Source organism: Enterobacter sp. kpr-6, assembly GCF_900116015.1.
GTDB lineage: Bacteria > Pseudomonadota > Gammaproteobacteria > Enterobacterales > Enterobacteriaceae > Enterobacter_D.
In genome coordinates, this window is record NZ_FOYH01000004.1 from 114,810 (window position 1) to 172,480 (window position 57,671).

44 protein-coding genes, 3 pseudogenes and 1 riboswitch are annotated in these 57,671 nt (G+C 51.5%); of the genes and pseudogenes, 30 read left to right on the forward strand and 17 right to left on the reverse strand.

The window, feature by feature from the left end; genetic code table 11:
- Positions 1–136 precede the first annotated feature (136 nt).
- From hsdR to BM373_RS12250, 5 genes are all read left to right on the forward strand, one after another.
- A complete protein-coding gene (gene hsdR, locus BM373_RS12230; RefSeq protein WP_090461786.1) occupies positions 137–3,646 on the forward strand; it encodes a type I restriction-modification system endonuclease in 3,510 nt (1,169 codons plus the stop codon).
- Positions 3,647–3,718: 72 nt separating this feature from the next.
- On the forward strand, positions 3,719–5,308 hold the full coding sequence (locus tag BM373_RS12235) for a type I restriction-modification system subunit M (protein WP_090461788.1): 1,590 nt from the start codon (positions 3,719–3,721) through the stop codon (positions 5,306–5,308).
- Positions 5,305–7,017, forward strand: coding sequence for a restriction endonuclease subunit S (locus BM373_RS12240; protein WP_090461789.1), 1,713 nt, complete (start codon positions 5,305–5,307; stop codon positions 7,015–7,017). Before BM373_RS12235 ends, BM373_RS12240 begins: the two co-directional genes overlap by 4 nt.
- A 22-nt stretch (positions 7,018–7,039) precedes the next feature.
- On the forward strand, positions 7,040–8,686 hold the full coding sequence (locus BM373_RS12245) for an AAA family ATPase (protein WP_090461791.1): 1,647 nt from the start codon (positions 7,040–7,042) through the stop codon (positions 8,684–8,686).
- Positions 8,683–9,525: an HNH endonuclease gene (locus tag BM373_RS12250; protein ID WP_090461792.1), complete on the forward strand. Its 843-nt coding sequence runs from the start codon at positions 8,683–8,685 to the stop codon at positions 9,523–9,525. The genes BM373_RS12245 and BM373_RS12250 overlap by 4 nt, the downstream gene beginning before the upstream one ends.
- Before the next feature lie 214 nt (positions 9,526–9,739).
- Here the strand turns inward: BM373_RS12250 and BM373_RS12260 are convergent.
- Positions 9,740–11,080: pseudogene (locus tag BM373_RS12260) on the reverse strand (DUF1998 domain-containing protein); the annotation flags it as partial.
- Here BM373_RS12260 and BM373_RS21840 point away from each other — a divergent pair.
- The 7 genes and pseudogenes from BM373_RS21840 to BM373_RS12295 all read left to right on the forward strand — a co-directional run.
- Positions 11,077–11,373, forward strand: a pseudogene (locus BM373_RS21840) (hypothetical protein); the annotation flags it as partial. The pseudogenes BM373_RS12260 and BM373_RS21840 overlap by 4 nt on opposite strands.
- The gene (gene mzaD, locus BM373_RS12270; RefSeq protein ID WP_256214640.1) at positions 11,369–12,340 is read left to right on the forward strand and encodes an MZA anti-phage system associated PD-(D/E)XK motif protein MzaD; all 972 of its coding nucleotides are present in this window, start codon (positions 11,369–11,371) and stop codon (positions 12,338–12,340) included. The pseudogene BM373_RS21840 and the gene mzaD, both read left to right, overlap by 5 nt.
- Positions 12,327–14,123, forward strand: a complete 1,797-nt coding sequence (gene mzaE, locus BM373_RS12275) for an MZA anti-phage system associated AIPR family protein MzaE (RefSeq protein ID WP_090461795.1) — start codon at positions 12,327–12,329, stop codon at positions 14,121–14,123. Before mzaD ends, mzaE begins: the two co-directional genes overlap by 14 nt.
- A gap of 529 nt (positions 14,124–14,652) precedes the next feature.
- Entirely contained in the window at positions 14,653–14,868 is a 216-nt protein-coding gene (locus BM373_RS12280) for a type I restriction-modification system subunit M N-terminal domain-containing protein (protein ID WP_090461797.1), read from the forward strand.
- A pseudogene (locus BM373_RS12285) lies at positions 14,834–15,190 on the forward strand (SAM-dependent DNA methyltransferase); the annotation flags it as partial. The gene BM373_RS12280 and the pseudogene BM373_RS12285, both read left to right, overlap by 35 nt.
- A complete protein-coding gene (locus tag BM373_RS12290) occupies positions 15,190–16,551 on the forward strand; it encodes a restriction endonuclease subunit S (protein ID WP_090461798.1) in 1,362 nt (453 codons plus the stop codon). The pseudogene BM373_RS12285 and the gene BM373_RS12290, both read left to right, overlap by 1 nt.
- Positions 16,548–19,796, forward strand: coding sequence for a type I restriction endonuclease subunit R (locus BM373_RS12295; protein WP_090461800.1), 3,249 nt, complete (start codon positions 16,548–16,550; stop codon positions 19,794–19,796). The genes BM373_RS12290 and BM373_RS12295 overlap by 4 nt, the downstream gene beginning before the upstream one ends.
- 394 nt (positions 19,797–20,190) lie before the next feature.
- On the opposite strand, the gene BM373_RS21475 is transcribed toward BM373_RS12295, so the two are convergent.
- Positions 20,191–20,400, reverse strand: coding sequence for a hypothetical protein (locus BM373_RS21475; RefSeq protein ID WP_143102657.1), 210 nt, complete (start codon positions 20,398–20,400; stop codon positions 20,191–20,193).
- Between the two features lie 268 nt (positions 20,401–20,668).
- On the opposite strand from BM373_RS21475, the gene BM373_RS12300 reads away from it, so the two are divergent.
- On the forward strand, positions 20,669–21,790 hold the full coding sequence (locus tag BM373_RS12300) for a ribosomal protein uL16 3-hydroxylase (RefSeq protein ID WP_090461802.1): 1,122 nt from the start codon (positions 20,669–20,671) through the stop codon (positions 21,788–21,790).
- 131 nt (positions 21,791–21,921) lie between these two features.
- On the opposite strand, the gene BM373_RS12305 is transcribed toward BM373_RS12300, so the two are convergent.
- From BM373_RS12305 to BM373_RS12320, 4 genes are all read right to left on the reverse strand, one after another.
- Positions 21,922–25,059 (reverse strand): helicase-related protein, encoded by a 3,138-nt coding sequence (locus BM373_RS12305; protein WP_218159468.1) that lies wholly within the window; start codon positions 25,057–25,059, stop codon positions 21,922–21,924.
- The gene (locus BM373_RS12310; RefSeq protein ID WP_090461806.1) at positions 25,049–26,854 is read right to left on the reverse strand and encodes a phospholipase D-like domain-containing protein; all 1,806 of its coding nucleotides are present in this window, start codon (positions 26,852–26,854) and stop codon (positions 25,049–25,051) included. The genes BM373_RS12305 and BM373_RS12310 overlap by 11 nt, the downstream gene beginning before the upstream one ends.
- On the reverse strand, positions 26,848–28,077 hold the full coding sequence (locus BM373_RS12315; RefSeq protein WP_090461807.1) for a DUF6361 family protein: 1,230 nt from the start codon (positions 28,075–28,077) through the stop codon (positions 26,848–26,850). Before BM373_RS12315 ends, BM373_RS12310 begins: the two co-directional genes overlap by 7 nt.
- A 173-nt stretch (positions 28,078–28,250) precedes the next feature.
- Entirely contained in the window at positions 28,251–29,666 is a 1,416-nt protein-coding gene (locus tag BM373_RS12320) for an aminotransferase-like domain-containing protein (protein WP_090462196.1), read from the reverse strand.
- Between the two features lie 176 nt (positions 29,667–29,842).
- Between BM373_RS12320 and BM373_RS12325 the strand changes: the two genes are divergently transcribed.
- From BM373_RS12325 to BM373_RS12335, 3 genes are all read left to right on the forward strand, one after another.
- Complete coding sequence (locus BM373_RS12325) at positions 29,843–30,007, forward strand: DUF1127 domain-containing protein (RefSeq protein ID WP_090461809.1); 165 nt, start codon at positions 29,843–29,845, stop codon at positions 30,005–30,007.
- 229 nt (positions 30,008–30,236) lie between these two features.
- Positions 30,237–31,304 carry an HlyD family secretion protein gene (locus BM373_RS12330; protein ID WP_090461811.1) on the forward strand — a complete coding sequence of 356 codons (1,068 nt, stop codon included), beginning with the start codon at positions 30,237–30,239 and terminating at the stop codon, positions 31,302–31,304.
- 2 nt (positions 31,305–31,306) lie between these two features.
- Positions 31,307–32,377: a DUF2955 domain-containing protein gene (locus BM373_RS12335; protein WP_090461813.1), complete on the forward strand. Its 1,071-nt coding sequence runs from the start codon at positions 31,307–31,309 to the stop codon at positions 32,375–32,377.
- A 33-nt stretch (positions 32,378–32,410) separates the two neighbouring features.
- Here BM373_RS12335 and BM373_RS12340 read toward each other — a convergent pair whose 3' ends face one another.
- Complete coding sequence (locus BM373_RS12340; RefSeq protein ID WP_143102658.1) at positions 32,411–32,731, reverse strand: ubiquinone biosynthesis accessory factor UbiK; 321 nt, start codon at positions 32,729–32,731, stop codon at positions 32,411–32,413.
- A 121-nt stretch (positions 32,732–32,852) separates the two neighbouring features.
- A riboswitch (FMN riboswitch) is annotated at positions 32,853–33,002 on the forward strand.
- A gap of 107 nt (positions 33,003–33,109) precedes the next feature.
- Here BM373_RS12340 and ribB point away from each other — a divergent pair.
- Both ribB and BM373_RS12350 read left to right on the forward strand, forming a co-directional pair.
- Positions 33,110–33,763: a 3,4-dihydroxy-2-butanone-4-phosphate synthase gene (ribB, locus tag BM373_RS12345; protein ID WP_090461817.1), complete on the forward strand. Its 654-nt coding sequence runs from the start codon at positions 33,110–33,112 to the stop codon at positions 33,761–33,763.
- 162 nt (positions 33,764–33,925) lie between these two features.
- A complete protein-coding gene (locus BM373_RS12350) occupies positions 33,926–34,108 on the forward strand; it encodes a hypothetical protein (protein ID WP_090461819.1) in 183 nt (60 codons plus the stop codon).
- Between the two features lie 9 nt (positions 34,109–34,117).
- Here BM373_RS12350 and zupT read toward each other — a convergent pair whose 3' ends face one another.
- Positions 34,118–34,891: a zinc transporter ZupT gene (zupT, locus tag BM373_RS12355; RefSeq protein WP_090461821.1), complete on the reverse strand. Its 774-nt coding sequence runs from the start codon at positions 34,889–34,891 to the stop codon at positions 34,118–34,120.
- 197 nt (positions 34,892–35,088) lie between these two features.
- Here zupT and ygiD point away from each other — a divergent pair, with 197 nt between their 5' ends.
- The gene (gene ygiD / locus BM373_RS12360; protein WP_090461823.1) at positions 35,089–35,877 is read left to right on the forward strand and encodes a 4,5-DOPA-extradiol-dioxygenase; all 789 of its coding nucleotides are present in this window, start codon (positions 35,089–35,091) and stop codon (positions 35,875–35,877) included.
- A gap of 87 nt (positions 35,878–35,964) precedes the next feature.
- Here ygiD and BM373_RS12365 read toward each other — a convergent pair whose 3' ends face one another.
- The 3 genes from BM373_RS12365 to tolC all read right to left on the reverse strand — a co-directional run bounded on the left by BM373_RS12365 (position 35,965) and on the right by tolC (position 39,455).
- Positions 35,965–37,125: a glutathionylspermidine synthase family protein gene (locus BM373_RS12365; RefSeq protein WP_090461824.1), complete on the reverse strand. Its 1,161-nt coding sequence runs from the start codon at positions 37,123–37,125 to the stop codon at positions 35,965–35,967.
- Between the two features lie 5 nt (positions 37,126–37,130).
- Entirely contained in the window at positions 37,131–37,799 is a 669-nt protein-coding gene (locus BM373_RS12370; protein ID WP_090461826.1) for a DUF1190 family protein, read from the reverse strand.
- 159 nt (positions 37,800–37,958) lie between these two features.
- Positions 37,959–39,455 carry an outer membrane channel protein TolC gene (tolC, locus tag BM373_RS12375; protein ID WP_090461828.1) on the reverse strand — a complete coding sequence of 499 codons (1,497 nt, stop codon included), beginning with the start codon at positions 39,453–39,455 and terminating at the stop codon, positions 37,959–37,961.
- A gap of 203 nt (positions 39,456–39,658) precedes the next feature.
- Between tolC and nudF the strand changes: the two genes are divergently transcribed.
- From nudF to parE, 5 genes are read left to right on the forward strand one after another with little or no spacing between them, the layout of a single operon-like run.
- Positions 39,659–40,291, forward strand: coding sequence for an ADP-ribose diphosphatase (gene nudF, locus BM373_RS12380; RefSeq protein WP_090461830.1), 633 nt, complete (start codon positions 39,659–39,661; stop codon positions 40,289–40,291).
- Complete coding sequence (locus BM373_RS12385) at positions 40,288–40,710, forward strand: DUF1249 family protein (protein WP_090461832.1); 423 nt, start codon at positions 40,288–40,290, stop codon at positions 40,708–40,710. The genes nudF and BM373_RS12385 overlap by 4 nt, the downstream gene beginning before the upstream one ends.
- Positions 40,711–40,734: 24 nt before the next feature.
- Positions 40,735–41,562 (forward strand): 3',5'-cyclic-AMP phosphodiesterase, encoded by an 828-nt coding sequence (cpdA, locus tag BM373_RS12390; protein ID WP_090461834.1) that lies wholly within the window; start codon positions 40,735–40,737, stop codon positions 41,560–41,562.
- Positions 41,562–42,137, forward strand: coding sequence for an esterase YqiA (gene yqiA / locus BM373_RS12395; protein WP_090461836.1), 576 nt, complete (start codon positions 41,562–41,564; stop codon positions 42,135–42,137). The genes cpdA and yqiA overlap by 1 nt, the downstream gene beginning before the upstream one ends.
- 39 nt (positions 42,138–42,176) lie before the next feature.
- The gene (gene parE, locus BM373_RS12400; protein ID WP_090461838.1) at positions 42,177–44,069 is read left to right on the forward strand and encodes a DNA topoisomerase IV subunit B; all 1,893 of its coding nucleotides are present in this window, start codon (positions 42,177–42,179) and stop codon (positions 44,067–44,069) included.
- Positions 44,070–44,109: 40 nt separating this feature from the next.
- Here parE and BM373_RS12405 read toward each other — a convergent pair whose 3' ends face one another.
- Together BM373_RS12405 and BM373_RS12410 are read right to left on the reverse strand one after the other, a co-directional pair.
- The gene (locus tag BM373_RS12405) at positions 44,110–44,961 is read right to left on the reverse strand and encodes a glycosyltransferase family 32 protein (protein ID WP_090461839.1); all 852 of its coding nucleotides are present in this window, start codon (positions 44,959–44,961) and stop codon (positions 44,110–44,112) included.
- A 172-nt stretch (positions 44,962–45,133) separates the two neighbouring features.
- Entirely contained in the window at positions 45,134–46,000 is an 867-nt protein-coding gene (locus BM373_RS12410) for a helix-turn-helix transcriptional regulator (RefSeq protein ID WP_090461841.1), read from the reverse strand.
- A gap of 166 nt (positions 46,001–46,166) precedes the next feature.
- Here BM373_RS12410 and BM373_RS12415 point away from each other — a divergent pair, with 166 nt between their 5' ends.
- Genes BM373_RS12415 through BM373_RS12425 form a run of 3 tightly spaced genes read left to right on the forward strand, consistent with a single transcriptional unit; the run spans position 46,167 to position 50,548 of the window.
- The gene (locus BM373_RS12415; protein ID WP_090461843.1) at positions 46,167–48,005 is read left to right on the forward strand and encodes a DUF2264 domain-containing protein; all 1,839 of its coding nucleotides are present in this window, start codon (positions 46,167–46,169) and stop codon (positions 48,003–48,005) included.
- A 53-nt stretch (positions 48,006–48,058) separates the two neighbouring features.
- On the forward strand, positions 48,059–49,327 hold the full coding sequence (locus BM373_RS12420) for an oligosaccharide MFS transporter (protein WP_090461846.1): 1,269 nt from the start codon (positions 48,059–48,061) through the stop codon (positions 49,325–49,327).
- Between the two features lie 30 nt (positions 49,328–49,357).
- Complete coding sequence (locus tag BM373_RS12425) at positions 49,358–50,548, forward strand: glycoside hydrolase family 88 protein (RefSeq protein WP_090461847.1); 1,191 nt, start codon at positions 49,358–49,360, stop codon at positions 50,546–50,548.
- Positions 50,549–50,746: 198 nt separating this feature from the next.
- On the opposite strand, the gene BM373_RS12430 is transcribed toward BM373_RS12425, so the two are convergent.
- The 4 genes from BM373_RS12430 to qseB form a co-directional block, all read right to left on the reverse strand.
- Entirely contained in the window at positions 50,747–51,061 is a 315-nt protein-coding gene (locus BM373_RS12430) for a putative quinol monooxygenase (protein WP_090461849.1), read from the reverse strand.
- Positions 51,062–51,091: 30 nt separating this feature from the next.
- Positions 51,092–51,673: an NAD(P)H-dependent oxidoreductase gene (locus BM373_RS12435; RefSeq protein WP_090461851.1), complete on the reverse strand. Its 582-nt coding sequence runs from the start codon at positions 51,671–51,673 to the stop codon at positions 51,092–51,094.
- Positions 51,674–51,774: 101 nt separating this feature from the next.
- Positions 51,775–53,127: a quorum sensing histidine kinase QseC gene (gene qseC, locus BM373_RS12440; RefSeq protein WP_090461853.1), complete on the reverse strand. Its 1,353-nt coding sequence runs from the start codon at positions 53,125–53,127 to the stop codon at positions 51,775–51,777.
- A complete protein-coding gene (gene qseB, locus BM373_RS12445) occupies positions 53,124–53,783 on the reverse strand; it encodes a quorum sensing response regulator transcription factor QseB (RefSeq protein ID WP_090461855.1) in 660 nt (219 codons plus the stop codon). Before qseB ends, qseC begins: the two co-directional genes overlap by 4 nt.
- 148 nt (positions 53,784–53,931) lie before the next feature.
- Here qseB and BM373_RS12450 point away from each other — a divergent pair, with 148 nt between their 5' ends.
- The 3 genes from BM373_RS12450 (at position 53,932) to plsC (ending at position 57,655) form a co-directional block, all read left to right on the forward strand.
- Complete coding sequence (locus tag BM373_RS12450) at positions 53,932–54,336, forward strand: YgiW/YdeI family stress tolerance OB fold protein (RefSeq protein WP_090461857.1); 405 nt, start codon at positions 53,932–53,934, stop codon at positions 54,334–54,336.
- Positions 54,337–54,475: 139 nt separating this feature from the next.
- Complete coding sequence (parC, locus tag BM373_RS12455; RefSeq protein WP_090461859.1) at positions 54,476–56,734, forward strand: DNA topoisomerase IV subunit A; 2,259 nt, start codon at positions 54,476–54,478, stop codon at positions 56,732–56,734.
- 180 nt (positions 56,735–56,914) lie between these two features.
- Positions 56,915–57,655 carry a 1-acylglycerol-3-phosphate O-acyltransferase gene (plsC, locus tag BM373_RS12460; protein ID WP_090461861.1) on the forward strand — a complete coding sequence of 247 codons (741 nt, stop codon included), beginning with the start codon at positions 56,915–56,917 and terminating at the stop codon, positions 57,653–57,655.
- Positions 57,656–57,671: the final 16 nt, after the last annotated feature.

Here is a 57,671-nt window from a genome sequence, read left to right on the forward strand (position 1 = left end):
CTCAGCCCAGACAATTCTATTAATTGCTCGAGTAATCCGCGAAGGCTAAGATACTTTCATCTTTGTTTTATAACCGATTGACGTAACTGCTAAGGTCCCCCCCCCCCCCAGTGACTGAGTAGGACATGGAACGCACATGAAAAAATCCAACTTCGATTTCCTGAAAGGCGTTAATGACTTTATTTACGCTATTGCCTGCGCGGCAGAAAATAACTACCCAGATGATCCCAACACTACACTTGTAAAAATGCGTATGTTTGGCGAAGCCACAGCCAAACATCTGGGTATGTTATTGGATATTCCTCCATGCGAGAACCAGCACGATCTTCTGCGAGAGCTGGGTAAGATTCCTTTCGTTGATGACAGCATACTTTCAATTTTTCATAAGCTACGCCGCATCGGTAACCAGGCAGTCCATGAATACCATAATGATCTGGATGATGCGCAGATGTGCCTGCGGCTTGGTTTTCGTTTGAGCGTTTGGTACTACCGCCTGGTAACTAAAGATTATGACTTCGCGCTTCCAGTCTTTGTTCTGCCTGAAAGGGGGGAGAGTCTCTATCACCAGGAGGTTTTGGCACTCAAGCAGCAACTGGAACAACAGGCAAAAGAAAAAGTACAAAGCCAGGCCGAGCTAGATGCTCAGCAGCAAAAGATGATCGCGCTGAACGGTTATATTGCCATTCTCGAAGGCAAACAGCATGAAACAGAAGAGCAGTCCAAAGCGCGTGTTTTTGCTCTGGAAGCACAGCTGGCAGCAAAAGATGCTGAGCTGGCGAAGCAGACTGAGCAGGAACGAAAGGCCTATCATAAAGAGATCACCAACCAGGCAACAAAGCGCACACTGGATCTGAGTGAAGAAGAAAGCCGTTTCCTGATCGACGCTCAACTGCGCAAGGCTAAATGGCAGGCTGACAGTAAAACATTACGCTTTTCTAAAGGTGCTCGCCCCGAGCCAGGTGTGAACAAAGCGATTGCTGAATGGCCAACCGGTAAAGATGAAAATGGTAATCCAGGCTTTGCTGATTATGTCTTGTTTGTAGGTCTCAAACCCATTGCCGTCATTGAAGCCAAACGTAAAAATACGGATGTTTCTGGCAAACTTCCTGAGTCATATCGCTACAGTAAATACTTTGATAATGCCTACCTGCGTGAAACGTTGCTTGAGCACAATTCACCTGATGAGGTTAATGAAGCCATTCCAGAATATGAGGTTAGTTGGAAGGACACCAGCGGTAGTCAGCGATTCAAAATTCCCTTCTGCTATTCGACCAATGGGCGCGAATACCGAGCGGCGATAAAAACAAAAAGTGGTATTTGGTATCGTGATGTTCGTCATACTGCGAATATGCCAAAAGCTCTGCCAGAGTGGCATCAGCCAGAAGAACTCGTGGCTATGTTGGGCTGCGATCCACAGAAGCAAAATCAATGGTTTGCTGATAATCCGAGTATGAGCGAATTGGGGCTTCGCTATTATCAGGAAGATGCCGTTCGCGCGGTAGAAAACGCGATTATTGCAGGGCAGCAAGAAATTCTTCTGGCCATGGCAACCGGTACCGGGAAAACCCGTACTGCTATCGCATTAATGTTCCGCCTGATCCAGTCCCAGCGCTTTAAGCGTGTGTTGTTCCTTGTTGACCGCCGCTCACTCGGTGAACAGGCTCTGGGCGCATTTGAAGATACACGCATCAACGGGGATACTTTTAACAGTATTTTCGACATCAAAGGTTTGACGGATAAATTCCCGGAAGACAGCACCAAAATTCATGTTGCTACAGTCCAGTCACTGGTTAAACGAACCCTACAGTCAGATGAACCGATGCCGGTCGGCCGTTATGATTGCATCGTGGTGGATGAAGCGCATCGTGGCTATATTCTCGATAAAGAACAGACTGAAGGCGAACTACAGTTCCGTAGTCAGCTGGATTATGTTTCGGCTTACCGTCGTATTCTCGATCATTTCGATGCCGTAAAAATTGCCCTGACCGCCACCCCTGCCATACACACAGTCGATATCTTCGGCGAACCGATTTATCGCTATACCTACCGTACTGCCGTGATCGACGGTTATCTCATCGATCAGGATCCACCGATTAAAATCACTACCCGCAATGCCCAGGATGGTGTGTATTTGGCGAAAGGTGAACAAGTGGAACGTCTGAATCCGCAAGGTGAAGTGATCAACGACACTCTGGCAGACGATCAGGATTTTGAGGTAGCAGATTTTAACAGGGGTCTGGTTATCCCTGCTTTTAACCGTGCAGTTTGCGGTGAGCTGACTAAATACCTGGACCCGACGGGTCAACAAAAAACACTGGTCTTCTGTGTCACCAACAGCCACGCAGATATGGTAGTAGAAGAGCTACGTGCAGCATTTAAAAAACAGCATCCGCAGTTGGAACATGACGCAATCATCAAGATTACTGGTGACGCCGACAAAGATGCTAAGAAAGTGCAGACGATGATCACACGCTTCAATAAAGAGCGGTTACCTAACATTGTAGTCACGGTTGATTTGCTGAGCACTGGCGTAGATATTCCGTCGATCTGCAATATCGTGTTTCTGCGTAAGGTAAAAAGTCGGATCCTTTACGAGCAAATGAAAGGCCGCGCGACTCGCCTTTGTCCGGCGGTAGGCAAAACCAGCTTCAAGATTTTCGACTGTGTAGACATCTATAGTACTCTGGAAAGCGTAGACACTATGCGCCCCGTGGTGATTCGCCCGAAGGTCGAACTGAAAACGCTGGTCAACGAAATTACAGACTCCGAAACGTACAAAACCATTGAAGCGGACGGTCGTAGTTACGCCGAGCACAGCCATGAGCAGTTGGTCGCCAAACTGCAGCGTATTATCAGTCTGGCAATGTATAACCGTGACCGTAGTGAATCGGTGGATAAGCAGATACGCCGCCTGGATGAACTCTGCCAGGATGCTGCTGGTGTAAGCTTCGGCAGCCTGGCAATGCGCTTGCGTGAAAAGGGGCCGAATTGGAGCGCGGAAGTGTTTAACAAGCTGCCGGGGTTTATCGCCCGACTGGAAAAATTGAAGGTTGATATTAATGCCCTGCGCGATGCTCCCATCTTCCTTGATATTGATGACGAGGTGATCTGCGTGAAATCCTCGTACGGTGATTACGACACACCGCAGGATTTCCTGGAGGCCTTTGATGAACTGGTAAAACGAGCCCCTAATGCCCAGCCTGCGCTCCAGGCCGTAATCAATCACCCACGGGACCTCACCCGTAAAGGGCTTGTTGAACTACAAGAATGGTTTGACCGCCAGCACTTCGAAGAGTCATCTTTGCGCAGCGCGTGGAAAGAGACACGTAACGAAGACATCGCCGCAAGACTTATCGGCCACATCCGCCGTGCAGCTGTCGGTGATGCGTTAAAGCCGTTTGATGAACGCGTGGATCATGCTCTGGAGCGGATTAAAGGCGAAAACGACTGGAACAGCGAGCAGAAGGCTTGGCTCGATCGTTTAGCTACAGCACTGAAAGAGAAAGTCGTGCTAGATGACGATGTGTTCAAAACCGGTAATTTCCATCGTCGCGGCGGTAAGGTGATGCTGCAACGCACCTTTGATGATGGTCTTGACGGCGTGCTGGATAAATTCAGTGATTACATTTGGGACCAGCTGGCCTGACGCGTTATCATTCGCGGCAATTATATCTTCTGCGGCCCTAAATGAGGGCCGCTGCTTTTCAGGGAATCAGACATGAACAATAACGATCTGGTCGCTAAGTTATGGAAACTTTGTGACAACCTGCGCGATGGCGGCGTCTCCTATCAAAACTACGTCAATGAACTCGCCTCGCTGCTGTTTTTGAAAATGTGCAAAGAAACTGGGCAGGAAGCGGAATATCTGCCGGAGGGCTACCGCTGGGACGACCTGAAATCCCGTATCGGTCAGGAGCAATTACAGTTCTACCGTAACCTGCTGGTCCACTTGGGTGCGGACGAACAGAAACTCGTGCAAGCGGTGTTCCAGAACGTTAACACCACCATCACCCAACCCAAACAGTTGACCGAACTGGTCAGCAATATGGACTCGCTTGACTGGTACAATGGAAGTAATGGTAAATCTCGCGATGACTTCGGCGATATGTACGAAGGGCTATTGCAGAAAAACGCCAACGAAACCAAATCCGGCGCAGGTCAGTACTTCACCCCACGCCCGTTGATTAAAACTATCGTTCATCTGCTGAAGCCACAGCCGCGTGAAATCGTTCAGGATCCGGCGGCGGGTACGGCAGGTTTTTTGATTGAGGCTGACCGCTACGTAAAATCGCAAACCAACGATCTGGACGATCTCGATGGCGATACTCAGGATTTCCAGATCCACCGTGCCTTTATCGGCCTTGAGCTGGTACCAGGCACTCGTCGTCTGGCGTTGATGAACTGCCTGTTACACGATATTGAAGGCAACCTCGATCATGGCGGTGCCATTCGCCTGGGTAACACGCTGGGTAGCGACGGTGAAAACCTGCCGCAGGCTCATGTGGTGATGACCAACCCACCGTTCGGCAGTGCCGCAGGTACTAACATTACCCGTACCTTTGTTCACCCAACCAGCAACAAACAGCTGTGCTTTATGCAGCACATTATCGAGACGCTGCGGCCTGGTGGTCGTGCCGCAGTAGTTGTACCTGATAATGTGTTGTTCGAAGGTGGGAAGGGAACTGATATCCGTCGCGATCTGATGGACAGGTGTCATCTACACACCATTCTGCGTCTGCCGACCGGCATCTTTTATGCCCAGGGTGTAAAAACCAATGTGCTGTTCTTTACTAAAGGCACGATGGCAAATCCTAACCAGGATAAGAACTGCACTGACGATGTCTGGGTATATGACCTGCGTACCAATATGCCAAGCTTTGGCAAGCGCACACCATTCACCGAGCAGCATTTGCAGCCCTTTGAAACTGTCTACGGCGTGGATCCACACGGCCTTAGCCCGCGCCCTGAAGGCGAGTGGAGCTTTAACGCCGAAGAGGCTGAAGTTGCTGATAATGAAGAGAACAAAAATATCGACCAGCACCAGGCCACCAGCCGCTGGCGTAAATTCAGCCGCGAGTGGATCCGTACTGCCAAGTCTGATTCGCTGGATATCTCATGGCTGAAGGACAAAGACAGCATCGACGCCGACAATCTGCCGGAGCCGGATGTATTAGCGGCAGAAGCTATGAGCGAGCTGGTACAGGCGTTGGGTGAGCTGGATGCGTTGATGCGTGAACTGGGGGCGGACGATGTGGCGGATGCTCAGCGCCAGTTGCTGAACGAAGCATTTGGAGAGGTGAAGGAATGAGTGCAGGGAAATTGCCGGAGGGGTGGGTTGAAAGCCAGCTTTCTGAAATATGTAGTAAGCCGCAATATGGGTATACAACTAAGTCCAGTGCTTCAGGGGAAATAAAATATTTAAGAACTACCGATATTACAAAGGGGGCTGTCAATTGGTCTAATGTACCGTATTGTTTAGATATCCCTGATGATGTATCAAAATATCAATTACATGATAGGGATATTGTTATATCTCGGGCTGGGTCAATAGGTTTTAGTTCCTTATTGAAGAATCCACCAAGTAATGCAGTGTTCGCTTCCTATCTTATTCGTTTTAAACCATCTGATTTTTTTTCAGAGCTTTATCTTAAGCGTTTTTTAGAGTCTGGAAACTATTGGAATCAGCTTTCCTCAATGTCGGCAGGAAATGCCGTCCAAAATGTGAATGCCCAAAAATTATCTACTCTTATAGTACCAATACCTCCACTTGTTGAACAAATAATAATCGCCGAAAAACTCGATACGCTGCTGGCGCAGGTAGACAGCACCAAAGCACGTCTTGAGCAAATCCCACAAATCCTTAAACGTTTTCGTCAGGCCCTGATGGCTGCAGCTGTGAGTGGTCATTTAACAGAAGCGTGGCGGAATAAACATTGCAATATAGATATAAATAATATTTCAGTAAGTAAGTATAAGCCTAATAATGGACTCTTTGAACAAGCAAAATCATCAGTTCCTGAAATACCTAGTTCATGGCAGATAATCCCCTCAGCTCATTTGATCGAATATATCACTAGTGGTTCAAGAGGTTGGGCGGATTATTACTCTACTGAGGGGGCTCTTTTTCTTCGGATGAGTAATGTACGCTATAATACAACTAAATTGGATCTGGATGATTTGCAATTTGTTAACCTGCCAGGCAGTGTAGAAGGTAAGCGTTCACATGTAAAAGTTGATGATCTAATCATATCTCTTACTGCTGATGTTGGGCGAGTTGCGAGAATAGATAAAGACCTAGGTGAAGCTTACATAAATCAACATCTTGCCTTGGTAAGGCCAACCAAAAATATTGACTCAGAATATTTTGCTTTATGTATTGCATCGCAAAATATAGGTGTTAAGCAAATTCAATTCTTTAAAAAAGGAGCAACTAAGGCTGGTCTTGGACTCGATGATATACGTAGCTTAGCTATTCCCTTTCCTCCACTCTCTGAACAACAAGAAATCGTTCGTCGTGTCGAACAGCTCTTTGTCTATGCTGATACCATTGAAAAACAGGTCAATAATGCTTTGACGCGCGTCAACAATCTTACTCAGTCAATATTGGCAAAAGCATTTCGTGGTGAATTGTCTTCGCAATGGCGAGCAGAAAACCCTGAGCTTATTACCGGTGAAAATAGCGCGGCTGCTTTGCTGAAAAAAATTAAGGACGAGCGGGAAGCTATAAAAAGGCTTCCTAAACCAAAGCGCTCCGCCATAAAAAAAAAGACAGGTAAACGCATGAGCAAACAAATCATCAAAGTGGTCGAAGCCTTGACACAAGCAGGTGAACCTCTGAGTGGCCAACAATTGTTAGATGCTGCAGGCTATCCTGGCGATAGCAATACAGACGATCTAGAAAAGTTCTTTCTCGATATTCGTCAGGCGCTTATAGTCGAAAAGTCTATTGTGAAACTGGAGCGTAGTGAAGATGGTCAAGATTGGTTTTCCTTGGCAGAGGTGGGCTCTAATGAATAACGTCAAATTCTAAGGTAGGCTTATGAAAGTCGATAAACTGCACATTCGCTCGCGCTTTAAAAATCTCGAGAACGTGACGGTGGACTTTGATCAAGACCATCTAATGACGGTAATTGTTGGCCGTAATGGCTCGGGAAAATCCAATGTTTTAGAAGCCTTGGTTTCCATATTTCGCAATCTAGATTTAGGGGAAGCACCACCGTTTTCTTATGAGTTGGTTTATAGACTGGGTGAGCCGCACAGTATAGACCAACCCAGTGACCGGTGGTTGGAGGTAATCATCGATGCTGACCCAACTCGTGGCACTCTGGCGAAGCAATATGAAGTTTGTGTTCGAGACTTATTAAGTGGTGAAACACCTGCGGATATGTTCGCTGAAAAACCACAAGGGATAACGATACCTTTTTCTAAGGTTAAACGTGACAAAGAGGGGAGTGCACCTTATCTTCCAAAATATGTGTTCGCTTATTATTCTGGGCCTAGCGATAGGCTAGAAAGGTATTTTAGAAAACATAGAACAGATTTTTATCGAAGCTTATTAAAAAATGAATTAGATCTAAAGGGGGATATTCGCCCACTTTTCTACGCCAAACCTCATCATAGTCAATTTGTATTGCTGGCTTTTTTCTTATCAGAACAAGACAGCAAAGAAAAAGCATTTTTACGTGAGCATTTAGGTATCGACGGTTTGGACAGCATTCACTTTGTGATGCGTCAGCCCGGTTGGGCCAAGGAAAAGGGGGAGTTATTTTGGGGGGCTCGTGGCGTGGTACGCCGTTTTTTAGATGAGCTGATTAAATACACATTATCACCGGTGAAAATTACCCGACAGGAAGATACTTCATTAACTGGAAGCAATATTCGTAACGAATTTTTCCATCTTTTCTTACCTGACCAATATGCTTTACGTGATTTCGCCAGGGACCTCAGCGCTGACGAACTGTTCAAAATGCTTGAGAGCACACTGTTGTCTGAAATTATTTCTGAAGTCAGCATTCGGGTTAAGGTATCCAGCAGTGAAGAGCCACTCACCTTTCGTGAACTAAGTGAAGGCGAACAACAGTTGCTTACCGTATTGGGTTTACTCAAATTTACTGGTGGTAAGGATTCATTATTCCTACTGGACGAACCCGATACCCACCTCAATCCGTCTTGGGCTGTGAAATACCTCAAATTTTTACGAGAGTTCGTACCTAATCATGAAACTAGCCATTTGCTAATGGTAACGCATCATCCACTTGCAATCGCAGAGCTAAAAAAACAACAAGTACAGGTTATGTGGCGTGATGATGATTATAAAGTCCACTCACAAGAGCCCTATATTGATCCTCGTGGTGCCGGATTTATGGCAACTCTTACTGAGATTTTCGGTCTCAACACTACATTAGATCTAGAAACACAAAGCTTACTGGATCAGAGAAACGAACTTGCCCACATAGAAAATCGTTCAGAGGATGAGAACAATCAACTTGATCTAATTAATGACCATTTGAATAGATTAGGCTTTTCGTTTGAAAACAGAGACCCTCTATACAGTGATTTTCTTTTGGCTTGGCAGGATTTACGGTATTCGGACAAACCTCTGTTAACACCAGATAAGGCTGCTCAACGTCGCTTAGCGATGAAAAAAGTAATTGAGGCGATCCTAACTAAGAAGGATGAATCATGATTTTCATTAGACGTGATGCAGCTCTTATTCCCCAGAAGGTTTTGGATGTTGCCCTGCGAGCACAAAGCGCTCTTGAGAAATTATCACCTGAAAAAAGAAAAGAATTCATTAAGAAAAAGTCACATATTTGGAGAGGGTTTTCAAAATATCTGGCAAAAATGTCTTATGGAAAGTGCTGGTATTCAGAGGCGAAGGATGCAGGTGCAAATTTTGATGTCGATCATTTCAGACCTAAAGCCGAAGCAAAAAGAACCGAAGAGATAGTTGATTTAGAAGGCTATGCATGGCTGGCATTTGATTGGGATAATTTTCGACTTTCTGCACAAAATTGTAATCGACTGAATACTGACGACGCTGGGGAAACTCACGGAAAAGGTAGTTGGTTTCCATTAATTGAAGGTAGTCCAAAAGCGTCATGGGATAATCGATGTGTTGAGAATGAAATGGTCGTTTTGTTGGATCCAGTTATTAAAGCTGATCTAACTTATATAGATTATGATGATAATGGTAGATTTAAACCAAGCCAACTTTGTGTCGGAATACCTGCGGTGAGAGTTAGAAAATCTGGTATTTTTTATGGACTTAATCTGGAAAAGATGCGAGAAGCTCGATTTGAGGTCATGAAGGATGCAAAGGAGTTATTCGAAATTATTCAGCAGTCTGCTTTAGAATTAGAGCAGTTTGGCGATAATGCACCAATGAAAACTATAGAACGTCAAATTGAAAAATTACGAATGAAGACTCGAGCTGATGCACCATTTAGTCGTGCAGTCCGAGCTCAGCTTACAAAAATTGGCGCGGATGACTATCTAATTGACCGAAGTTTGGATGCAGCGTGACGCTATATTTTGACCATGTAAAGAGCCTGTCCTTAATTCTGTGTAATTGCCATCGTATTAAAGGTGATCGCTCAGGCGGTCACCGAACTCGATAATAAAACGGCATAGCGACCCTGTTGTAATCATCCCCTACCACCATATGCTTATGAATCACATACATTAAAATACTTAAAAAAACAAACGCTCCCGACAACGCGCCGGGAGCGATAATCTCTTAAGGCTCCATCACTTCAACAACCACGTCTGTTGACCAGTTTTCCTCTCCGTTAATCACCTTTCCTTCCTTACAAGCTTTCGCCATTTTGTGGAGCTGAGAAGTGACATCATCATTGAAGTCAAAGCTGCGCCAGACATATGGGAAGTCGATACGCCAGTAGCCCATCCCCTGATCAAAGCGGATCTTCAGCACCTGGCCATTGTCAAAGTTCACCATCAATTTACGATGATGTGGAATATCTCGCGGGTAGTCGAACACCGTTATGTCAGCCGCTTTACCCATTGAGGCGGCAAACCACTGGTCAGCAAAATCCTGAAAATCAGCTTCACTCATCCAGTCGTGGGACGGTCGATTGCCTGGGCGATCTTTGTTTTTGAATAAGGTATCAATCACTACTTCCGCATCTTTGGTCATTAAGGTTTTCAGAGGCTTAAGTAAAGTGCTCAGTAATGCCAGCGCAACCGGGTTTTGCAGATAGCGATCGGTATAGTGAATATGGGTAATTCGGTTTGTTTTCATCAGGTTTTGTACTTTTTCATGGCCGTCAAAAAGTACATCCCAGAAGCGTTGGCCAAATTGCGAAAACGGGCCATTCAACTCTTTATGAATTTGAATGTCTTTAACCGGCTCAGTATAGTTCGCTGTGATTGCTGGCAGTGCGAACTCACGCAGAGCAGCAGGGCGATAGCATTGGCTGCGAACCACCAGCTCGTCATTCTGATGCCAGTGCGGCCCCGGCACCGTGGCTTGCTGGCTGCGTGATGCTAGCGTTATGACACGATCGGCGAAAGCGATTTGCGCCACAATAGGGAATGATACTTCCTGTTCGGCATGGCACAACCTTACGCCAATAGCTGCAAACTGCGCCAGTTCGTGCAACACCTCCGGATCGTCAACACCTGCGGGAATGACAATCTCAACCGCGACATTGTCTTTAAGCCGGTAGTTCTGGATTGCCGCGCGGAACTGCCGGGCATACAAATCCCACTCGTTGAGCGGCCCGTTCATCCACAGCGTAAGTTTATCTGCCCCTTCGTTAATTGCGCGACGTACAGCATCTTCGATGGTTCCAGGACAATACTGCGCATCGGGCAGCGAGAACTTCTCCTCGTCTGGCAAACCAATATAGTGGCTGAAATCATCCCCCAGCCAGGCCAGTGCGGCTTTGCGATCCAGATGGTCATGATCGTGACGCGTCTGCGAATCGAGTAAACAATCGCTACAGGCGGTATCGCAGTGGGTGCACCCTAGCTGTTTGACCATTCCCTGAAGTATCGCTTCAATATGCAATGGTGCACTGGAAGCAAACCCCGCACCGCCGCTAATGATGTCGTATAGGCTATGAAGAAGGTATTGGTAGCTCTGTAGAATTATTCTGTACCAACGGCGATTGCGGTGAGCGAATTACTCGTGACAACACTCGTCAAGTGCTGCAGCCCGCTGGGTTTGTCACAGATGCTTATGATTCGGTAACGAACAACATTGAAACGATGAAGTTTATCCCGGTAGTTCCAGCATGGGTATTTGTTAAGGCGGAGCGTTTGCCGCTACCAAACCCGGAGATGGGCTTTATGGCTTCAGGCGCTAATGGGCATGTATTCCAGCAGAGTATGGGCGAAGGTGGACATGGTTGACGAATTGCCCGGGGCTCAGGGCTGGCGCGGGATTCGACTTTTTACGCATCAGGGCTGTAGCTTTCATGCCGGTCGTCGTCAGCCCGATAATGAAGAAATGCTGATTGTCATGTTTCCTCATCCTCTTTCGCTGGGTTCAACGGCGCTACCTTCCTGTAAAGGATTCCGCGTTGAAATGACGGGAACAGAAGAAGGGCTACAGAAAGGTTTGATGATCCGTCGTCAGCAAACGGGGAATGCAGAGGTCTTTACGACGATGATTCTGGATATTCTCCATTCTCTCCTGAACGTTTCGGAACCACGTCTGTTTGAAACCCTGCTCCGTCGCATTCGTTTATGGCAGGCGTTTATGGAGCGGGATACTCGTCCACTTAGTCACGAAGAAGAAGTGGGGTTAATCGGTGAATTGACATGTCTGGAACGGTTGATCGAGAGCGGGCTTGCGTTGTCAACGGCAGTTGAAGCATGGGTAGGACCACAGCATGGCCTACAGGATTTTGAACTCGATGAACGAGTTATTGAGGTAAAAAGCACCACAGCAGAGCAGGGTTTTTGCGTAACCATCCACTCTCTTGAACAACTGGACTGGCAGCGGTCTGGCTCGCTCGTGTTGTGCGGTTTGCGTTTCAGCGAGCATCCCACCGGAGCGACTCTGAATGACATTATTAACCGTCTTCGGCAGCGGTTTGAGGGGAACTCTCAGGCAACTTGTCTTTTTGAGGGATCGCTTTGTCACGTCGGATATTTCAGTGAGCATGCTGAATTCTATACGCGTCATTTCTTGCTGACAGAGGCGTTCGCAATTCCCATTGAAGAGGATTTCCCTTCTCTGACGCATGCCAATGTCCCGTTGCCGGTGGTGAGTGCGTGCTATCAACTCGAACTCCAGACACTTATTCCGCAGGCTCAAAATTTTAACCATTGCTTGTCAGACTTTGCAGGATTACCGCATGGAACTTATTGATTTTTTACGTCAAACGCAGAATGAGATTCGCAAGGAATATCAGGATCAGATGGCTCAGCCTGGCGTTGAGTCACCTTTTCAGGAGCTGATTTTTACTGATATTGTCATGCGTCATATGGCCGATATCGGGATGACATTCGACGATGCCGAGACCTGTCACTTTATGGCGAAAGTCAGTGGGCATAATGTGCGTCTCAGCGGTTATGCCTTCTCAGAAGATGGCGATCAGCTGGACCTTTTTGTCAGTATTTATCACGGTAGCGATGAGCTTTGTCACGTCCCGGATGCCGAGACAAAAACGATTGCCAGCCACTGCATTCAATTTTTGCAGAAGTGTGTTGACGGTAAATTATCATCCACCCTGGATCAGTCTAATGATGCCTGGCAACTGGTAACAACCATCGAACAGTCCTATACAGAACTGGAGCAAATCAGAATTTATGTACTGACCGATGGTCAGGTAAAAACCCGATGGTATCAGTCCCGTGACGTGGCCGGTAAAACGATTAAATTAGAGGTCATGGACATTGTCCGCCTGTTTAACCACTGGCAGGAAGGTAAGCCACGCGATGAACTGCAGGTTAATTTTGATGAGATTGCGGGGGGCGCACTCCCTTGTGTCTGGATCCCGGATGAAATGGGTGAGTATGATTATGCGCTGACAGTGGTTCCGGGAGAGACGCTACGATTTATCTATGAAAAATATGGCAACCGGATTCTGGAAGCGAACGTTCGCTCATTTCTGAGCCAGACGGGGAAAGTCAACAAAGGGATTCGCGACACCTTACGTGAGCAACCTGAGCGTTTTATGGCTTATAACAACGGCATTGTAATTGTTGCCGATCAGGTCAGGCTTGGCGAAGCGCCGGGAGGTGGCCCAGGTATTGCGTGGATGCAGGGGATGCAGATCGTCAACGGTGGGCAGACGACGGCTTCCATGTTTTTCACCAAAAAGAAATTCCCGGCAACAAATCTGCGTAACGTGCGTGTGCCTGCAAAAGTCATCGTGCTGAAACAGACGAATAATGCGCAGGAAGAGATGTTGATTGCGGATATTTCGCGTTTTTCGAATAGCCAGAATAAAGTCAATATTTCCGATCTGTCAGCTAATCGACCTGTGCATGTACAGCTAGAAAAAATGGCAAACACGGTTTATTGCCCGGATGGATACAGTCGTTGGTTTTACGAGCGAGCGAACGGCAGTTATAAGGTTATGCTTGAACGAGAAGGTAAAACACCAGCGGGAATCAAACGGTTAAAAGACGCAATTCCGTCCTCTCGTCGGATAACAAAAACGGATTTCGCAAAATATCATTGTGCCTGGCTCCAGCGTCCGGATTTAGTCAGCCTTGGTGGACAGAAAAACTTTGCTGCATTAATGACGATGATCGACAAGGATACTGAGCATTATGGGGATGAACTGAGTATTGAGAGTTTTAAAAATTACATCGCGCAGGCCATTATTTATAAGAAAGCCTATAAGCTAATTAATTCACTTTTTCCCGCATTTAAAGCGAATATCGCCGCCTATACTGTGGCCGCCTATTCACACCTTTACGGCGACCAGACGAATCTGTCAGAAATCTGGAATCGGCAGGGCATTGAGGAAACGATGGGTAATCGCCTTGTCAGCTTAGCCCACCGGGTGAATAGTCTTCTGACTGAATCCGCGAACGGCAGGATGATTTCGGAATGGGCGAAGAAGCCTGAATGCTGGAACTATGTGCGCAGCAAAATCTATTTTTCCACACATGGAAAAACGGATGGCCTCTCACGTGATTAAATCGAACGTTGAGTTCAGTATCAAAGCCCTGTGAGCGTGTTGTGTTGCTCGCAGCGGTTGTTCTGTCTGGATGGGCTACTGGCATCAAAGTGTACTTTTGCCTTTTTCTCTATACAAAAGGCGTTTTTACGTGTTTCTGCTGGTATTTCTGGTTCTGGAATCACAGGTGGCACAAATTCCGGCTCTATCGCTTTGGCACGTCGATATTGATTAAATTCACCGTCCTGCGCCCTGCCTTTGCGCAGTGATCGTCTGGCCCGGCTACGTGATAAGTCAAGTAGTGAGGATCCCGCAGTCGTCACTACCGAGATCGCCACTGCGTAGCCGGGTTTGCGAGAAGCGGCCAATCAGAAAAACTAGCCGCAGCAGTAGCTGCTCTACCAACATTTTCATACTGTATCTATTTCTTTGTTCTGTATCGTTTGCGATAGCTTTTGTTGCAGGTATGATTTTGCGAACAGCATTCCAGTACTGAATTTTCTGCATGGGCATGTTTGCACCATTGCTACGATTTCTTCCAGGGATATTCATGACGAACATTAACTTCTCTCAAACGGCTGCGTTTATTTGGTCGGTGGCCGATCTGTTGCGCGGCGATTTTAAACAGTCTCAGTACGGACGCGTGATCCTGCCCTTTACGCTGCTGCGCCGCCTTGAGTGCGTGTTGGCGGAGACCAAAGACGCGGTTGTGGCGAAATACGATGAATTAAAAACCAGCCCGCCAGCCGCTGTACGGTGCGTTTGAATACAAAGGCAAGGTTGTTGAGTTTGAGCAGGACGGCGAACTGCGCGATAACGAAAATGTGCCGCTGAACCCTGCATTGTCTACCAGCGACCTGATTGAAAATTATTTCAAAGCTGAAGTGCTGCCGCATGTGAGCGATGCGTGGATAAACGCCGATAAGCGCGATGCGAAAGATGGTGAGGTGGGGATTGTCGGTTATGAAATTCCGTTTAACCGCCATTTCTATGTCTACCAGCCACCGCGCCCGTTAGAAGAGATTGATGCCGATCTGGATGCGGTCAGCGCCGAGATTATGAAGCTGCTGCAGGAGGTACATTCCTGATGGCTAAGTATAAGGCGTATCCGGAGTATAAGGAGTCTGGGGTTGAGTGGATAGACTCTATACCTTCTTACTGGGAGGTGAAGCCGACGTTTGCTTTATGTGACGCATCCACTCAGAAAAATATCGATGGTGCTGAGAGCAATGTTCTTTCATTAAGTTACGGAAATATTATCCCACGGGATGTTGAAACGAACTTTGGCCTTCTTCCTGAGTCGTTTAATACATATCAGGTCATTAGTTGTGGAGATGTGATTTTAAGGCTAACAGACTTGCAAAACGATAAAAATAGTTTGCGGGTTGGTTTGGCAAAACAGAAAGGGATCATTACTTCTGCATACTTAAAACTGAAAGCCAATAGTGATATAAATCCTAATTTTTTGTATCGACTACTACATTCATACGATACTACAAAGGTGTTTTACGGTATGGGGGGTGGTTTGCGGCAATCAATGAAGTTTGAGGACTTCAGAAGATTACCACTACTATTACCCCCATATGAGGAGCAGATTAAAATATCTGCTTTCCTCGATCACGAAACCGCAAAAATCGATAACCTGATCGAGAAGCAAAAGCAACTGATTGAACTGCTGAAAGAAAAACGTCAGGCAGTGATTAGCCATGCCGTCACCAAAGGGCTAAACCCTAATGTGCCGATGAAAGATTCTGGTGTTGAATGGTTGGGATATATTCCTAAGCATTGGGAGCGGTCTCGTATAGGATGGATGTGTAATGTAGGTAATGGTTGTACTCCTGGTAGAGAAAATACGCTGTATTGGCAAGATGGTTCTTATCCATGGCTAAATAGCTCGAAAGTTAATGATGAAAGAATATTAACTGCAGAACAATTCGTTACTACCAAAGCTCTGTATGAATGTAGTTTACCTATAGTAAAAAAAGGAAGTGTTATTATGGCTATTACAGGCGAAGGAAAAACTAGAGGTACATCTGCATTAATGATGATAGATGCAACCATTAACCAGCATGTTGCATATATAACGCCTAGGGCAAAAAATAAAATTTCGCCTGAATTTATCCATTTGTGGCTACAAAGCAAATATCAGCAAATACGTACTAGTTCTGAGGGATGGGGAAGCACAAAAGCGGCGATTACATGCTCTGATGTGAAATGCTATCCAATACCTGTGCCTCCACTAAAAGAACAGGCAGAAATAGTAAGGGCCATTGAAGAAAAGAAAACTATATTCACAAACCTTCTATTGAGTTGTGAAAAGGAAATTGAAATTCTCCAGGAACGCCGCACAGCCCTTATCTCCGCCGCCGTCACCGGAAAAATCGACATCCGCAATTGGGTTGCCCCTGATACGCAGAACGTTGAGGAGCCACAGGAGGCTACTGCATGAGCATGGACAGCACCAAAGAGCTGATTTTCCAGGATGAAATAATCGCGCAGATGATCGAGCGAGGCTGGGTTCGTGGCAAAAACAACGGCTACGATCGCGAACGTGCGCTGCACTCGCAGGATGCGCTGACCTTTGTGCAGACCACGCAGCCGCAGGAGTGGGAGAAGTTTGCCAAAATTTATCCTACCGATACCGAGCGTCATTTCCTCGATGCGCTGGTGGCGCAGCTAAAAAAGGCGGATATCAACGCTACCGATATGCTTTCGCGCACTTACGGCACGCTCGGCGTGTTGCGCCACGGTATCAAAAGTCATAACGCGCGTTTTTCCCTGTGCCAGTTTAAGCCGGAGCATAACCTCAATCCGGAAACCCTGACGCGCTACAAGCAGAATATCTGCCGTATCGTACCGGAGCTGGTTTTTAGCCCGCATGCGTCGAACGCCGCATTTGAAGACACGGGCGCTAAGGCGAAGAAATGGCGTATCGACCTGGTGTTGTTTGTTAATGGCCTGCCGGTAGCGACTCTGGAACTGAAGTCTGAATTTAAGCAGACGGTGCAAAACGCCATAACGCAATATAAGAAAACGCGTCTGCCGAAGGACCCTGGTACCAATAAACCCGAGCCGTTGCTGACCTTTAAACGCGGCGCGCTGGTGCACTTTGCCGTCAGCCAGTACGAAGTGTTTATGGCGACCAAACTCGAGGGCGATAAAACCTTCTTCCTGCCGTTTAACAAAGGTACGCATGATGGCGGTGCGGGGAACGACACTCCGGAAGATGCCAACGACTACGCCACCAGCTACCTGTGGAATGAGGTGCTGCTCCCGGACAATCTGCTGAAAATTCTCGCCAGCTTCGTGCATCTGCAAATCGAAGAGAAAGAAAACGCCATTGGCCTGAAGTACAAAAGCGAGAGCCTGATTTTCCCGCGCTATCACCAGTGGGATGTGGTGAACAAACTGATCACCGCTGCAACTCGAGAAGGCACCGGCAATAAATACCTGATTCAGCACAGTGCGGGGTCGGGAAAATCGAACTCTATCGCCTGGACAGCCCATCAGCTTTCCCGACTGTACGATGAAAATGGCGAGAAGCAGTTCCACTCGGTAATTGTGGTGACGGACCGCACCGTGCTGGACGATCAACTGCAGGACACCATCTATCAGTTTGAACATCAGGATGGCGTGGTCGGGCGTATCAACAACAAAGAAGGCGACGGCTCTAAATCAGACAAGCTTGCCTTCGCGCTGGAAAATTCTCAGCCGATTATTATCGTCACCATCCAGACCTTCCCGTTTGTCCTGAAAGCGATAGAAAACAGCGTCAGCCTCAAGCAGCGAAAATACGCGGTGATTGCCGATGAAGCGCACTCCTCGCAGAGCGGTTCTACAGCGCGTCAGTTGAAAGAAGTGCTGATGACTGAAGAAGCAGATGACGATGTAGAGATGTCTTCAGAAGATATTCTGGATGCCACCGTCGCCGCGCGTAAAGGAAGTAACAACCTCAACTACTACGCCTTTACCGCCACGCCGAAAGCCAAAACGCTGGAGCTGTTTGGCCGTCGTCCTAACCCACATGAACCGGCATCTAAAACTAATAAGCCGGAAGCGTTCCACATTTACTCCATGCGTCAGGCCATCGAAGAAGGTTTTATTCTTGATGTGCTTAAGAACTACACCAACTACAAGGTGGCATATAAGCTGCTGCAAAAGCTGGACGATCCTGATCGGGAAGTGGACAGCAAGAAAGCGAAGATCAAGCTGAATCAGTGGGTCTCGCTGCACGATCATAACGTGTCGCAGAAAGTGAAGGTGATTGTTGAGCACTTCCGCAAGCATGTGATGCATTTACTGGCCGGTCAGGCGAAAGCGATGGTGGTAACCAGTTCGCGTAAAGCGGCGGTGCGCTACAAGCTGGCGTTCGATAAATACATCGCCGAGCAAAAGTACGACAAGATCAGCGCGATGGTGGCGTTCTCCGGGGAAGTGGAATTCCACGAAGATGACCACAATAGCCTTGCGCTGCTTAACCAGAAGTTCACCGAGATCAATATGAACCCAGGCCTCAAAGGCCGGGATATGCGTAAAGCGTTTGATACCGACGACTACCAGGTGATGCTGGTGGCCAACAAGTTCCAGACCGGTTTTGACCAGCCCAAGCTGTGCGCCATGTATGTGGATAAAAAGCTGGGCGGCGTGGAGTGCGTACAGACGCTGTCTCGCCTGAACCGTACCTATCCTGGAAAGGCACAGTCCGGCACCTTCGTGCTCGATTTCTGGAACGAACCCGACGAGATTTTGGGCGCTTTCCAGCCGTACTACCAGACAGCGGAACTGACGGATGTCAGCGACCCGCAACTTGTTTTTGAACTCTATGAAAAGCTGCGCACCAGCGGCATTTTCCTGTGGAATGAAGTGGAGCAGTTTTGCGAGGCGTTCTTCAGCAAAAACAAATCCAACGCGGTCATCAGCAATATCTGCAAGCCTGCGGTGGAGCGCTGGAAGCAGCGCTATACATCGGCGATTGATGCGTATGTGCTGGCCAAAGAGATGTTTGAACGCACCAAGAAGACCGGCGATATTGTGCTGATCACCAATGCGGAAAACACTTTCAAAGAATGCGAGAAAGAAAAAAGTAAGCTGGATATCTTCAAGAAAGATCTCGGCAGTTTTGTCCGCTTTTACGAGTTTATGTCGCAAATCGTCGATTACGACGACAAGAACTTAGAAAAGCTGAGCCTGTTTGCCCGCCACTTGCGTCCGTTGCTGCATGAACAGCGTATCGAAGAAGATGAGATTGATTTAAGCAACGTCGAGATGAGTCATTACCGCTTATCAAAACTCCACGAGCAGCATCTGAAGCTGCAAGAGGATGCAGAAGATTACAAAATAAAACCAGGTAATGATGTCGGTACCGCGAAGCCGAAGGACAAGAAAGAAGAGTTTCTGTCGAATATCCTGGCTCGCCTTAATGAGCTGTTCGTCACCGATAATCTCACCGATAAAGACATGATTAATTATGCCTTCGCGGTGCGTGACAAGCTGTCAGAAAACCAGGCAGTGATGACTCAGATTGCCAACAATACGCGCGAACAGGCGATGCTGGGCGATTTTCCCAAAGCCATTGATGATGCCGTGATGGACAGCAACGACGCCCAGCAGGAGATGATGGTGCAATACCTCTCTAACCCTGAACTGGCGAAAGGCTTTGCCCGGGTGGTATTTGATATGTTGAAAGGGGCGTGACTTTAGCGGTCTGGATTGGACGTTTTGATGAGTGTAGAGAGCTGACAATACAGCTTTAAAAAAGGGGCGGCTATTATTGCGCCCCAGATTCAATGCGTAAAATAAGAAACTATTCACTTACAGCACCTTCAGCAACTTTAACTATTTAACAATGGATAGTCGTAGAGCGTGTCGTCTTTCAAATGCTGTGTTATCAGCATTCTGAGAAACGATTCGCTGACATTTAGCGCTGACTGGTCAATAATTCATAATGATGCCATAAGCCGTGGTAAATTCCCCATTAATGGTCGAGCACGAAAAGCCTTTCTAAAAATAACCTCTTGGCGCATATAGTTACAATAATCAGCAGGGTAGCAAAGCCACCAGTGCTTTGTAACATCTCTCTCCCGCTTCATCAGTCACGCCGGATAAAGCCCTCGTCATATCGTCTGGCTTTAAAGTCCACCCTAATCACATTTTCGCCTGCACTTTCTGTGGATTTCAAACAACTCTCTACCTGCATAATCATATTGGCGGCGGTTCCCCAGCCATGCTCATTTTGCGGGTTTACCTGCGCTCTTATTATTACTTCACCCGCTAAAGGTAATTCAGAATAATCAATCATGCTGGCCTCTTATTATTTTTTATAGATGAGAAGAGAGATGGATTTATTGCTCTGTCAGCGAAGGCGTTATTTAACATCCTGCTTTAACTCTATATGGCACAGTCATTCAGACGCTCAGGATAAAGTATGAAAATTCCACCGCTTTTCACCTGAAAGTCAGCGCTACCCCGGCATTAGCTTTTCGCTGACCGCCTTGACCCATGACAAGGCGGTCAAAGGCGCCCTCTCTTTATAATCGCGCCCGTTAACTTTCTCACGGGTGTGACCTATGGCTTACCAACTGAACCTGAACTGGCCGGAATTTTTAGAAAAATACTGGCAAAAACAACCTGTTGTTTTAAAGAACGCTTTCCCCGGCTTTGTCGATCGCATCACGCCTGATGAGTTAGCGGGCCTGGCGATGGAGCCAGAGGTGGACAGCCGCCTCGTGAGTCATTTTGAGGGTCAATGGCAGGCCAGCAACGGGCCGTTCGAGCATTTTGATGGTCTGGGGGAAACCGGCTGGTCGCTACTGGCGCAGGCCGTCAACCACTGGCACGCGCCGTCTGCCGAGCTGGTGCGTCCGTTCCGTGTGCTACCGGACTGGCGGCTGGACGATCTGATGATCTCCTTCTCCGTGCCAGGCGGCGGCGTGGGGCCACACATCGATCAGTACGATGTGTTTATTATTCAGGGGATGGGCAGCCGCCGCTGGCGGGTGGGGGATAAACTGCCGATGCGTCAGTTCTGCCCGCATCCGGCGCTGCTGCATGTCGATCCGTTCGAACCGATCATCGATGAAGATCTGGAGCCGGGCGATATCCTCTATATTCCGCCTGGATTCCCACACGACGGCTTTACCCATGAAACCGCGCTCAACTACTCGGTGGGCTTCCGTGGTCCGAACGGCCGCGATCTGATCAGCAGCTTTGCCGATTACGCGCTGGAAAACGATTTGGGCGGCGAGCACTACAGCGATCCGGATCTTACCTGCCGCGAGCATCCGGGTCGGGTGGAAGAGTACGAGCTGGATCGTCTGCGTGACATGATGATCGAGGTGATCAGCCAGCCGGAAGATTTTAAGCAGTGGTTTGGCCGTTTTGCCACCACGCCGCGTCATGAGCTGGACATCGCGCCTGCCGAGCCACCGTATGAAGAAGAGGAAATCCTCGATGCATTGCAGGGCGGCGAAGTGCTGTCACGTCTGAGCGGGCTGCGGGTGCTGCACATCGGCGACAGTTTCTTCATCAACAGCGAGCGCCTGGAGACGGTCGATCCGGTGGCCGCCGATGCGCTGTGCCGCTACTCGTTTATCAGCCAAAAAGAGCTGGGCGAGGCGGTCAACAATCCGGCCTTTATTACCGAGCTGACCGCGCTGGTGAATCAGGGCTACTGGTTCTTCGACGAGTAATGCCCGCTGACCCGGCCTGCAAACGGGTAAGATGTTGCAGGCCGGGTCGCCAGACCGTCAGCCACGCCGCTTCAGCCAGCGTTGTGCAGTGTTCACGAAAGCGCGTCTCATCCACATGGCTCGCTCGGTATTCACACTTCTGGCGGTGTTAGGGAAATCAGCCAGTCGTCAATATCATCCGATATATGCTCTTTTTGCTGATGAATACTGAACAATAAGTCTTCCTGGCGCGGTTGACCAAAAACAATGCGGTAGAGTGCCAGGCCCTGCTTAAGCTGCTTAAATTTAATGCTTTCTTTACTGTAGGGCAGCATCGGAATGCGGCGTTCTACATGTGATGGCCCTTCAAAAATCCAGTAGGGGATTAAATCGGATTGCGTTGCTGTGCGATCGTTTGCTGCCTGTGTGAATAACGTTTTCCACGGATCGTATTGCTGTTCATCTGACGTAAGCGTATCCAGACCATAGCGTGCAGCTACGTTTTTTCTCACCGCATGGCCTTTATAACGATGAACACGCCCCTCGCGCTGCTCAAGATCGACCGGATTGGAAGGTAAATTCCAGTGCATCACCGCATGGCACCAGGTATGAAAATCAAGTCCTTCCTGGCCAAGGGATGTGGATGCCAGTACAAACGGACGAAAAGGCGAGTTGAACGCATCTTTAACGGTTTCGGCTCGTGCATTGCCTTGTTTATCATCGTTATTGACGTTTCCATAGCGTAAGGCGAAACGGCAACGGGTGACGATGTTGTTTTTCGTATAACCCCCGTTTTTGGCTTTAAATTCATCGATATGCAATTGCGCCGGGCGCAACGATAAAACTGAATGGATATGTGTAGCGATGTAATTTATTTGTTCTGCCGTGGTTCGGTCCTTAAGGCTCGGTTTTTCATACAGAACATGTACATATTCATCGAGCACTGCCTGTAGATTGCCATCAATGCCATATTGCAAAGTCAGCCGCCAGTAAGTGTCATCACCTGTACCCCGCAGTAATAAAATGGTCTCTGCCAGGTTAAAAAGTGTGCGGAATCCTGCGGCAATTTGAACGGCTGCAGACAACACCTCGTTTGCGGAAATATCCAGGTCTTTATTAATACGGTTAAGCGCGCGTAAGGCACAGGTTCCCGGTGCGGCAAGTGCAAATTCACACAGCACATCGGCGAGATCCGCTGGACGGGGGCCAAGCGTATTTGGGGACAGCGCTATTTGCAAAAAGTAATCGATATGATCCTGAAAAGGTTCACTGACTTCATTTTCGGTAGCCCCGACCGGCCAGTCAGTTTTTGTCTCGCACCAATTCAGATATTGAGCATTCGCATCCAGCAGAGCAGGTGCGGCCCAGTACCAGCGTTCATCTGCGCGCGCACCGGGTTCTCCTGCGGGAAGATTACGCAGCAGTGCTTCACACTTCGCTTTGGCAATAGCACGCATTTTTTCTATGGTGAGAGGTTTTCCACCCTGGGCCCGTGCGATCGCCAGCGGATCGATTTGTGCGGCAAGCGTGGGAGAAGGCAATATCCATGCAATGACTGGCATTCCCGTCAGGCGCTTGTCTTTCGATGATGTGCTGATGCGTAAAAGCTTCGCCACTTTTGTGGTGAGTTTGCTGTGGGTGATGTCGGCATCACTGACCATTCTTCTTTCTGCTTCGTAAGAGCATATTGTCGCAATGGCATCCGGTACGGCGTTCCAGCGTGAAAATACCAGCGTTTTGGTGAGATTATCTTTATTCTGATAAACCCCTCCAGGCAGCGTATAAGGCAGTGAAGGTGGCATCCACAGTAATTGCCACATTCCTTTATCAAGAGTGTCTTCAAACAGCATTCGCATTCGAGGGTTAGCCGCATCAATCGGTTTATATTTCTCAAATTTACCTTTTGTCAGCCACTGTTTTTTAGCCGTTTTTAAGAGTGTATTGAGACTGTCAGAAGGGTTAGTGATAGTTTCATCCAGACGATTACGCAGTTCGTAAGACTTGAGAAAATTCAGAAGATAGGGCGCAGACTTCCAGTACTCCAGCGGGTCGGCGACATTCAAATTGAGCGCAAGGGAATCAACATTGGCTGCATGCTGAAGATCTTTGACTGTAAGGGGCGTATGCCGCTTCACTTCAATCGTCATCGCGTTCTGATCCCGTGTGGTCGCAATCCTTTCAGTACGACACATGACCTGAAGTAACGCCTGCTCCAGATCGTATTTCGCATTGATGTTCAGCGTTGACCCTCGTAAAGCATTGCGGATCGCCAACAGACGTTGCTCTATCTCAGCGATTTTCTCCACATCGTTGAATAAGAATTCCAGCGTGCTGATAAAGTCCTTGTAGTGGTTATCTTCACTGCTTTCCTGATCGGTGGTGTACATCTTGTAAGGTGTTGCTGAGAGCAGCAATACCCGTACATCGCGATGGTCAAAAAGGGCTTTTGCCAACGCAGCAGCGTCATCATCTCCGTTAAGTAGCGATTTAAACCGCTGAAATTCATCAAGAATAACCAGGTCCGGTTCCAGTGCTGATAAACATACTGAGGCCAGTTTATTGCGTAGCTTGCCAATCAGATCGTAACGCCACTGAGAATCCTCTTCCGACCAGTCACCATCAGCGAAGCGATTGCATACCTCTTTTAACTGCGCGTAGAGCGCCGGGTCATCCATAACGGCACGACGAAAATCTTTGGACAGATCGACATCAAGCGGGTCGGCGGAAATCTGGCGTACCGTATGATCCCAGCTTTGTGGCGAGGCCGTAGCCTGAAGCGATGTATACATACCCCGACGTAAGCGTTCACGTCGCTCGCCTTTTGCCAGTGGCAGGTCGAAAAGTATCTGATAAAGAATCCCGCGCTCTTCCATTTGACCGCCGCGGCTTCGGGTGTGATCGAAAGTTGTGCCTGGCGTCAGACTAATAAAATTGAGTTTATTTTGCCGCAGCGAGCGGACTTGTCTTGGAAGCAGCGTCAGGCGCGTTGTTAGCGGTGTTGCGCCATTATGGTTCATCTTCAGGCTGTTAATATTTTGCGTGGCGATAGCTGCATTTGAACAGATATAAATAATATCTATCCGATCCATTTCATCCTGCAAATGTGCAATGGTTTTAGCGATGATCCCACGTGCCACCATGGTTTTTCCCAGTCCCACTTCATCCGCAACCAGAAAACGGGTTTGCTTTTTTTTGCCGTAAAATTGCTCAAAAACGTAATTAACCGTTCTTTTTTGAAAGTCTTTCAGACCCGCCAATGGTGATGGTTTGGGCAGATTTTTATTGTTCACGATGAACTCCTGTCGCCGATTCGAATACCGCCCACAGATCCAGAAAATCTTCAGGGATAGGTTTGTCAGGACTGTGGCGCAGGTTTTTTACCAGCGCCGCAACATCGGCCAGGCGTTCGGGATTACGGCTGTACATCCGGGTCAGTTCTTCCAGCAGTGGCACTTCTTCCCCCAGAGATAGCCCATAGAATCCGTTAACCGGGTCTGCATTTATCTCAGTGGAAAAGGCGAAGGGTGAATCGGCATTAAGTAACATCATCAGATAGCGCATGAAATCTTCCTGCCTGTTGATGATAGTTTGCAAAATCATCGCTTCACGTTCATCGGGGACGGCTATTAGGGGCAGGTTAAGCACGAAGCGTACAGTGACCTCCGGGTGCGCGGTGTGGAGTTCAAAGGCTATCAGGCCCGTAAGCGAGGCAGCAGAAAACTCGCCTAATACTAGCTCCTTGTCGAGGGCATTGAGCGGCAACGCGCATCCTGATTCAGCCGGGACCGTCACCGGCCAAATCCATCCCGATACAATGCCAGGCAACGGCGGAATTGCGCCTGACAGGATTAGCGCCCAGGCTTGTTCATTCTGGCCAGGGCGGCATGTCACATTAAGGCAGGCTTGCGCCAGTAGCGAGCGGGCATTCTCAGCAATACGCTCCGCTTCTGCACGCTGTGTATCCGGCTCAGCTTGCTGGCTTTCATCGAAATCGACGAGATATTTTCCCATCCCTTCAGCGCTAAGCATGTCTCCAATCGAACCGATTTTACTTTTTTTGCCTTTAAGTGAAACCAGAATTTCACAATTTTTACCGCATAATAATGCTGCATTGGTGGCATTGGCTGAACCGAGAACGATCTCGCTGTCCCAGCCCGTTTCAAACAGCAATACTTTGGCATGCAGGCCCGTGGCAGTAATAGCATCCGTCCCGGGCGCTTCCGGGACATCGGGGTTCTCAGCCGCATCATCAAGATGAAGCGTGCGCGAAAAAAGCGCGCGTGTTTCACTTTTCAGCGCAAGTAAAGTTTCTGGCCGCGAAATGAGCGCATCTATATGTTTATATCCATCAACAATATATTGCAGAGCCTTGTCAGAGCAGAAAGGCGATATCACCGCGACCCGACTGGCCTGCGGCGGTTTCCAGCTAAACCTTTTTATACCGGGCAGGTAAAATGCTATCTCGTCAAAACCTGGCGGGTATTGCCAGTCAACGCGCTGCAATTCGCTGGCAAATCGTAACGCCTGGTCGCGCCGTGTTTCATCACAATTTCCTGTACATAGCTCCGGCAGGAGTTGGATTAAATGCGCTAAAGGATTGTTGATTTTATGTCTGCGTCCAGTGAGCCACCCCTCCAGCTGGAGAGAGAGATCCCATGATGCATCAGTGGTGAGGTTACGACTTAAAATGACCAGCCGATACATCACCTCATCTTCATATTCATCAGCAAAGCGGATAGCCCAGATTTTAGGATGGAAAACGCCGCCATTAGGGGCAGATACTTCAATAATCATTTTCTCCAGCATGCCGAATAGCGGGCTTGGCTTCCCTTTGGCAGGTACCTGAATCCGTCCTTGTTGAACATAAACGGTAATGTTATCTGCATAACGGCGAATCGCTTCGAAGCGGGAAAAAAGGTCATCTCCTTGCTGAGCATCTGTGGCCATTAAGGCCAGGTGTACAGGGGCCTGAAGTAAAAAAGCAGGATCGAGGGAGAAGGTTGTGGCAATGGCTTCTTTAAATCGCATACCTGGTGGTGGCGTCAATGCCGATGTATACAGCGTGCGGTTTTCGGGGCTTAACATACTTCTTTTCCCTTAAATCCCAGTGCCAGATCGTTTAAAAATGTTCTCACTGTATTCCAGCGATACGCCAGTTTTCCGGTACCGGCATAGCCTTGCCACATATCCAGTGCGAGCTGATTTTTAAAACGTGAGCGTGCACCCTTTAATTCGATTTCCCTTTGCCGAATGAGAGCCAAAGCATTTTCATCACTGAGCAACGTTTCTGGAGAGTGTTGAATATGGCCGAGCCATTGCTCAATAAAGAGTCGTGTTTTATAGGACACGCTATGCCCTGGCTGGCAGACAGCTTCCCACAGCGCTTGAGGTTGCCAGTTACGGATGTCGTTATAGGGTAATGTTGTAAGCCACGCCGCAAAGCGTTCTTCATGATCGCGGGCGAGCGCTGTTAAATTTGATTTTCGCGCCAGTTGCACATTATAAGAAAGTGCTGCTGCGTACATGATTTCTGAGAACAGCCGCGCATGAGTGAGTAAGGCCTTCAGGTTGTCGGGGAAAGATGCATAACCGGGATGCTCCCAGGGGAAATTTACGCTGACTTCCTCGCTGTTAAGCGCCAGATGTGCCAGCAAACTACCGGGGCAGGAGGCCTGAATACGATCGCTGAGAAAACTGGCTTCTTCACGTGTCAGATCGAACGAAGCGCCAGCCGGGAAATCATCAGGTGCTGGAGGCAGGCTGGAATGCCAGCTAAGCGCTATTTTGCGCTGCTCAGGATCCACATCATCGCCGCGAATTTTTTCCTTATTTTCCCGCGCGGCGATAGCATCACGGCAACGGTAAAGCTCATCAACGCGGCGGTGATATTCGTCCTGCGAACAGTCGATCAGCCGAATTTTCCACCGTCCAAGACCTGACCAGTATATGGAACCAGGCAAGCGCTTAAGGTTCTGACCAGAATGTTTACCAAATGCACCTGCCGGATCACGAGAGGCAAGCAATGGCTTAAAGAGACTGCGTTCCTGCTGGTCAGCAATACGGGCAAAACTTTCAGCGGGCGTTCGTTTCCCTTCAAGCTTTTGATACATCCATGGGATAAACAACATATAACGTAAACGTGTCTGGATGGTGCTGGTGCCAGGGAAAAGCTGGTCGGCGAAACTGTCGCGGATGGCGCTAATACCCAGCTCATCGCGGCTCTCTTTTTCCTGGAATTGTGAAAAAAGGCGTAACGTCTCTTCCTGGGCACGTAAATCATGATCAAGCCAGGCCAGAACAGATGCCATTTAATGACTCCCTATAAAACGATCTCCGTTAAAATAACGGTCAATCTGCAACGATAATTTTTAGCGTGCAGCATACGCTCATGAGAATGAGCCTAACGAGGCGGGGAGCACGTTATTTTCTAATTATTTCAACGCAGACGAGCTTTGATGATGAAAAGTTAAAGTGCGTAATTTTACTCCTCCATCGCAATATAAATCGCTTCGCCCAGTTTTTTCAGCGCTTCGCGATTGTGCTCGGTAGTGGGCAGCGCGCAGTTAATGCGCAGGCAGTTGCGGTATTTTCCGGAGGCGGAAAACAGCGAGCCGGGGGCGACCTGGATTTTCAGGCGGCAAAGCTGTTGGGCAACGCAGACCATATCCACCCTTTCCGGCAGTTCAACCCACAGCATAAAGCCGCCTTTGGGCCGCGTGACGCAGATTTCATCGGGGAAATACTGACGCACCCAGCAGGTAAAAGTGTCCATATTATACTGGTAAAGCTGACGCATCCGGCGCATATGGCGGTGGTAGTGGCCGTCGCGAATAAACGCCGTCACCGCCAGTTGGGTGGAGGGCACGGTGGTGCCGCTTGCGGCATATTTCATATGCATCACCCGGTCGTGATAGCGCCCTGGCGCGATCCAGCCGACGCGCAGACCCGGCGCGATAGTTTTAGTGAATGAACTGCACAACAGCACGCGCCCATCAATATCAAACGATTTAATGCTGCGCGGGCGCGGGTAGTCATAGGCCAGCTCACCGTAAACGTCGTCTTCAAAAATCACAATATCGTGGCGTTGCGCCAGAGCCAGCACCGCTCGTTTGCGCGCTTCCGGCATGATAAAGCCCAGCGGATTGTTGCAGTTTGGTACCAGGATCACGCCTTTAACAGGCCACTGCTCAAGCGCCAGTTCCAGCGCTTCGACGCTGATCCCGCTTTCGGTATCGGTGGGGATTTCAATGGCTTTGATGTCCAGGCCGCGCAGCATCTGCATGGTGCCGTGAAACGAGGGTGACTCGACCGCCACAATGTCGCCGGGTTTGCACACAGAGAGCAGGGCGATGGCTAATGCGCTGTGGCAGCCGCTGGTCACAATGATTTCATCGGAATTCACCGCCGATCCGTGGTCGAGCATCAGGCGGGCAATCTGTTCGCGTAGATCGTGGCGGCCTGCCAGTTCGTCATAGCTGAGTACGTCGTGAATATTGTGCTGCACCACGCGGCTCATCTCGCGCCACAGCGGTTTGAGGCTCGGCTGGGTGATATCCGGTGAACCGCCGCCAAAAGAGGTGATGGTGCTGTCGGCGCGGGCGTCCAGCAGCATCAGCACTTCATCCCATTGTGTGACTTCTACCGGGCGCTGCACCGGACGCGACATCGCAGGGACCGGCGGCTGTGCTTTGTGCTTTGCGACGAAATAACCGGAGCGCGGCTGCGGGATGATAAGTTGCAGGTTCTCCAGTACCCGGTACGCCTCCTGCACGGTGCTGATGCTCACCCCATGTTCCTGACTGAGGCTGCGCACCGACGGCAGCTTTTCGCCGCTGCGATACAGCCCCTGCTCAATGCGCTCGGCCAGAAGATTCGCCAGATGTTGATAACGCGTCATGCTGTATCCTTTGTTTGCACCATACAGATTAGTAAACCAGTACAGATTAGCGGTCATAAAGCGGTTCACCTGCTGTTTTACGCAATCTGTATGCTAAAGAAAAGCATTTTGTGGCTCTGTATTGTCGAGGTGAATTCCCGTCATCATAAACACCTGAACTGATGAGGAGAGACACCATGGAATTCTTTGAAAACCGACCAAAACGGCCATTTATTGGATTTGTGCTGATCTGGCGTGCGTTTAAAAAATGGCGTCATCAGGTGCAAACCCGGCGCATCTTAAGCCGTATGAGTGAAGCCCAGTTGCGCGATGTGGGGTTGAACCGGGATGATGTGTGCTGATCCACGGGCCCGGCGGTGTACGCTGACCGGGCAAATTTCAGACGTGATCCAGGCCATTAATGTGAGGTAGATCACTTTTTCGCATTCCATGCTCTCTTACTGCCGGTTTCTTGATCCTTCCCCTGATAACCATTAGCTTAGCCCGCTGCTTTGTGCGCCTCGTGGCGCGGGACAGAGCGCGTAATTCACATCGCAAATAACCTGCATAAGACAGTAAGACATAATAATTATGATGACGCCTGAACAAAAATTTGCCCGCTGGGTAAGGATGAGTATTGCCTCTTTCCTGTTGATGTTTGTCTATTTTATCGTGGCAGATATCTGGATCCCGCTGACGCCAGATTCCACGGTGATGCGCGTGGTAACGCCCGTTTCCGCCCGCGTCTCCGGCTATGTCGCCAGGGTGCATGTGCATAACAACAGCCAGGTGAAGAAGGGCGATCTGCTGTTTGAGCTGGACCCGACGCCGTTTAATAACAATGTTGATGCCGCGCAAATCGCCTGGCAGCAGGCGTGTCTGACCAATCAACAGCTTGATGCCAAAATCGCTGCCGCGCAGGCGAGCCTGAAAACCGCCGAACTTACCGCCCGCAACGATAAAGTGACCTTCGATCGCTATCAGCGCCTGAGTGCGATGCAGAACGTGTCGCAGCAGGATCTTGATAAAGTGCGCACCGCCTGGCAGAGCAGCGAACAGTCGGTAAATTCCCTGCGCGCGAACATTCATGAACTGACCATTGAGCGCGGCGAGAAAGACGATGCCCGCAACGTGACGCTGAAGAAATACCGTAACGCACTCGAACAGGCGCAACTGAATCTGGCCTGGACGCAGATCCGCGCGGAAGCCGATGGCACCATCAGTAACCTGCAACTTAGCCCCGGCTGGTATGCCCCGGCAGGCACGGCGGCGCTGGCGCTGGTAAGCAATAACACCGATATCGTTGCCGATTTCCGCGAAAAAAGCCTGCGTCATACGCGAAACGGTACTGATGCGGCGGTGGTGTTTGATGCGCTGCCGGGTCAGGTATTCCACGCGCACGTTACCAGTCTGGACGCGGGTGTGCTGGCAGGTCAGGAGGCGGTGAACGGCGAGCTGTCGCAGCCGGAAGCCTCCAACCGCTGGGTGCGTGACGCACAGCGGATGCGCATTCACGTTGCCCTCGACGAACCCCTCGATCGCCGTTTACCGACGGGCGCACGCGCCACCGTGCAGCTTTATAACAGCGAGGGGCCGTTCGCCCGCTTCTTTTCAGGGCTGCAAATCCGCCTCGTCAGCCTGCTGCACTATGTGTATTAACCATGTCTATTAATACGCTGGCGCGGGTTTTTACGCCGCACGACAATATTGTTTTTACGCCGAACGATTTCCGCCAGACGTTGCGCATCGCCGTGGCAGGCATGATTGCGCTCAGCGTCTCAAGTTTTTACAGCACGCAATATGGCGTCTTTTTTGTGGTTTACCCGCTGATGCTGCTGTCGCTGGTGCCGGTCTTTAACCGCCACGTCGCGAAACAGTTTGTATGCAGCGCGGCGATAAACTGCCTCGAAATGGTGCTGATTATCGGCTATCTGTCGCAATGGCCGGTCATTATGACGCTGGTGGTATTTGGCCTGTACGTGGTGCGTTTTCGCTTTATGAGCCAGGGGCCGCTGTTTCTGTTTGGTTCGATGGGCGTAGTGTGCCAGAGCGTCATGCTCAATTTTATGAGCTATCCGACCAATGACTGGCACGTATTGTTGTTCTCAAACGTTGAAGCCAGCGTGATGGCGGTGTGTCTGAGCGCCGTGCTCAACTATCTGATCCCCGATGTGGAACCGCGTCAGCGCCCACCAGTGATTGAAAAAAATGCCGCCCGCGTGCGCCATGAATCACTGTTATCCGGTACCGTGGCGACGCTGATTTTTGTCGTTTTCCAGGTGTGTAATCTGAGCGATTCCCTGTCGGCGCTGATGGCGGGCATTTTAGCGCTGTTTCCAATGCATTATCGCGGCGCGGTATTAAGCTCGCTGTGGCGTGTGGTCGGCGTGGTGATTGGCTGTCTTTATGTGCTGCTGGTGCAACTGGTGCTCTACGATCACAGTAGTCACATGCTGCTGATGATGCCGCTGATTGGCCTTGGGCTGGCGTTTGGCGCGAGGCTGCACACGATGGAAAAGGTGGGAGCAGGGGTGGGGTTTGCCAGTATTACGACGCTGGGGATTATGTTCGGGCAAAATATGCATCCGAATCAGGATCTGGTGTTCAGTGACATGTACCGTATCGCGTCCGTCACGGTGTCGTTGCTGATTACACTAACGCTGGTGTTCCTGATGCATTTGTTCCTCAATCGCTTTGAGGCGACGCGCTACGTGGCAGAACCACCGCGCTAAACTGCCGGGCCATGAGCGGCCCGGCGAGCAGGCTTAGTCGATATTTTCAACCGGCGGAATGGCAGGAGCCGGTTTGACTTCTTCAGTCACCACATCTGTAGTAGACGGGGTGGACGGGCGATTTTCCAGCTCGTTTAAACGTTGCTCCAGCAGCGCGAGCTTTTCACGGGTGCGCAGCAAAACCTGAGTTTGCACGTCGAATTCTTCGCGGCTGACCAGATCGAGGCGGGTTAGCTGCGATTGCAGCGTCTGACGGATCTTTTTCTCAACGTCTTCACCAAATTCGCGGATCCCTTTCGGCATGGATTCGTGCACCTGGCGAGCAATCTGTTCAATTTTCTTCGGGTCGATCATAGTTGTTTCCCTCAACGAGTGGGTAATAGCATTCATTGTAGCGTGTTAAACGCATCGTTAAACCAGATTTGTTTGAAGCTAAGCCATTGCCCGGAATAATCAATGGCGTTATAGTTAATCCGCTTATTCTCAGGGCGGGGCGAAATTCCCCACCGGCGGTAAATCAACTTGTGTTGAAAGCCCGCGAGCGCTTCTGGTGTGAATCAGAAGGTCAGCAGATCCGGTGTAATTCCGGGGCCGACGGTTAGAGTCCGGATGGGAGAGAGTAACGATCCAGTCGGGCAATGACGGCTGCTCACGTTATTTTTTTGCCGCTATGCGGTACTCCTAAGACTGCCCTGATTCTGGTAACCATAATTTTAATGAGGTTTTTTTACCATGAATCAGACGCTGCTTTCTTCTTTTGGCACCCCTTTTGAGCGCGTTGAAAACGCGTTAACCGCCCTGCGTGAAAAACGCGGCGTGATGGTGCTTGACGATGAAGACCGTGAAAATGAAGGCGACATGATTTTTGCCGCCGAAACCATGACCGTTGAACAAATGGCGCTGACCATTCGTCACGGCAGCGGCATCGTATGCCTGTGCCTGACTGATGAACAACGTCAGCAGCTCGACCTGCCGATGATGGTCGAAAACAACACCAGCGCTTACGGTACAGGCTTTACCGTCACTATCGAAGCCGCGCAGGGCGTGACTACCGGTGTTTCTGCGGCTGACCGCATTACCACCATCCGCACAGCCATTGCTGACAATGCAAAACCGTCCGACCTTAACCGTCCGGGCCACGTTTTCCCGCTGCGCGCGCAGCCGGGTGGCGTGTTGACTCGCGGTGGCCATACTGAAGCGACGATCGATTTAGTGACGCTGGCGGGCTTTAAACCGTCTGGCGTGCTGTGCGAACTGACCAATGATGATGGTTCTATGGCGCGCGCACCGGAATGTATCGCGTTTGCCCGTGAGCACAATATGGCAGTTGTTACTATTGAAGACCTGGTGGCTTATCGCCAGGAACACGAACGTAAAGCCAGCTAATAGTACCCCCTCTTTTATGCCCGGTGGCACAGGCTTACCGGGCATATCAATCTCATCAATATAATCCTAAAGGATTAACCCCATTACATGATCGGGGTCATCCCGCCACGCGCCAACTCTGTCAGGATGAAGGAAATACTGCTGTATCTTTGAGGAAGGTGCATGTTTATTGCCTGGTACTGGCTTGTTGCTATTGGTGTGATCGTGATTGGCTATTTCTGTCATATGAAGCGCTACTGCGCGGCTTATCGGCAGGACAGAGATGCGTTGCTGGAGGGGTATCGTAAGCTGCGGCAAAAACGTAAACAGAGTGAAGATGAGGCCGCCAGGTCAGACAGCCTCTGATAAACCGTTTTAACCGACGCCCAGGAACTGCAGCAGCACCAGACTCAGGCCCATCACCGACATCCCGCACAGCACGCCGTAGCTCGGATTGTTATTCGGATCGATCTCTTTTGCCAGCGGCATCAGTTCATCCACCGACAGCGCCACCATAATCCCGGCAACCGCCGCCATGATTGCCGCCATCAGCAACGGCGATAACAGGCTGCCTAAAATCAGCCACGCCAGCACGCCGCCAAGAATTTCTGCCAGACCTGATATGCCCGCCCAGAAAATCGCTTTACGCTTTGACCCCGTAGCCGCATACACCGGCCCGGCGACCGCAAGACCTTCAGGAATATTGTGCAAGGCGACCGCCAGTGCGATGCCAAAACCGAGCTCGAGGTTATTACTGGCTGTCACATAGGTGGCAATGCCTTCGGGAAAATTGTGCAAACTAATGCCGAGCGTTAACAGGATCGCCGTGCGTTTGATATTGCGCGGCAACGGCTCGCTGCCCGCAGGCAGTAGATCCTGCGGATGAGCGTGGGGCAGGAGGCGATCGAGAGCGAAGTATCCCAGCAGGCCAATAATAAACATCCCATAGCCCAGTACGGGTGGCATATCGGGCGTGCCGAGCGCGGCAGGCAACATTTCCATCAGAGAAATCAATAGCATAATGCCAGCGGCAAAGCCGAGGGAAAATGCCAGCACGCGATTGGAAGGCTTTTGACCCAGAACGCCCAAAATAGCGCCAATAAAGGTTGCCGCTCCGGCAAGCAGGGTCAGGATCAGGGGAACTGACATTAACAACTCCTTATGATAATAATTCTCATTTATGTTAATGGCGATTAACCGCAAAGGCGAGAGGGCCGGGCGATTTTTACGCATAACTTACATTCAAAATTCCTGATGATCTTCATCATGGTTATCTGAGTTCATCCCGGTCTAAAACAGCGTAATGTGGCCCCATACATTATTACACCCTCTGTAAGGATATCACCATGTCAGCTATCCGAATGCCAGCACTGTTTTTGGGCCACGGCAGCCCGATGAATGTTCTGGATGACAATATTTATACCCGCGCCTGGCAACATCTGGGCGAAACGCTGCCGCGTCCGAAAGCGATTGTGGTGGTGTCTGCGCACTGGTTTACGCGGGGAACGGGCGTCACTGCGATGGAAACGCCGAAGACAATCCATGATTTTGGCGGGTTTCCGCAGGCGTTGTATGACACGCATTATCCCGCGCCGGGATCGCCTGCGCTGGCTCAGCGGCTGGTCGATCTGCTTTCGCCCATTCCGGTGACGCTTGATAAAGAAGCCTGGGGTTTTGACCACGGTTCGTGGGGCGTGCTGATCAAGATGTATCCGCAGGCGGATATTCCGATGGTGCAGCTTAGCATCGACAGCACAAAACCGGCGGTCTGGCATTATGAAATGGGCCGCAAGCTGGCGACGCTGCGTGATGAGGGCATTATGCTGGTCGCCAGTGGCAACGTGGTGCATAACCTGCGCACCGCGCGCTGGCATGGCGAAAGCACGCCATACCCGTGGGCGTTATCGTTTAACGAATACGTGAAAGACAATCTGACCTGGCAGGGGCCAGCAGAGCAGCATCCGCTGGTGAACTATATGGATCATGAAGGTGGATCGCTGTCGAACCCCACGCCGGATCACTTCCTGCCGCTGCTCTATGTACTGGGTGCGTGGGACGGCAAAGAGCCGGTGACCATCCCGGTTGACGGTCTGGAGATGGGATCGCTCAGCATGTTGTCGGTACAGGTGGGGTAAATCACATTTTCCTCCTCTCCCCAGGGAAAGGGCCGCCACGTCCTTGCTCCCTCTCCCTTTGGGAGAGGGCCGGGGTGAGGGGAAAAACTACTCCACAAAAATATGCGGGTAGAAGCGTGACAGATCCTGAGTGATCAGCGCACGATCTTCACGAATGCCAATTCCGGCAGGTTGATCGTTGATAAGCCAGCTACCAATCAGCACGTAGCTATCGCCAAATTTCGGTAGCGGGTAGAAGCCCTGCACAATCATGCCTTCTTCACCGTAAGGGCCTTCAACCTGCTCAACGGTTTTGCCGTTCTCAATGATCGACACGTTTGCGCCTTCGCGGGAGAAAATCGGCTTCACCACATATTTTTCAAGCGTCGGGTGATCGTCTTCGGCAAAGTAAGCGGGCAGAAGGTTAGGGTGATCCGGGAACATCTCCCACAGCATGGGCAGCAGCGCTTTATTGGAAATAATGCTTTTCCACGCCGGTTCGAGCCAGCGCACGCCTGCATCTTCCAGCTTGGTGGAGAACACCTCGCGCAGCATGTATTCCCAGGGATAGAGCTTGAACAGGTTACTGATCACCTGATCCTGCATATCGCTGAACTGGCCTCTTTCGCCAAGCCCGATATCTTCCATATAGAGAAATTCAGTCGCGATCCCGGCTTCGGCGGCGCAATCCTGCAAGTACTGCACCGTGCCACGGTCTTCGACCGTATCGCGGCAACAGGCCATGTGCAGCAGGTTAAAACCGTGCTGCTCGCGCAGTTCGCCAAAACGCTCAATGAGCTTTTCCTGCAGGCTGTTGAACTGGTCGCTGCCTTGCGGCAGGTTCCCTGCATTAAGCTGGTCTTCAAGCCAGATCCACTGGAAAAACGCTGCTTCATAAAGGGAGGTAGGCGTATCCGCGTTGTTTTCCAGAAGCTTGGGATCGCCTTTGCCATCCCAGGCGAGATCGAGACGGGAATAGAGCGACGGCTGTTGCGTCTGCCATGACTGGCGTACAAAGCCCCAGGTGTGCTTAGGAATGCGGAATTTGGTCAGCAGCGCATCGCTGGCGATCACTTTCTCGACCACCTTCAGGCACATCTGATGCAGTTCTGCCGTCACCTCTTCAAGTTTCTCAACCTGTTCGAGGGTGAATTTGTAATAGGCTTCTTCACACCAGTACGGCTCGCCATACATGGTGTGAAAATTAAAGCCGTATTCGGTTGCTTTTTCGCGCCAGTCCGGGCGCTCGGTCACACTGATTCTTTCCATGCCTGTCAGCCACCCATTGAGCGCGTGGACGTGCCCGCTGCGCTACGCTGCATGGAGGTCTGTTTGGCAACGGATTCACCAAAACCACCGCGCGTAACGGTTGTCGTGGTGGCCGGTTTTGGTGCTAATGCGGTTTTCGGGACGGTAGCGGTACGGCCTGGCTGCGCGGCACCGTAGCCTTTACCAGACGCATCGGTGTACTGACCGTAGGCCGGGCTTGCCGGATTACGCGAACTGAACAGCGGTTGCTGCGCAAAACCCGCGCCGCCGCCCATCAGACGGCCCATCATATAACCGGCCATCAGTGGCATCCAGAAGCTGCCGCTCTGCTGCGTCTGAGCCTGGTTTTCCGGCGCAAGACCCGCCTGAGCAGGCGCTTGCTGGCACTGGCCTTCACCGAATTCAGCGACGCAGTCTTCACGGCTGGCGTATTTCGGCGCGGTGCGTTCCGCTTCTTTCAGGGCATTGTTGTAGGCGGTAGTACATTCCGCACTTTTGCCCGGATTGGCGCTGGCACAGTCGTCAGCATTTTGATACATCGATACCGTTTCGTCGTTCTGTTCGCAACCTGCCAGCATAAAGACGGCAGTGACCGCAAAGGCGACAGGAGTAAGGTGGCGGGCGCTCCAGCTTTTGCGGAACGTCGCATGATTAATCTTTTTTGTCCGTTTCATTGATGTCTTCCCGAACCCAGAGTTACAGCATGGTGAATACTGCTCAGGATAGAGGATGAGTGGTCGAAAATGAAGCGCAAACCGGCCTGGAGAGGGGATGAAAGGGGATCTTTACGTTGTCTTACGTTGAAATGGGGGCCAAGCCCCCATTCATTTGCATCAACGGCTAAATGGATTGGCCGCGTTGCTGGTATTGCGTGCTGCTGCGGGTTCCATTGACGCCTGGGACTCTGAGCCAGTCATATCGGCAGTCATGCTCTGCACATGCGCATCCTGCTGTGGATTTTCCGGCGCTACCGCTTCAGGCGTGGTAGAGGTCGCTTTACCCAGCGTGCTGTTCAGTGCCACCAGATCCTGCTCATTCAGCGTACCGAGGGCAGATTTGATGTTCAGTTGGTTAATCAGGTAGTTATAACGCGCGCTGGAGAGCTGCTGTTTAGCGTTATACAGCGTGGTTGTCGCATCCAGCACGTCCACGATAGTACGCGTACCTACGGAGTAACCTGCTTCACTCGCGTCTAAAGAACTTTGCGCAGAAACAACGGCCTGTTTGTAAGCGTTGATGCTGCTGATGGACGCGTTCACGTTGTTAAAGGAAGAACGCACGGTCTGCACAACGCTGCGGTGTGCGGTTTCCAGTTGCTCGCTGGCGCTAACAAAGTTGTACTGCGCCTGTTTCACCTGCGAGTTAACCATCCCGCCCTGGAAGATCGGCAGTGAGAAACTTAAGCCCACTTTGTTCTGGCCGATGTTGCTGTCATCGAACTGACCCTGACTCCCTGCCGCACCGCTGGTTCTGGAGCCGCTGTAGGAGGTATCAGAAACGGATGAGGAGGCGGTCAAATCCAGCGTCGGCAGATGGCCGTCCTGCGCGAGGCGGATTTGCTCACGCGCCAGATCCTGCGACAGGCGCGCCTGCAACAGCGTCAGGTTGCGGTTTTCCGCTTCTTTCAGCAGCGCATTCACCGCCTGCGGTTTGTCGGTTTTAAAGCTATCGACGTTTAATGCAGCCAGTTCCGGGTAGTAATTACCGGTCACCTGACGCAGTTGTTCAACGGCGTTATCGAGGTTATTACGCGCGGTCACTTCATCCGCCAGCACGGTGTCGTACTGCGAGCGGGCGTTCTGCACGTCGGTGATCGCCACAAGTCCTACGTTAAAGCGCTGGGTGGTTTGATCCAACTGGCGATAAATGGCCTGTTTTTGCGCTTCGGTAAAGGAGAGCGAATCAATTGCGCTTAAGACGTTAAAGTAGGCAGTCGCGGTGTTCAGGATCAGCGTTTGCTGGTCAGTCTGGAAGGTCACATCCTGAATACCCGCTGATTTTTCCTGCAAAGTAAGCGCACGCCACTTTGACATATCAAACAAGGTTTGTGTAAGTTGCAAAGAAGCGCTGGTCGCGTTGGAGTTGATACCATTGCTGTCGCGATAGCCATTGCTGTAGGTGTAATCCGCACCCAAACCCAGCTGTGGCAGTAACGGGCTGCGTGCTTCGTTAATTTTCTCGAATGCGGCATCGCGGTCTGCGGCAGAACGACGCAGTTCCGGGTTGCTCAAACGCGCCTGCTTATAAACCTGAATCAGGTTCTCTGCCTGGCTCACTGCACTGAAACCGGCAAGGCTCAGTCCGATTAGGATGGGGAGCAATTTCTTCATTTGCATTCCTTGTTGTGAAGCATGATGTAGCGCTGATCTCAATTAAAATTAATGGCAATACTACCAGAGAGTACCACTGGAAAAGGTTGGCGTTACGTGCCATCCGGCGGTAATTTGCACCAATCTATCATAAGGTGGATAAAACGGCAGTCACTGAGCCTTGAAATCCACAATTTCGCCATTATTTGCTACCAGGATTACCGATGAGCAAACACAATCCTTCAGCCACGACTTTCACCAAAAATGATGTAGAAATTATTGCACGGGAAACGCTGTACAGCGGTTTTTTTTCGCTCGATTTGTACCGTTTTCGACATCGCCTTTTCAATGGTGAAATGAGCGGTGAGGTGCGGCGTGAAATTTTTGAACGCGGTCACGCGGCAGTCTTGCTACCCTATGACCCAGTACGTGATGAAATTGTGCTGATCGAGCAGATCCGCATTGCCGCGTATGACACCAGCGAAACCCCATGGCTGCTGGAGTTAGTCGCGGGGATGATCGAAGAAGGCGAAAGCGAAGAAGAAGTGGCGCGCCGTGAAGCCGTCGAAGAGTCGGGGCTGGTTGTCGAACGCGTCAAAAAAATGTTGAGCTATCTGGCAAGCCCTGGCGGCACCAGCGAGCGCTTAACTGTTATGGTAGGCGAAGTGGATGCCACGCAGGCCGAAGGTATACATGGCCTGGTGGATGAAAACGAAGATATTCGTGTTCAGGTGGTGAGCCGGGAGCAGGCTTACCAGTGGGTAGAAGAGGGGAAAATTGACAACGCAGCGTCTGTCATCGCCTTGCAATGGCTGCAACTGCATTATAAAGAATTGAGAAACGAGTGGATAAAATGAAGCGTTACACACCTGACTTCCCTGAAATGATGCGCCTGTGCGAAACCAATTTCGCCCAGTTGCGCCGCCTGTTGCCTCGCAATGACGCACCCGGCGAAGCAGTGAGCTATCAGGTGGCAAATGCGCAGTACCGATTAACGATTATCGAATCAACCCGCTACACTACGCTTGTGGAAATTGTGCAAACCGTTCCGGCCATCAGTTACTGGAGTCTGCCGTCCATGACGGTGCGTCTGTATCACGATGCGATGGTGGCCGAAGTGTGTTCAAGTCAGCAGATCTTTCGCTTCAAAGCGCGGTATGATTACCCAAACAAAAAGTTGCATCAACGCGACGAAAAGCATCAAATTAATCAGTTTCTGGCCGACTGGCTGCGTTACTGTTTAGCACATGGAGCAATGGCGATTCCGGTTTGTTAGCGTCGTGAAACCTAAGGACACCATTTGGAAAGCCTGTTAAACCTGGTACTGGCTGGTGAGGCCAATGTCAGGATCTTACAAATAACCGATACTCACCTGTTTGCCGAAAAGCACGAGACGCTGTTAGGGATCAATACCTGGGAAAGCTATCAGGCGGTGCTGGATGCCATCCACGCCGAACAGCGTAACTGCGACCTTATTGTCGCAACGGGCGATCTGGCACAGGATCACACGGCTGCGGCCTATCAGCATTTCGCTGAAGGCATCGCAAGTTTTCACGCGCCCTGCGTATGGCTGCCAGGCAATCACGATTTCCAGCCCGCGATGTACGGTGCGCTTCAGGAAGCCGGTATTTCGCCATCAAAGCGTGTTTTTGCCGGTGAGCACTGGCAAATTCTGCTGCTCGACAGCCAGGTGTTTGGCGTGCCGCACGGTGAGCTGAGTGAATTCCAGCTTGAGTGGCTTGAGCAAAAGCTGTCTGATGCGCCGGATCGTCACACGCTGTTGCTGCTGCATCACCATCCGCTTCCGGCAGGCTGCGGCTGGCTGGATCAGCACAGTCTGCGCAACGCGCAGGAGCTGGATAACGTGCTGGTGCGCTTCCCCCGCGTCAAACATTTGCTGTGTGGTCACATCCATCAGGAACAGGATTTAAACTGGAACGGTCGCCGGATGCTGGCCACGCCGTCCACCTGCGTGCAGTTCAAACCGCACTGTTCTAATTTTACGCTGGATACCATTGCACCCGGCTGGCGCTGGCTGGAGCTGTGCGCCGACGGCACGGTGCATACCGAAGTGTGCCGCCTGCAAAGCACGCAGTTCAACCCGGATACCGCTTCAGAAGGATACTGATGTCAACGCTCCTCTATCTGCACGGCTTTAATAGCTCGCCACGGTCGGCGAAAGCCACTCAGCTACAACAATGGCTGGCGCAGACGCACCCACACATTTATATGGAAGTCCCGCAGTTGCCACCTTATCCGGGTGAAGCCGCCGAACTGCTGGAATCGCTGGTGCTCAAACATGGCGGCGAGCCCATTGGCATTGTCGGATCGTCGCTCGGCGGCTACTACGCCACCTGGCTTTCACAATGTTTTATGCTGCCGGCGGTGGTCGTGAACCCGGCGGTGAGGCCGTTTGACCTGCTGCAAGATTTTCTGGGGCAGAACGAGAACCCCTACACCGGGCAGCAATATGTGCTAGAGTCACGCCATATTTACGATCTCAAAGTCATGCAAATCGACCCGCTGGAAGCGCCAGATTTACTCTGGCTGTTGCAGCAAACGGGCGATGAAGTGCTGGATTACCGCCAGGCCGTCGCCTATTACGCGTCATGCCGCCAGACTGTTATTGAAGGCGGGAACCATGCTTTTACGGGCTTTGACGATTATTTCACCCAGATTATCGATTTCCTCGGGCTTAACTAACCTCCCGGAAACGATGCGGTCACTATCTACGAACTAACCATGACGCAATCCTATAACGCTGATGCCATTGAGGTCCTGACCGGGCTTGAGCCGGTTCGCCGCCGTCCGGGGATGTACACGGACACCACCCGTCCAAACCATTTGGGCCAGGAAGTGATTGATAACAGCGTGGATGAGGCGCTGGCAGGTCACGCGAAGCGCGTGGATGTCATCCTCCATGCCGATCAGTCGCTTGAAGTTATCGATGATGGACGTGGTATGCCGGTGGATATCCACCCGGAAGAGGGGGTTCCAGCGGTTGAGCTGATCCTCTGTCGTCTGCACGCGGGCGGTAAATTCTCCAACAAAAACTACCAGTTTTCCGGCGGCCTTCACGGCGTGGGGATCTCCGTGGTTAACGCCCTGTCAAAACGGGTGGAAGTGAACGTCAAACGCGACGGGAAAATCTACAACATTGCCTTTGAAAACGGCGAGAAAGTGAAAGAGCTGGACGTGGTCGGCACCTGCGCGAAGCGCAATACCGGCACCAGCGTTCACTTCTGGCCGGATGAAAGTTTCTTCGACAGCCCGCGTTTTTCCGTCTCGCGCCTGATGCACGTGCTGAAAGCCAAAGCGGTGCTCTGTCCTGGCGTTGAAATCACCTTTAAAGATGAAGTCAACGGCAGCGAACAGCGCTGGTGCTACGCTGACGGCCTGAACGATTATCTGGGTGAAGCGGTCAACGGCTTACCGACGCTGCCTGAAAAACCCTTCGTTGGCAGTTTTGCTGGCGACGTTGAAGCGGTGGACTGGGCGCTGTTGTGGCTGCCGGAAGGCGGTGAATTACTGACGGAAAGCTACGTCAACCTGATCCCGACCATGCAGGGCGGTACGCACGTTAACGGTCTGCGTCAGGGCCTGCTCGACGCGATGCGTGAATTCTGCGAATACCGCAACATCCTGCCGCGCGGTGTAAAACTGTCGGCGGAAGATATCTGGGATCGCTGCGCCTACGTGCTGTCGGTCAAAATGCAGGACCCGCAGTTCGCCGGACAGACCAAAGAACGTCTCTCCTCGCGCCAGTGCGCGGCGTTCGTTTCCGGCGTGGTCAAAGATGCGTTCAGCCTGTGGCTGAACCAGAACGTCCAGTCGGCAGAAATGCTGGCAGAGATGGCGATTTCCAGCGCCCAGCGCCGGATGCGTGCCGCCAAAAAAGTGGTGCGTAAAAAGCTCACCAGCGGCCCGGCGTTGCCCGGTAAACTGGCAGACTGTACCGCGCAGGATCTCAGCCGTACCGAGCTATTCCTCGTGGAAGGGGATTCCGCAGGCGGTTCGGCGAAGCAGGCGCGCGATCGTGAGTTTCAGGCGATTATGCCGCTGAAAGGCAAGATCCTTAACACCTGGGAAGTCTCGTCTGACGAAGTGCTGGCCTCGCAGGAAGTGCATGATATTTCGGTGGCGATTGGCATCGATCCCGACAGCGAAGATCTGAGCCAGCTCCGCTACGGCAAAATTTGTATCCTCGCGGATGCGGATTCCGATGGGCTGCACATCGCCACGCTGCTGTGCGCCCTGTTCGTGAAGCACTTCCGCACGCTGGTTAAGCACGGTCACGTTCACGTGGCGTTGCCGCCGCTCTACCGCATCGATCTGGGTAAAGAAGTCTATTACGCCCTGACGGAAGAGGAAAAAGCGGGCGTGCTGGAGCAGCTTAAGCGCAAGAAAGGCAAGCCGAACGTGCAGCGCTTTAAAGGTCTGGGTGAAATGAACCCGATGCAATTGCGCGAAACCACGCTTGATCCGAACACCCGCCGTCTGGTGCAACTGGTGATCAGCGACGAGGATGACCAGCGTACGAATGCCGTTATGGATATGCTGCTGGCGAAGAAACGTTCTGAAGATCGGCGTAACTGGTTGCAGGAAAAAGGCGACATGGCTGATATTGAAGGCTAATTAAATAAACATCGGGGCTAAATAAATAGCCCCGATTTTTTTATCCCATCACTTTTTTTAATTTCACTAAGACATTTCTTGTCTCATTAATAATATTTTTCTTGAGTCTGAGCCACGGAAAAACCAGGTATAGCCAGAGTAAATATTTTTTCTGATCGCTGCCTTCCAGCGTCACGACAGGTGTTTTTAACTGCGCATACTGACTTTTCTTAATCTTTTTCAGTGCGGCTTTATCTACCCCGGTATACAGCAAGCCGAGATCCCGGTAATTCTCGATATGATAAAACCCTTCACTGTCGGGGACTTTAGCAATACCGATAGAAAAGGGGATCGGGCCGGTTGTGCGCAACACACCCATGCGGCCAATGCCGTAGATCCAGGGTTTGTAGTGGTTAATGCGCCCGGCGACTTCATCAATCACGGCCTTAATATACGGCGAGGCGGGGCTGGCGGTAATATTCCACTGCTGGTATTCGCCATTCTGCAGGAAACAAAGTTCATCGTGGCGGCCTTTGGTATTATCAAATCCGCAGGCGTTATTATCCCAGCTACAGAGCAGCAGTTCACAATCATCGGGAATAATGTCATCGAGCGGTTTAGCGCTGGAGCTTTTCACATCCAGATAGACGCCACCCTCAATATAAATCAGCAGATAACGAAAAAAGTCTGCCCGCGCGGCACCGTATTCAGGATTAATTTTAAGCCAGGTATTAAGCATGGCCTGACCGTAATGAAGCTGGATAAAATCGATAATGCGCTGTTCGTCATAGAAATGATATTCCCAGCCAGGATTGTTTTTTTGCAAATCCTCAATTGAAGCGACAATCCCATCAGGTAAGGCATTCCAGCCTTTGGTATAAATCTGATGGATCTTTCTTGGTACTTTTTTCATAGACATCCTATAACAGCGAGATCCGCGCCCAGAGAAATAAAAATGAATGCAAGCAAGATAAAAAAAACAAAAAAATAACAAATCACACAATCAGACAAGACTTTCTGAGATTTAGTTCCGGTACATTGTCTGAATCGCTGTGCATGTGATAACCCTCTCAAAATTAACCCTTTTAAGCCGGTTTAGTTAAGCCTGAGTGATTTTTCCGGTACTGCAATGGCGTCTCGCCGATGCCTTTTTTAAACGCGCTAATGAAATAAGTCGTGTCAGAAAACCCCACCACGGCGGCCACCTCACTGACGCTCATCGGGCTGTGCAGCAGGTTTTCGCAGGCTTTGCGCAGGCGGATGGTGTTCAGATACTGATGAATAGGTTCCCCGGTTTCAAAGTGAAAACGGCGTGACAGATAGCTGCGCGATTTCCCCAGTTCCTCTGCCAGTTTGTCGAGGCTAAATTTTTCCCGGTAGTTTTCCTCCAGCCAGAACATCACCTGAGTGGCGATGGCATGGCGATCGTCCGACGGCGCGGCGTTGTGTTCGGGCAGCAGACAAAACAGATGCAGCAGCAGAGAGGCCACCTGCTCAGCGTGCAGATTCCCTTTACCCGCCAGCCGGGCGTAAAGGCTAAAGAGTTGATCAATATGCGTGTGCTGGTCAGAGACATCCGCTACAAACGCCGGACCACCGCGCGCGGAGAGGTCTTTCAGTCGCCGCTGATTTTGCGGGAAATCACGCAAAATTTTCAGCACCGCATGGTGATCGACATGAATAATTGTGCGCCGGTAACGGTCCTCAGCTTTCTCATCGACCATGACTTTGTGGAGAGTAAACGGCGGGAAGATAAACAGGCGACCAGGCCGCATGGTGTACTGGCGGTTATCGACAATCACCACGCCAAATCCTTCCTCGACGTACAGCACTTCCAGACATTGATGCCAGTGATGGTAGCGCACCGTATTGGCAAAAAGTCGGCTGAACGACGCAATGGTGTCGTTGAGGGTAATCAGCTCCAGTTTATCGGGCTGCCAGATTTCAGTCATGGTGCAATATTTCTCAATTTTTCCGCGCTAAATTCAATTTATAAACCGTTTTTTTAAATTTTCTAACCGGGGTGTTCCGGAGAGTTCTCCGGGTGTGACAGAGCTAACATTTCTGCCAGTTACCGATTCACTATGCTTTAGCCACGTGAATGTGAGAGGCAGAATCATGCTGGCGGCAAATACTAAAACATCAAATAAATTGTCTTCCCGTGCGGAGGTGGTTGAGGCATTAATGACCATGCTCGGCGCGCTCGACAGGCAGTTTCCGGCGGGCAGTTCGCACTTTTCGTTAGGCAATACCTGTGCGCATTACAGTGCAGACATTGCCGAAATGGAGGGATTATCCCGCGCGCTGTGGGGAATGTTTCCGCTGATGGCCGCCGGTGAGTCAGTTCCGTTTAGCGACAAATACCTTACGGCAATCAAGATCGGCACCGATCCACAAAGCGACGGCTACTGGGGCGAAACTCAGCCCTACGATCAGCGCCTGGTGGAGATGGCGGCCTACGGTCTGGGGCTTTCGCTGATGCAGGATAAGCTGCTGGAAAGTTTCACGCCGCGCGAGCGTGAAAATCTGCATCGCTGGTTAAACCAAATCACCGATGCGCAGATGCCGGACAGCAACTGGAACTATTTCGCCATCATGGTTCAGTTAGGTTTTAAACGCGCCGGATTACCCTGGGACGCGGCGGCCATCGAACGTCGCTTCACCCTGATGGAAGCCTACTACCTTGGCGACGGCTGGTATTCCGACGGCCCCGGCCGCCCGAAAGATTACTACATCTCAATGGCATTCCATTTTTACGGTCTGATTTACGCCACGCTTAATGCCGACGACGATCCCACGCGTGCCGCCACGCTGCGTGACCGGGCCCACTTGTTTGCACAGGATTTTATTTACCTGTCGGCGGCAGGCGGCGAATCCGTCCCCTTCGGGCGCAGCCTGACCTACCGGTTTGCGATGGTCGCTTTCTGGAGCGCGGTCGCCTTTGCGGAGCTGGACGTGTTCAGCCCCGGCGTGGTGAAAGGGCTGGTACTGCGTCATTTACGCTGGTGGCTGGAGCAACCGATTTTTGATCGCGACGGCATTCTGACGCTCGGCTTTGCCTATCCGAACCTGGCGTTTTGTGAAGACTACAACTCCCCCGGCTCGCCCTACTGGGCGCTGAAAGTGTTTTTAATGCTGGCGCTGCCTGACGACCATGCTTTCTGGCAGGCAGAAGAGTTGCCGCTGCCTGCACTTTCCGAAAAGCACGCGATCCCCCATGCGCAGCAAATTTTGCAGCACAGCGAACATTCGCAGCACGTGGTGATGCTCACTTCCGGGCAACTGGAGCTGAATAACTACGTCAACACCGAGGCGAAATACACCAAATTTGCCTATTCAAGCCGCTTTGGTTTCACCATTGAGCGGGGGCGTTTTGGCATTAAACACGCCGCCTGCGACTCCATGCTGTTGCTCTCTGAAGGCGATGATTACTACCGTGGCCGCCGCGCGTGCGAAGAGGTGGTGGTTAACGATGACTTTATTGCGTCACGCTGGTCGCCCTGGCACGACGTGCACGTCAGGACCTGGCTGATCCCCTGCGGCGAGTGGCATGTCCGTGTGCATCACATTGACAGCGCCCGCCATCTGGACAGCGTGGAGGGTGGATTTGCGGTGATGAAAGCGCCGCATCAGCACATTCATACTGACGGCAAAACGGGCTGTCTGGTGCAGGCAAAAAATGGCACCAGCGCGATTGTTTCTTTATCAGCCGCGCTGACACGCGATGGCGACTGCATTATCACGCCGCCGAACAGCAGCATTATGTTTGCGGAATGCGCCGCCATTCCGGTATTAACCGGAAAAATTCCACCGGGTGAACACTGGCTTTATTGCGCCGTGCGCGCCGGAGCGGATGAGGGTGGATTTACGGATGCCATCCCGTTTGTACAGCATGAAAATAACGCGCTTACCGTGCGGCATCCTGCACTGGCAAACGACATGATTATTACGCTTTAAAGACCCACATAAAACTTAACCTCTGTATAAGACATGCTTTCATCGAGGATAGTATGGACAAAATATTGAAGAATAACAGAACCGAGTATTACAAAATCAGTAGCTTTATATTTCTCTATTTTTTCACTTGGTCGGCGAGTATTGGCTTGCTGGCAATATGGCTCGGGCAAAAGGCGAATTTAAGCGGGACGGTGATCGGCACGGTCTTTGCGGTAAACGGAATATTCTCGGTCATTTTAAAACCGATTTACGGCTATATTCTCGATAAAATAGGTATGAGCAAATATCTGCTCTATTTTGTCGTCGCCGTTTCTGCACTAATGGCTCCGTTCTTTATTTATGTTTACCAGCCGCTGTTAATGTCTAACACCATGCTGGGAATTGTGGTCGGGGCGATCTATTTAAGTTTTGCCTGGTATGCGGGCGTCGCCGCCTGTGAATCCTATACCGACCGCTACAGCCGCTTAAACGGCATGGAGTTCGGCCAGATCCGTATGTGGGGCTCGCTCGGCTGGGCAGTGGCATCCTCTTTCTCCGGGCTGCTGTTTAACCTCTCCCCGGCGTACAACTTTATTATGGGCAGCGTGGCGTCGCTGGTCATGCTGGTGGTGCTTTTCAGCCTGAAAGTGGACACCCGCTCGGCGCACGCCAGCGAAGTACTGACCAAAGAAAAAATCGTCCCGGCGGATGTCTACGCGCTGCTAAAAAGCCGCAAATTCTGGGCCTTCTGCCTGTACGTGGCAGGCGTCGCCTGGATGATGTTTATTGCCGAACAGCAGTTCTCCCGTTATTTCGTCACCTTCTTCGATGACGTTCACCAGGGCAACGCCGTCTTTGGCTACCTGGGCACCGTGCAGTCGGGCATGGAATTTATCATGTATATGGTCATCCCGATGTTCGTGAATTATATCGGGGCGAAACGCGGCCTGTTAATTGTTGGCATGGTGGTGGGCGCACGTTTAATTATCTCCGGGCTGTGCGATTCACACCTGTTAATTTCCGTACTGAAACCGCTGTACGGTCTGGAAATCTGTCTGCTGCTGGTGTCAGTCTTTAAATACATCGCTGAGCATTTTGATAAACGCGTTAACGCCACCATGTATTTACTCGGCTATCAGGCGATGCTGTACGTCGGCAACGTCGTTATTTCCTCACCAGCGGGCTTGTTGTACGACCGCATCGGCTTTGAAAATACCTATATTATTATGGGATGTATTGCGCTGACCTTTACCCTGATTTCAGCCTTCACCCTTTCTGCCTGCCGGAATAAACGACAGAACGCGGCGGAAATGAATATTGCTGAAAGTAATGCTTCTCGCTAATTTTGCTGTTAAGAAAGAAGGAACCGAAATATGTTAAGTCATATCGTTGAGGAACGTTTACGTGAATGTCCGGGCGCGCCGTTTGACCGCCAGGTTTTTAAAGATGAAATGGATTCTGCACGTGAACACACCCTCGAACTGATTAGCCGTCATTTAACGGAGTTCGGTGAAAAATTCCCGGCGGAAACCTGCGTAAAAGGGTTCTACCCGCTGACAGAAAACGTGGAATGGACGACCAGTTTCTGGACCGGGCAGTTGTGGCTGGCATGGGAGATGAGCGGGGAGGAGAAATTCCGCGCGATGGCGGAAAAACACGTGCGTTCATTCGGGCTGCGCATTGCGGGTCGCCAGGATACCAACACGCACGATCTCGGCTTCCTTTATACGCTCTCCTGCGTATCGGCGTGGCGGCTGACCAGAAATCGTGACGCGCGCGGTTTTGCTTTGCAGGCCGCCGAAGCGCTGCTGGAGCGTTTCCATGATAAAGCGCACATCATTCAGGCGTGGGGCGATCTGAACGATCCCAAACAGGCCGGGCGGATGATCATCGACTGCAATATGAACCTGCCGCTGCTTTACTGGGCCAGCGAACAGACGGGCGATCTGCGTTTCGCGGAAGCGGCAAAAGCACACGTGTTGCAGGCGGCGAAGTACCTGATCCGGGAAGATGCGTCGACCTTCCACACCTATTATATGGACGTGCAAACCGGCGCGCCGCGTTACGGTAATACGCAGCAAGGTTACGCGGATGATTCCTGCTGGTCGCGCGGCCAGGCATGGGGGATTTACGGCTTCCTGCTGAGCTATCTCTATACCGGCGATACGCAGATGGTGGCGCTGTCTAAACGGCTGGCGAATTACTTCCTCAACCGCCTGCCGGAAGATGCGGTATGCCACTGGGATCTGGCGCTGGTGGGAACGGATGCGCTGCGCGATTCTTCCTCGGCGGCGATTGCGGTCTGCGGGCTGCTGGAACTGGTGAAGCAGCTTCCTGCAACCGATCCCGATCGTGAGCGCTATCAGGAGTGGGCGATGCGGATCATGTCATCGCTGAGCAAGCACTATCTGACGGGCAGGAACGAGCCAGGCAACGGACTGCTTAAGCACTCGGTGTACCATCTTTCGAGTAATAAAGGGGTGGATGAGTGTGCAAGCTGGGGGGATTATTTTTACGTGGAAGCGCTGGTAAGGATGACGCAGAGCTGGAAGTTGTACTGGTGATAACCCCTTACCCTAACCCTCTCCCAATGGGAGAGGGGACAGCCCGCGTGCGGACTTAGGGGTTTTGCTTTGCTCCCTCTCCCTTCGGCAGAGAGCCAGAGTTCGGGGGTTTTGCTTTTCTCCCTCTCCCTGAGGGAGAGGGCCGGGGTGAGGGTCTGGTTTTCTCCCTCTCCCTGAGGGAGAGGGCTGGGGTGAGGGTTAAACCCCTTGCTCCAGAATACGAATATGCGTCTCCAGCACATCCCCTTTCACCGCCTCGCCCCACGCTTTCATATGCGCGGTTTGCAGGTGTGCTTCGAGGTCGGCAACGCTTTCCCATTGCTCTACCATCATAATAGAGTCCGGGTTAGTCGTCTGGAAACTCACGCCCGCGGCGTGATCCACCATCGGCGCGTAGCCGTGGCAGCCTTTCTCTTCTAAAACGGTCGGAATAATCTTCGCAAATTGATCGAGCACCGCCTGGCGGTGGTGTTGGCCCGGACGGGTACGGATTTCTGCAATCACTGTCAGCATGGTTTAACTCCTTCTAATTTCTGCCTTCAGTTAAGCAAAAATTTCACCAAGATGCTTGCGATATTCTGCGATATAGCGCGGCACGTCCGGCATTTTAATCACGTCGTTGGTGATAAAGGTCGGCAGTGCATCCATACCCAGGAACTGGTTGGCTTTGTGGAAAGGCAGGTAAACGCCGTCAACGCCGACGCCGTGGAAGAACTGCTCTTCATCAGTAAAGGCTTCCAGCGGGGCGTTCCAGGTCAGCGACAGCATGTAGGTTTTCCCTTGCAGCAGACCGCCGGAACCGTATTTTTTCGCCGCGTCAGAACGGGTGCGACCGTCGCTGGCGTACAGTGAGCCATGACCTTCGGTAAACACATCGTCCATGTATTTTTTAACGGTCCAGGGTGCGCCCATCCACCAGCCCGGCATCTGCCAGATAATGGTGTCGGCCCACAGGAAGTTTTGAACTTCCGCCTGGATATCGTAATCGCCGTCAGTGCGCACGACGACAACATCATGTCCGGCGTCACGCAAAAAGCCCTGCGCAACCTCGGTCAGGGTGTCGTTAAGTTGACCGTTAGAGTGGGCGAATTTTTTTGCGCCGTTGATAATCAGAATGTTGCTCATTATTTAACCTCGAAGAATAGCGTTTGACGGCAATCTTACGCCCTTCAACGATGCGGTAAAATAAGCAAAATGTGCAAAGACTTTTGCGTTTAACGCAATAATCACGACCAGTTGATTTTTACCTCAAAACCCTGTGGCTGCACAGGCTGAAACGTGACCGCCATTCCATGCAGCGCCGCGATGCGCTTAACAATCGATAATCCCAGTCCGCTGCCGGTTTCATTCTGTCCCGGTGGACGGTAAAAACGCTCGCCGAGACGCGCCAGCACCGCCTCGCTGACGCCGGGGCCGTTGTCCCGCACGCTAAAATCCCGTTCGTTGAGCGTCACATCAATCACGCTGCCCGCCGGACTGTAGCGCACGGCGTTATCGAGTAAATTGCGCACCAGCAGGCTCATCAGCAACGGTTGCCCTGCGCGGATAACCGCGTTGGCCTGGAGGTGCAGACGTACCTCTTTACCCGCCTGCCGTGCCGGGTGGTAAATATCCATCACCGCCGATTGCAGCAGATCCCCCAGCGGGATCGGTTCTACTTCGTTCAGGTTATCGAGCGAGTCGAGGCGCGAAAGTGTCAGTAATTGATCCACCAGCCGCGCGGCGCGGTCGATCCCGGTGTGTAACTGCCCCAGCGCGTTGTTGCGCATCACCGCATCCTCCCCGGCGAGCAGCGCCACATCCGTCTGCACTTTCAGCGCCGTCAGCGGGCTGCGCAGTTCATGGGCGGCATCGGAAGTAAAACGCCGCTCGCGGGCCATCGTTTCATGCGTGCGGGCGAAAAGCTGATTGAGGGCGTCCACCAGCGGACGTACTTCGCCGGGTACGCCGTCCACGCTTAACGGATCGGCGGCATCCGGCGCACGGGTCGCCAGCGCGCGGGTGAGGTGTCTGAGGGGGCGCAGCTCATAGCTCAACAACACGATGAGCAAAATCAGCATCAGCGGCAGGGCGATAAGCCAGGGTTTCAGTTGTGAGGTGACAATATCCAGCGCCAGATCCCGACGGTAATCCCACTCCTGGCCCACCACGATGCGGTACTTGCCGTCCGGCGTGGTCAGCCACAAAAAGCGCCACGCGTCGTTATCGTCCTGAAGCGGCCCGTCCGTAAAGCCGTCGCGCCGATCGTGCCAGGGAATATCCGGTCCGTTGTCGCCATCGTCCATCAGCCGCTTACCGTCGCGGGTAAAGATGGCGAACGCCAGTACGTCATCATCCAGATGACCGTGATTGAGTTTCTTCGGCGTGCGCATCAGCGTGCGCGGCGCGTCGCTATCCTCCTGAGCGAAGGTGCTTAAGCGTTTGGCGAACAGCATCTGTTGGGTGTCGAACAACTCGTTCAGCGTATGAGTCGTTTGATGCCAGGCGACAACACTCGCCGCAATCCAGGCGGTAGCCGCCAGCAGGGTAAACAGCAGCGTCAGACGCAGGCGCAGACTAAGATTTTGCAGACGTTTCATGCATCACCCAGGGTGTAACCGATGCCGTGCACGGTGCGGATGAACTCACTGCCGAGCTTGCGGCGCAGGTGGTGGATATGCACTTCAACCGCGTTGCTCGACACATCGTCGTCCCAGTTATAGAGCTTTTCTTCGATCAGTTTGCGCGGCAGGACGCGCCCGGCGTTACGCATTAACAGCTCCAGGATCGCGAACTCTTTGGGCTTCAGCGCCAGGGTTTCGCCCTGATGCGTCACCACCAGGCGCTGCGGATCGAGCGTCACCGGGCCGTGGCGCAGTTCGCTGCTGGCCTGGCCGTGGGTGCGGCGGATCAGCGCTTCCAGCCGGGCGGCAACCTCCACCAGCGCAAAGGGTTTACACAGGTAATCGTCGGCCCCAAGCCGTAACCCTTCGACGCGTTGTGCCAGCGCATCGCGGGCGGTCAGGATCAGCACCGGGCAGGTTTGCCCCTTCTCCCGCCACTCGCGCAATACCGCAAGCCCGTCCATCCCCGGCAGGGTGAGGTCGAGGATCACCGCGTCGTAGGGCGCGCTGTAGAGGGCCGCTTTTCCCTGAATGCCGTCGGTGAACCAGTCGAGAGTAAAGCCCATTTTGCTTAAGCCCACCCGCAGACCGTCGCCAATGGCGCTGTCGTCTTCCACCAGTAAAATGCGCATCGCGTTCTCCTTTTCCGCCGTCCGGGTACAGGCAGTAAACCTTCTCTCTCACCACGCTGTACAGCAAAAACATTTCTTTTTTTGCCTTAAGAAGTTGTTAAGTTTTGGCGCGCAGGATGACTCTTACACGACCAAAAGGAGAGCGAATATGAAAAAGTTAGCGATTATTGCCGCCATTGCAGCACTGTCTTCAGCCCCGGTTTTTGCCGCCCATCCTGGCGGGTTTAACGGCCCGAATGCGGCACATGCGCCAGCCCATCAGGGGCAGGGCGGATTTGCCGATAAAAATGCCGTGGTAACCACGGTGGCAAAAGCCAAAGAGATGAAGGATGACAGTTGGGTGAAACTGCGCGGGAATATTACCGAGCGCGTATCTGACGATCGCTACGTCTTTCGCGATGCCAGCGGCACGGTAAATGTGGAGATCGACGATAAGCACTGGAACGGTCAAACCTACACCCCGCAGGATCAGGTTGAAATCCAGGGTAAGGTCGACAAAGAGTGGAACGATTTTGAAATCGAAGTGAAACAGATCGCTAAAGTGACGCCGTAATTCCCCCCTGTTACCGCGCCGTCTGGCGCGGTGTGCTTCCCCGCTTTACGCCCTGTGACTCAGCGCGGTAGATAGGGTATTATCGGCCCTGGTTTACCGTCTGGTCATCACCGGCGCAAAGATTGAGGAATCACTATTAATGAGCGATATGGCAGAGCGCCTTGCGCTGCATGAGTTTACGGAAAACGCCTACTTAAACTATTCCATGTACGTCATCATGGACAGGGCATTGCCGTTCATCGGTGATGGCCTCAAGCCGGTTCAGCGTCGCATTGTTTACGCGATGTCGGAGCTTGGTCTTAACGCCAGCGCCAAATTTAAAAAATCAGCCCGTACTGTCGGTGACGTGCTGGGTAAATATCATCCCCACGGCGACAGCGCCTGCTACGAAGCGATGGTGCTGATGGCACAGCCGTTCTCCTACCGCTATCCGCTGGTGGACGGCCAGGGTAACTGGGGTGCGCCGGACGATCCCAAGTCATTTGCGGCGATGCGTTATACCGAATCCCGCCTCTCAAAATATGCCGATCTGCTGCTGGGTGAACTGGGGCAGGGCACGGTGGACTGGCAGCCTAACTTCGACGGCACCCTGCAGGAGCCGAAAATGCTGCCGGCGCGTCTGCCGAACATTCTGCTGAACGGCACTACCGGCATTGCGGTGGGTATGGCGACGGACATTCCGCCGCACAACCTGCGTGAAGTGGCGAACGCGGCGATTGCGCTTATCGACCAGCCGAAAACCACGCTGGACGATCTGCTGGATATTGTGCAGGGGCCGGATTACCCGACCGAAGCCGAAATCATCACCTCACGCGCTGAAATCCGCAAAATCTACCAGAGCGGTCGCGGTTCCGTGCGTATGCGCGCAGTGTGGAAAAAAGAAGACGGTGCCGTGGTGATCACAGCCCTTCCGCATCAGGTTTCCGGCGCGCGCGTGCTGGAGCAGATTGCCGCGCAGATGCGCAATAAAAAGCTGCCGATGGTTGACGATTTGCGTGATGAATCCGATCACGAAAACCCGACGCGTCTGGTGGTGGTCCCGCGTTCCAACCGCGTGGATATGGATCAGGTGATGAACCATCTGTTCGCTACCACCGATCTGGAAAAGAGCTACCGCGTTAACCTGAACATGATTGGCCTCGACGGGCGACCGGCGGTGAAAAACCTGCTGGAAATCCTCACCGAGTGGCTGGCGTTCCGCCGCGATACCGTGCGCCGCCGCCTCAATTATCGTCTGGAAAAAGTGCTCAAGCGCCTGCATATCCTCGAAGGTTTGCTGGTGGCGTTCCTCAACATTGATGAAGTGATTGAGATCATCCGCCGTGAGGATGAGCCGAAGCCGGTGCTGATGTCGCGTTTTGGCATCAGCGAAACCCAGGCCGAAGCGATCCTTGAGCTGAAGTTACGCCACCTCGCCAAACTCGAAGAGATGAAAATCCGCGGCGAGCAGGCTGACCTGGAAAAAGAGCGCGATCAGCTGCAGGGCATCCTCGCTTCCGAGCGCAAGATGAGCAACCTGCTTAAGAAAGAGCTACAGGCTGATGCGCAGGCGTTTGGCGACGATCGCCGCTCACCGCTGCACGAGCGTGAAGAAGCGAAAGCGATGAGCGAGCACGACATGCTGCCGTCTGAGCCGGTGACCATTGTGCTGTCGCAAAGTGGCTGGGTGCGCAGCGCCAAAGGCCACGACATCGACGCGCAGGGTCTGAGCTATAAAGCGGGCGATAGCTGGAAGGCGTCGGTTAAAGGCAAGAGCAACCAGCCGGTGGTGTTCATTGATACCACGGGCCGCAGCTACGCCATCGATCCTATCACGCTGCCGTCGGCGCGCGGGCAGGGCGAGCCGCTGACCGGCAAGCTGACGCTGCCGCCGGGCGCGAGCGTGGATCACATGATGATGAGCGCGGACGATCAAAAACTGCTGATGGCGTCCGACGCGGGCTACGGTTTTGTCTGCACCTTTAACGATCTGGTGGCGCGTAACCGTGCGGGCAAGGCACTGATCAGCCTGCCGGAAAACGCCAAGGTCATGCCGCCGCTGGAAATTGTCGATGACAGCGACATGCTGCTCGCCATCACCAGCGCCGGACGGATGCTCATGTTCCCGGTGAGCGATCTGCCGCAGTTGTCGAAAGGCAAAGGCAATAAGATCATCAACATTCCGTCGGCGGAAGCGGCAAAAGGCGAGGACAGCCTGGCGCATCTTTACCTGTTACCGCCGCAAAGCACGCTGACCATCCACGTCGGTAAACGCAAAATCAAACTGCGTCCGGAAGAGCTGCAAAAAGTGCACGGTGAACGCGGTCGTCGCGGCACGCTGATGCGCGGCTTACAGCGAATCGACAGGATTGAAATTGACTCACCGCGTCGGGCAAGCGTTGGCGACAGCGAAGAGTAACCCTTGCCCGGACATTGCCTGCTCGCAGGAGAATGTCCGGGTAAAATTTCCTGTAAAGCCGTTGTTAATTCACAAATTGCGATTAACAATACGCTTTTACCAGGGCCTGCGCGTAACAAAGTCCAACCACCCTTCATCGCTTTAGTATAATGGTCGGATGTCCGTACCTTAGAGGTAGCTATGCTTTTTCTTTTTCGCCTGATTATTGTGGTTATTTACAGCATTCTGGTCTGTATTTTTGGCTGTATTTACTGCCTGTTTAGTCCGCGTAATCCGAAACACGTCTCAACGTTTGGCCGCATGTTTGGTCGCATGGCACCGCTCATGGGGCTGAAAGTGGAAACCCGCGTGCCGGCCAATGCCGCGCAGTTTGGCAATGCCATCTACATTGCTAACCATCAGAACAATTACGACATGGTAACGGCCGCCAATATTGTGCTGCCTCCAACGGTGACCGTCGGCAAAAAGAGCCTGATGTGGATCCCCTTCTTTGGCCAGCTTTACTGGCTGACCGGCAACCTGCTGATTGACCGTGACAACCGTGCGAAAGCGCATGGCACCATTGCGCAGATCGTTAAGCACATTCAGAAGCGCAACATTTCTGTCTGGATGTTCCCGGAAGGCACACGCAGCCGTGGACGCGGCCTGTTGCCGTTTAAAACCGGCGCGTTCCATGCGGCGATTGCAGCGGGCGTGCCGATCATCCCGGTATGCGTGTCGAATACATCCAATAAAATCAATCTCAACCGCTGGGATAACGGTCATGTGATCGTCGAAATGCTGCAACCGGTTGATGTGAGCCAGTTTGGTAAAGATCAGGTTCGTGAGCTGGCGACGCACTGCCGGGCGATTATGGAAAATAAAATCGCTGAACTCGATCGGGAAGTTGCTGCACGTGAAGCGGCAGGGAAGCAGAAATAAGTCTTAGTGCCGGGGA

What these genes read in the sequence shown, in the direction of transcription:
- hsdR (WP_090461786.1), top strand. Translation starts at nt 137, where the DNA reads ATGAAAAAATCCAACTTCGATTTCCTGAAAGGCGTTAATGACTTTATT.
- BM373_RS12235 (WP_090461788.1), top strand. Translation starts at nt 3,719, where the DNA reads ATGAACAATAACGATCTGGTCGCTAAGTTATGGAAACTTTGTGACAAC.
- BM373_RS12240 (WP_090461789.1), top strand. Translation starts at nt 5,305, where the DNA reads ATGAGTGCAGGGAAATTGCCGGAGGGGTGGGTTGAAAGCCAGCTTTCT.
- BM373_RS12245 (WP_090461791.1), top strand. Translation starts at nt 7,040, where the DNA reads ATGAAAGTCGATAAACTGCACATTCGCTCGCGCTTTAAAAATCTCGAG.
- BM373_RS12250 (WP_090461792.1), top strand. Translation starts at nt 8,683, where the DNA reads ATGATTTTCATTAGACGTGATGCAGCTCTTATTCCCCAGAAGGTTTTG.
- mzaD (WP_256214640.1), top strand. Translation starts at nt 11,369, where the DNA reads ATGGTTGACGAATTGCCCGGGGCTCAGGGCTGGCGCGGGATTCGACTT.
- mzaE (WP_090461795.1), top strand. Translation starts at nt 12,327, where the DNA reads ATGGAACTTATTGATTTTTTACGTCAAACGCAGAATGAGATTCGCAAG.
- BM373_RS12280 (WP_090461797.1), top strand. Translation starts at nt 14,653, where the DNA reads ATGACGAACATTAACTTCTCTCAAACGGCTGCGTTTATTTGGTCGGTG.
- BM373_RS12290 (WP_090461798.1), top strand. Translation starts at nt 15,190, where the DNA reads ATGGCTAAGTATAAGGCGTATCCGGAGTATAAGGAGTCTGGGGTTGAG.
- BM373_RS12295 (WP_090461800.1), top strand. Translation starts at nt 16,548, where the DNA reads ATGAGCATGGACAGCACCAAAGAGCTGATTTTCCAGGATGAAATAATC.
- BM373_RS21475 (WP_143102657.1), bottom strand. Translation starts at nt 20,400, where the DNA reads ATGATTGATTATTCTGAATTACCTTTAGCGGGTGAAGTAATAATAAGA.
- BM373_RS12300 (WP_090461802.1), top strand. Translation starts at nt 20,669, where the DNA reads ATGGCTTACCAACTGAACCTGAACTGGCCGGAATTTTTAGAAAAATAC.
- BM373_RS12310 (WP_090461806.1), bottom strand. Translation starts at nt 26,854, where the DNA reads ATGTTAAGCCCCGAAAACCGCACGCTGTATACATCGGCATTGACGCCA.
- BM373_RS12315 (WP_090461807.1), bottom strand. Translation starts at nt 28,077, where the DNA reads ATGGCATCTGTTCTGGCCTGGCTTGATCATGATTTACGTGCCCAGGAA.
- BM373_RS12320 (WP_090462196.1), bottom strand. Translation starts at nt 29,666, where the DNA reads ATGACGCGTTATCAACATCTGGCGAATCTTCTGGCCGAGCGCATTGAG.
- BM373_RS12325 (WP_090461809.1), top strand. Translation starts at nt 29,843, where the DNA reads ATGGAATTCTTTGAAAACCGACCAAAACGGCCATTTATTGGATTTGTG.
- BM373_RS12330 (WP_090461811.1), top strand. Translation starts at nt 30,237, where the DNA reads ATGATGACGCCTGAACAAAAATTTGCCCGCTGGGTAAGGATGAGTATT.
- BM373_RS12335 (WP_090461813.1), top strand. Translation starts at nt 31,307, where the DNA reads ATGTCTATTAATACGCTGGCGCGGGTTTTTACGCCGCACGACAATATT.
- BM373_RS12340 (WP_143102658.1), bottom strand. Translation starts at nt 32,731, where the DNA reads ATGATCGACCCGAAGAAAATTGAACAGATTGCTCGCCAGGTGCACGAA.
- ribB (WP_090461817.1), top strand. Translation starts at nt 33,110, where the DNA reads ATGAATCAGACGCTGCTTTCTTCTTTTGGCACCCCTTTTGAGCGCGTT.
- BM373_RS12350 (WP_090461819.1), top strand. Translation starts at nt 33,926, where the DNA reads ATGTTTATTGCCTGGTACTGGCTTGTTGCTATTGGTGTGATCGTGATT.
- zupT (WP_090461821.1), bottom strand. Translation starts at nt 34,891, where the DNA reads ATGTCAGTTCCCCTGATCCTGACCCTGCTTGCCGGAGCGGCAACCTTT.
- ygiD (WP_090461823.1), top strand. Translation starts at nt 35,089, where the DNA reads ATGTCAGCTATCCGAATGCCAGCACTGTTTTTGGGCCACGGCAGCCCG.
- BM373_RS12365 (WP_090461824.1), bottom strand. Translation starts at nt 37,125, where the DNA reads ATGGAAAGAATCAGTGTGACCGAGCGCCCGGACTGGCGCGAAAAAGCA.
- BM373_RS12370 (WP_090461826.1), bottom strand. Translation starts at nt 37,799, where the DNA reads ATGAAACGGACAAAAAAGATTAATCATGCGACGTTCCGCAAAAGCTGG.
- tolC (WP_090461828.1), bottom strand. Translation starts at nt 39,455, where the DNA reads ATGAAGAAATTGCTCCCCATCCTAATCGGACTGAGCCTTGCCGGTTTC.
- nudF (WP_090461830.1), top strand. Translation starts at nt 39,659, where the DNA reads ATGAGCAAACACAATCCTTCAGCCACGACTTTCACCAAAAATGATGTA.
- BM373_RS12385 (WP_090461832.1), top strand. Translation starts at nt 40,288, where the DNA reads ATGAAGCGTTACACACCTGACTTCCCTGAAATGATGCGCCTGTGCGAA.
- yqiA (WP_090461836.1), top strand. Translation starts at nt 41,562, where the DNA reads ATGTCAACGCTCCTCTATCTGCACGGCTTTAATAGCTCGCCACGGTCG.
- parE (WP_090461838.1), top strand. Translation starts at nt 42,177, where the DNA reads ATGACGCAATCCTATAACGCTGATGCCATTGAGGTCCTGACCGGGCTT.
- BM373_RS12405 (WP_090461839.1), bottom strand. Translation starts at nt 44,961, where the DNA reads ATGAAAAAAGTACCAAGAAAGATCCATCAGATTTATACCAAAGGCTGG.
- BM373_RS12410 (WP_090461841.1), bottom strand. Translation starts at nt 46,000, where the DNA reads ATGACTGAAATCTGGCAGCCCGATAAACTGGAGCTGATTACCCTCAAC.
- BM373_RS12415 (WP_090461843.1), top strand. Translation starts at nt 46,167, where the DNA reads ATGCTGGCGGCAAATACTAAAACATCAAATAAATTGTCTTCCCGTGCG.
- BM373_RS12420 (WP_090461846.1), top strand. Translation starts at nt 48,059, where the DNA reads ATGGACAAAATATTGAAGAATAACAGAACCGAGTATTACAAAATCAGT.
- BM373_RS12425 (WP_090461847.1), top strand. Translation starts at nt 49,358, where the DNA reads ATGTTAAGTCATATCGTTGAGGAACGTTTACGTGAATGTCCGGGCGCG.
- BM373_RS12430 (WP_090461849.1), bottom strand. Translation starts at nt 51,061, where the DNA reads ATGCTGACAGTGATTGCAGAAATCCGTACCCGTCCGGGCCAACACCAC.
- BM373_RS12435 (WP_090461851.1), bottom strand. Translation starts at nt 51,673, where the DNA reads ATGAGCAACATTCTGATTATCAACGGCGCAAAAAAATTCGCCCACTCT.
- qseC (WP_090461853.1), bottom strand. Translation starts at nt 53,127, where the DNA reads ATGAAACGTCTGCAAAATCTTAGTCTGCGCCTGCGTCTGACGCTGCTG.
- qseB (WP_090461855.1), bottom strand. Translation starts at nt 53,783, where the DNA reads ATGCGCATTTTACTGGTGGAAGACGACAGCGCCATTGGCGACGGTCTG.
- BM373_RS12450 (WP_090461857.1), top strand. Translation starts at nt 53,932, where the DNA reads ATGAAAAAGTTAGCGATTATTGCCGCCATTGCAGCACTGTCTTCAGCC.
- parC (WP_090461859.1), top strand. Translation starts at nt 54,476, where the DNA reads ATGAGCGATATGGCAGAGCGCCTTGCGCTGCATGAGTTTACGGAAAAC.
- plsC (WP_090461861.1), top strand. Translation starts at nt 56,915, where the DNA reads ATGCTTTTTCTTTTTCGCCTGATTATTGTGGTTATTTACAGCATTCTG.